We start from the raw sequence: 53,978 nt of genomic DNA, 5'->3' as shown, positions 1-53,978 counted from the left end.
CACGAATGCTGCGTTAACCAGCACAAACCAAGACAGCGTGGGGCGCTGAGAAGTCGTTTTGGGACAAGCGATTCTTGGTTTATTAATAGAACAGTCGGCTGCAAGCCGCTGGGAATTAAGAAATAAGGCGAATCTCGGGCGCGATTCGCAGCGCAAAACCGCACCTATCAATCCGCGCTCGTTGATGGCGGAAGCTGAGGAAGGCCACGATGGCCGGGGACTCCAATATGCAGGTCATTACATTCGTCTTGGCATTCGTTGTCGTGCTGGCGCTGATCGGCGTCACCGCATGGCTCGTTCGCCGCTTCGCCGGAAACCGCCTCGGCGCCAACGCCAACCGCGGACGCATGCCGCGACTGGCCGTGATCGACGCGGCTGCCGTCGATGGCCGCCGCCGGCTGGTGCTGGTCCGCCGCGACAACATCGAGCATCTGCTGATGATCGGTGGCCCGACCGACATCGTCGTCGAGCCGAATATCGTCCGCGCGATGCCGGGGCGCGATCAGATGTCGACGCGCCCCGCGGTCGCAGCCGATGCCGCTCCGCCGCGCGTGGCGCCGCTTCCGGATGCCGCCTGGAACGAGAGCGAAGCCGCCCGTTCCGACAATTTCGACCTTCCCGAGCCGGAGCTGCCGCCGCGTCAGGCACGCCCCTCCTTCGCCGACGAGCTGCGCCGGCCCCCGCCGCCGATCGCCGAGCGTCGCAACGATCCGCTCGCGGGCTTCACGGCCGAGCGCAGCGAACCGCGGCCCGATCCGATGCCGCCGCGCCTGCCGCCGCGCTCCGAACCCGTCATCCCGCGTCCGCCGCGCGCTGCCGAGCCGCCGAAGGCCCCGCCGCGGGCGCCCGAGCGTGCCGTCACACCGCCGCCACCGCCTCCCCCTGCTCCGCCGCCGGTCGCAACCCAGGCGCCTCCGCCGGTGCCGCCGGCATCGAACGCCGATGCAAATTTGGCCGAGATGGCGCAGCGGCTCGAGGCGGCACTGCGTCGCCCGACCGGCGCCGGCGAGACCGTCGCGCCACCGGTTGCGCCCGAGGCGCCGCCGGTTCGGGCGCCGCGTAGCGAGCCGCCTGCCCCGCCCGCCGGCGGGCAGAAGAGCGGCTTCGAGAATCTCGAGGACGAGATGGCATCGCTGCTCGGCCGACCGAAGAATCCTTCGTGAGATCAGGGACCGTCCCGCGTAGAGTTTTTTTCATCGCTGTCCTGATCGCCGCCGGATCCTTCGCCAATCCGGCGATGGCGCAGGATATCAGCATCAATCTCGGCGGCGGCAATGGCGGCGTGACCGAGCGCGCGATCCAGCTGATCGCGCTGCTCACGGTGCTGTCGATCGCGCCGTCGATCCTGGTCATGATGACGTCGTTCACGCGCATCGTGGTCGTGCTCTCGCTGCTGCGCACCGCGCTCGGCACCGCGACCGCGCCGCCGAACTCGGTGATGATCGCGCTTGCGATGTTCCTCACCGCCTTCGTGATGGGGCCGGTGCTGCAGAAATCCTATGAGGACGGCATCAAGCCATTGGTCGCCAACCAGATCGGCGTCGAGGAAGCGCTGCAGCGCGCCTCGGTCCCCTTGCGCGGCTTCATGCAAAAGAACGTCCGCGAGAAGGATCTGAAGCTGTTCATTTACCTCTCCGGCGAGCCGCCACCGGCGACGCCGGAGGAGATGTCGCTGCGCATCCTGGTCCCGGCCTTCATGATCTCGGAGCTGAAGCGCGCCTTCGAGATCGGCTTCCTCCTGTTCCTGCCGTTCCTGATCATCGACCTCGTGGTCGCCTCGGTCTTGATGTCGATGGGCATGATGATGCTGCCGCCGGTGGTAGTCTCGCTGCCGTTCAAGCTGATCTTCTTCGTGCTGGTCGACGGCTGGGCGCTGGTGGCCGGCAGCCTGGTGCAGAGTTACGGGGGGTAGCAGCCCCGCGAAACATTCATGGCCTCATCGCTGGATCGGCCGTGCCGTTGCACTATCATGCGCGGCACCGCATCCAGGGAGCCGTGCCGTGCAGCAGCCATTCGACCGCGCCGCAGAAGATCTCGGCAACGCCATCCATCTCGAGCATGTCAACGTGCAGGTGCCGGACCAGCGCCTCGCCACGCTGTTCTACGTCGCCGGCATCGGGCTGACCCGCGATCCCTATCTGATGGTCTCCGACAGCAACATGTGGGTCAATGCCGGCCGCAGCCAGTTTCATCTGCCGAGCGGCAGGCCGCAGGTGTTGCGCGGCCACACGGCGATCGTGATCGCCGGACGGCAGGCCCTGCTCCAGCGGCTTGCCGCGGTTGCGCCCAAGCTCGAAGGCACCGCGTTCAGCTATCGCGAGCGCAACGATCACGTCGAGGCCATTTGCCCGTGGGGCAATCGGCTCCGCTGCTTTGAACCGGACGCCGAGCGGTTCGGGCGCATCGCGCTCGGCATGCCCTATGTCGAGTTCGACGTGCCGCGCGGCACGGCCGAGGCGATCAGCCGGTTCTATCCCGAAATCATGGGCATCCCCGCCAGCGTCGTGAGCGGCGAAGCTGTCGTCGCGCGCGCCAAGGTCGGCAAGGATCAGTACCTGCAATTCCGCGAGACCGACCAGGTGCAGAGCGAGTTCGACGGCCATCACGTCCAGATCTACATCACGGACTTCTCCGGCCCCCACAAGCGGCTGCGCGAGCTCAACCTGGTGTCCCGCGAGGACAATCAGTACCAGTACCGCTTTTGCGACATCGTCGATCCTGCCAACGGCCGGCACCTGTTCACCGTCGAGCATGAGGTGCGCAGCGCCACCTATCCGATGTATCTGCGGCCGCTGATCAACCGCAATCCGGCGCAAACCAACCGCACCTTCGCCAACGGCTACGACCAGGCGCCGTGGGCGATGGGGCCGGACCAGTATGACGGATGAGCGCGCGCACTCGTCCGCATCGCGACATCATCAGCATCCCCAGCCACGAGACGACATGCTTCCCTCCCAGCGCCATCTGTTCGAGATCCCACGCGAGGTCTGCTACCTGAACTCCGCGTCCTACAGCCCGCTGCCGTTGAAAACGCTCGACGCCGGCCGCGCGGCGGTCGGACGCAAGGGCCAGCCCTGGACGATCGACGCCGGCTTCGCCGGCCGCCAGCATGAACGCGCGCGCACCGCGGCGGCGCGCCTGATCAATGCCGATGCGAATGACATCGCGCTGATCCCGGCGATCAGCTACGGCATAGCGACCGTGGCGAAGGCCCTAACCATTCCACGCGGCACCCGCGTCATCGTGCTGGAGAACGACCACTCCTCGCCGGTGCTGGAATGGCACGCCCGCGCCGAGGCGCAGGGGTTCGTCGTCGACACCGTGCGCCAGCCCGCCGATGGCGACTGGACGTCGGCGGTGCTTGCAACGATCGACCGCTCGGGCGCGCCGCCGGTCGGCCTCGCCTCGATCTCGTCAGTGCACTGGTCCGACGGCGGCATCATCGACGTCGACAAGGTGCAGGCCGCACTGCGGCGGCAGGGTGCGATGTTCGTGATCGACGCGACGCAGAGCACGGGTGTCGTGGCGATGGACGTGACACGACTTGATCCGGACGCCGTGATCTTCCCGACCTACAAATGGCTGATCGGCCCCTACGGCCGCGCCTTTCTCTACGTTGCAAAACGCCACCAGAACGGTGTGCCGCTGGAGCAGACCTCCGCCGGCCGCCGCAATGTGAACTCCGAGAACCCGGTCTATTTCGGCGATCTCGCCTATGTCGACAATGCCCGGCGCTATGACATGGGCGAGCGCGATCATTTCATCACACTGGAGATGGCCTCGATCGGCATGGAGATGATGGCGGAATGGGGCGCTGCCGCCGTCAGCGCGCGGCTCGCGATGCTGAACGAGCGGATCGCCGACGGGGTGCGCGATCTCGGGCTCAATTTGCCGGCGCGCGGCCTGCGTGCGCCGCACATCCTGAGCCTCAGCATGGCCGACGGAATTCCGAAGGAGCTGATCGCGCGGCTCGCCGCCGAGAACATCCATGTCGCGCTGCGGCTCGGCCGGATGCGGATCTCGCCGCACGTCTTCAACGACGAGGCGGATGTCGACCGCTTCGTCGCTGTCTTGACGAAAGCGCTGCGCGGCTAGCCTCGCTTTCGTCCCAGCGCCACGACGCTGAACAATTCAATCGCCAGCGCGACCGCGACGCCGGCCGCGCCGATCACGAACAGCAGCGTATAATCGCCGCCGCTCTGCGCGAACAGCCAGGACAGGCCGTAGGCGCCCGCCGCCTGGAACAGTGCGAAGGTCGTGGTCGCCTGCGCCCAGGCCGAGCGCTGGCTCGCGGCGGAATGCGGGATCAGTTCGTGGATGCGGCCGATCACCAGCGGCACGATGCCGGGCGTGAAGCCGCCGACGATGAGGCTCGACACTATCAGCGCGGCGGGCGAGTTCGTCACGGCGGGCAACGCGACCGCAACGGCCTCGATCAGGAACGCCGCGCGCAGCGCCGCAGCGAAGCCGGCGCGATCGGCGAGATGTCCTGTCAGCAGCGGGCCGACCACGGCGCCGATGCCGTACAGCACCCAGTAATATGATCCTGCCGCGATCCCCTGCCCGAGGCCGCGGGCGACATAATCAACCAGGAACACCATGTGCGGCACCAGCGCCAGCGCATTGAGGCCATATTCCACGCACAGCGCGATCACCAGCGGCGAGCGCACACTATGCGCAGCAGGCTGCTCGGCCGCAGCATGCGAGGCAGGCACTTCCGCGGGCCATGCCTTCCAGCTGATCAATGTCAGCACCGCCGACAGCACGCCAAGGCCGTACCAGGCCTGCTTGATGCCCTGCTGCAGCAACAGCGGCACCAGCGTCCCTGACGCGGCGACCCCCAGTCCGACACCGGCGAAGATCACGCCGCCGATCAAACCGCGCTTGCTCGGCGCGGTGTTCGGCAGGATCGCGGTCGCCGCCAGCACCATGATCACGCCGCCGCTGATGCCGGCGAGAAAGCGGAAGCCGAAGAACCAGATGAAGGAGATCGGCACCGCGCAGGCAAAGCAGGTCACGGCCGCCAGCACCATCATGCCGCGCAGCGCCCACACCGAACCGACGCGCGCGCCGAGATCGCGGGCGATCAGCGCGCCGGCGAGATAGCCGGCAAGGTTGGCGGCACCGAGATACACCGCTTCCGCCGGCGTGAACCATTTCGCTGCTATCAGCGCCGGGATCAGCGGCGTGTAGGCAAAGCGCGCCAGCCCGAGCCCGACCAGCGAGGCGCACAGTCCCGCGGCTGCGGACAGCCATAGCGGCCCGCTTGTATCGCGATGCGGCTCGGCGTGATGGCGCCTGTCATGATCGACATTGGCTGACATGGACATCGCAGTAGGCCCTCCGGCCGTTCGTGAAAAATGATTAGTTGCGATCGCAGCAATCGCTCGCAGCGATCACAGCTCACTCTCCCGATCGGCAGAGGTGCCAGGTTCGATGTGGCAAAAGCCGTCAGCGCCTTAGTGACCGGCGCTCTGGCCGCCGTCGACATGCAGGATCTCGCCGGTGACGAAGCCCGCGCCTTCCAGGAACAGCACGGCGTCGACGATGTCCTTCATCTCGCCCATGCGGCCCACCGGATGCAGCTTGGCGAGGAAGTCGTGGGTCTCGGGGGCGTGCATCGGCGTCTTGATCACGCCGGGCGCAACCGCGTTCACGCGGATGCCCTTGGCGGCATATTCGATCGCGAGCGACTTGGTCGCCGCGCTGAGCCCGCCCTTGGTCAGCGACGCCAGCACCGAGGGCACGTTGCTGTTGGCATGGTCGACCAGGCTGGTCGTGATCTGCACGATATGCCCCGACCCCTGCTTGACCATCTCCTTCGCCACGCGGCGGGTGATGTAGAAGAAGCCGTTGAGGTTGGTTGCGAGCACCGCGGCGTAATCCTGATCGGTGTGGTCGGTGAACGGCTTGGCGACAAAGATGCCGGCATTGTTGACCAGCGTGTCGACACGGCCGAAGCGCGCCAGCGCCTGCTTGACGATGCGATCGGCTACCTCGGGATCGCCGATGTCGCCCGGGACCGCCAGCACATCAGCATCGGTCGACGGCTTGATGCTGCGGGAATTGGCGACGACGCGGTAGTTGCGATCGCGATAGCCCTTGACGAGCGCTTCGCCGATCCCCTGCGACGCACCGGTGATGATGGCAACCTTCTGCTCTGCACCCATGATCTCTCTCCATGTGTTGCTGAAGCGGCATCAGCACCGCCTCGATGGAGAGCAAGCTAGATACATCCGCATTTCGTGCGAATGCCCGCTATTCGGCAGACACTCTTCCGCGGCGCGAACGACTGGCCCGGCTGGCCTCGCGCGACAGCCGCTCGAAATAGCGTTTCAGCCGCGGCGTCGCGAAATCGACGAAGGCGCGCACCTTGGGCACGTCGAAGCGACCCTGCGGCGCCAACAGATGCACCGGCAAGGCCGGATGCTCGTCCTTGGCAAGCAGGATCTGCAATCGCCCGTCACGGATTTCCTCGGCAATGTGATACGAGAACAGCCGGGTGACGCCGTGCCCTTCGCTGGCCGAGGCGACCGCTGCCCGCACCGTGTTGACGACAAGGCGCGGCGCGAACTGGACCGCGCGCGCCACCTTCGACTTCGCGGCCGGCGGAAAGCTCCAGGAGTCGAGCCCGAAATGCGTCATTGCGATGATCTGGTGCTTTGCGAGATCAGCCGGCTCGCCGATCACGGGATGCTGCGCGAGATAACCCGGCGACGCCGCGACCACGCGGCGCACCTCGCCGAGCTTGATCGCGACAAAATTGGAATCGGCGAGCTGCGCGATGCGCAGCGCGACGTCGATGCCCTCGTCGATCAGGTTGACGGTGCGATCGAGCATCACGAGCCGCACCGTCACTGCCGGATACTCGGTCATGAAGGCGTCGAGCAGCGGCCGCAGCACGTCCTCGCCGACGACGACGGGTGCGGTGATGGTCAGCGTGCCGCGCGGCGCCGACCGCTCGCCGCCGGCCGAGATGTCGGCCTCCTCGAGCTCGCTGAGGATCCGCCGGCACGCCGCCGCGTAACGCTGGCCGGCGTCGCTCAGCTTCAGCGACCGCGTGGTACGATGAAGCAGCTCGGCCCCGACATGATGCTCGAGGAACGCGATCGCCCGGCTGATCGCCGCTGGCGAGCGCCGTAGCTTCCGCCCCGCACCGGCAAGGCTGCCCTCGTCGACCGCCGCGACGAAGACCTTCATGGCGTCGATGCGGTCCATCGCTCTCCCCGGTTCGCGGCCGCCACTAGCCCTCTACGTCATACTGCTTGCTGAGGTGATCGCCGATCTGCACCAGCATCGCGACGCATTCGGGGTAGCCGGGCCGCGCCACCGTGGCCTCGTTGGCGCTGGCGCGAAATTCCCAGCTGTCGCCGTCGCGCAGCACGGAGATGTTGATGCCGTCGGGGCAGTCGGCATGGACCTTCAACTCGGCCCGCGCCATCGCGACGAGTTCGGCTTCGGTCTTGATCGGCTTGCTCATGTGACGGCGTCCTCCCGGCTGGCGACATCAGCCATGGTTGCCGATTTGGCAGCCGAATGTCGAGAGGACGCCCCCGATCACGGGCTGTTGCAATTGACAAATTGCGGGTCCCGGCGAACATTGGGCTGGGTCGATACCACCCGCCGCTTGCACCCCGCCCGGGGACGGTGAACGTATCAAGCCAGGTTTCAGGCTTCCTTTGCCCGCACGAACGGGTCAGCAACGCAAGCCCCTGACGCTTTCCGTTCGTCGATGCAAAGGTTGATCCCATGCGCGACTTTCGTGATGCCAAGGCCATGGCGCAGACGCTGCGCGAAGCGCTCGCTGCCAAATCGATCCCCCTCACCCACAGCGACAGCCTGGAGCTGATCGCCAACGTCCTCGGTCTGCGCGACTGGAACACGCTGTCCGCCCGGATTCACTCCGCCGGACGGCCGAGCACGCCGGCACAGGCTGCAGACTCCACCGCAGAATCACCGCCGATCGTCACGCGGCAGGAGACCGCCGTCGATTCAGCCACGCTCGATCGTTATGCCGGGTTCTATCAGCTCAACGACCGCGCCGTGTTCACGGTGACACCCGACGAACATCATCTGGTGATGCAACTGACCGGGCAGCGCTCGGTGCGGTTCTTTGCAGAGAGCGTGACCGAATTCTTCGCCAGGATTGTCGACGCGCAGGTCAGCTTCGTTGTCGGACCGGACGGACGTGCCAGTTCGCTGATTCTGCATCAGAACGGCAGCGATATTCCGATGGCGCGTATCGACGCCGCGACAGCAAGGAAGATCGCCGATCAGACGGCGGAGCGCGTCAAGAACCAGTCGGCAAATCCTGGAACCGAGGCTGCGCTGCACCGGCTGATCGATGGGATCGCCAGGGGGAATCCCAACTACAATGAGATGAGCCCGCCCCTGGCGGCGGCGACCCGCAAGCAGATGGCGTGGCTTCAGCCCCTCGCGGACCTCGGCACGATCCAATCGATCCGCTTTCTCGGTGTCGGCGAGCAAGGCGAAGACGTCTATAGCGTCAGACAGGCGAACGGCGCTACGCGCTGGCGCATCGCGCTCGACGACAAGGGGATCATTTCGACCGCGTGGGTGACTCCCGGCCCGTAACAGCCCGTTCCGCTACGGCGTCGCGCCGGCGCGGCGCTCGCCCTTGATGAGCGGCAGCGTGCTGACCGGCGCGTCCTTCGGCTTCTCCGGCAGCGATCCGGTCGTGACCGGATCGGGCAGCGGCGCGCGGGCGGTGGCGTCGGGGAAGCGGGTCTTCATCTCGCGGATGAAGCCGTCGAGCGTGTCGACGCTGGCGGCCATCCGCGCGATCTGGGCGAACTCGGCGCTTGAGGTCGCGACCGGCTTGCTGGCCGCGTCGAACGCCAGTTTGTCGGCATCGCCGGACATCAGCGGCGCGTATTTTTCCCGGAATCGGGACAGGCCGATGGTGTCCTCGGCGAGCGCATAGCCGACTACGGCGCGGATGACGTCGGCCTTCTCGCTCGGATTGAGCGGGGTGAAGTCGCGCCAGCGGTCGCCGTAATAGAGCTCGATCTGCTCGGATGCCTCGCGCCAGTGCCGCGACGCCCAATAGATGTCCGAACGCAGCCGGATCGCCTCGCGCCCAGTGATGTTCGAGATGATGTCGAGCGCGAGGTCGTGCCGGCCGACGTCGCTCTGCGCACGCGCCTCGAGCAGCAGCCGCTGCTGGCGCAGTTCGCCGGAGAGGTCTGCGATCCGGGTCGAGCGCAGCGCGCCAATGGCGCGGTCGGGCTTGCGGTTCATCAGATAGACCATCGCAAGCCGCGCGGCGACCTGGGCGCGCGCCGCGCCTTCGAGCCGCTTGTCGACCTGGTACTGCAGGAGGTCGGCGGCCTGGTCGAGCAGATCGACGCCGACGAGACGGTCGGCGAGACGGCGGATCATCTCGTCGCCGCGGCGGCCGATCGGCGTCAGCTCGCGATAGTCGTAGAAGGTGCCGAGCGCATCGATCGGCGCCATCTCGTCGCCCTTCGGGCCGAGATAGAGCTGCACGAACAGCGCCGAGGCGGCATCCTGCGCCTGGCGCGATTCCGGCGCGTTCGGCTGCAGCCGGGTCGCCGCACGTGTCACCGCGAAGGCATCGGAATAGCGCGCGGTCTCGGCATAGATCTTCGACAGCACGTACAGCGTCTTCAGCTCGATATTGTCGCCGCGCCACAGCATCGACAGGAGCTCGAGCTCCTTCAGCACATCGTCGCGGCCGATCTCGCCGCGCTTCTGCCGCAGCAGCGTCTCCAGCAGTCTGCCTTCGGCGGCGGCCTGCCGGTCGGGCGAACTGGCGGCGAAGCGATAAGCGTCGAGCGCATCCTTCTCCTGGCCGAGCGCTTCGGCTAGCCGGCCGCGCAGCACCGCAACCGCGGGCTTGAGCGCGTCGGGAACGCCGACCACGTCGAGATCGCTCTTGCGCCGCGCGGCGCCGGCATAGTCCTTGACCTCGAGCGAGGCCTTCATCGAGTCGATCGTGACGATGCGCTGCAGATCGGGCGGCAGCGTCGCGACCGCGAATTCGGCGTTCTTGAACTTTTCGCGCGCCTCAGGCCATTTGCCCTCGCGGGCGAAGGCCAGCCCCTTCCACAATTGGGAATCGTAACCGTTGCCGATCACGGGATTGGCGAGGTCCTTGAGGCCCTGCGCCGGGTGCCCGATCAGGATGCTGGCCACCGCGTGCACCATCACCACGGACGCTGCCTCGCTGCCGCGCTTGCTCTCGGACAGCATCAGATTGGCGACACCATGGGCTTCCTGGTACATGCCGCGCGCCATGTAGAAATCGGCGAGATCGAGCCGCGCCTGCGGCAGCTGCTCGGCATTGGCCGTCGAAGCCGCCACAATCAGCCCGTCGAGCTGCTTGAGGAAATTCTCCGACTGGTTCTTGCGCCACTCGTCCGGATCGAACAGCGGCTTCACTGCCGCGGTCGCCCGCTCGGCGGCGACGTCGGCCGACGACAGCGTCAGGCCGCCGGGCCGGCCCAGCATCACCTTGTCGACGCCGACCTCCGCCTTGACGTCGTCGGCGTTCGGATGAACCACGACACCGTGGATCGATTCCAGCAATGAGAGCTCGACAAAGTCCTGCCGCTTGATGATGCCGCGGGTCGGCGGCGGCGCGGTCACGACCCAGAGCGTATCGCCCGCATCGGGATCGATCAGTCTATGGAGCTGGCCGGGATTGGCGAGCGGCACGCTGACATTGGCGAGCGAAGGCTCGCTGATGTTGCGCACAACGCTGAGCGGCAGCGGCGGCTTCTGCACCCGGTCGGCGAAGGTCAGCGTCCAGCTCACGCCGCGCGAGCGATCGTCGCTCTCGAGTGACGGCATCTGCGGCCGGTTGAGGCGGAAGCGCACCGCCTGCCCCTTCTCCAGCGCGATCCGGCTGACGTCTGATATCAGCGAGCCGGCCTTGGTGCGGATCGGATCGACGTCGATCGCCTCAGGCGTGTCGAACACCATCCACACCGTGTCGGCGCGACGGAACAGCGCCGCCGGCGTCACGCCGGGGAATGAGAACGTCACCCGCAACCCGTCGCTGTCGCGCAGGGCTTCGACCGCGGAACTGGCAGCAGACTTGGCGCTGGCGCGGGCCTCTGCAGGCGGCGATGGCGCCGCTGGCTTCGGCGCCTCCATGGCCGGCACGGCCGCGACAGCAGCCGCAGGCTTCGGCGCGTCGCTCTGTTCGGTCGCAGCGCTGCCCTCGCGCGGCGCGGCCGGTGCAGCGGCTTTCTCGACGTCGGCCGCCGGCGCCGCGGCGATCTTCGGCAGCTCCGAATTGGGCAGCTCGGATCTCGGCTGTTCCGATTTGGCGGGCACGGGCGCCGGTTGTTCGGTCGTGGCCTGTTCGGGCTTGACCGGCTCGGACTGCACCTGTTCGGACTTTACCGGGTCGGACTTTACCTGCTCCGACTTGGCCGGCTCCGCCTTGGGTTGCTCTGCCTTGAGTTGCTCGGACTTGATCTCGATCTTGGCTTGCTGCGCGATGCTCTCCGACGTCACCGGCGCGATCGCAGCCGCCCCCTTCGGCATGCCGCGCGGCGTCGGCAACAACGAGCTCAGCGAGGGCTTCGCCGCCGGCTGCTGCTCGCTCTGCTGGAAGGCGACATCGACGATGTAGTTCTTCTCGTCGCGGAACGAATGCACGTCGACATCGCCAACCAGCGTCACGTCGACCGCCGAGGTATCCGTGTCGGCGCGCGAACTGATCGACGCGACGTTCGGGGGAGCGGCAACCTTGGCATCGGCGAGGTCGAAGGCCAGGACCGAGTTGAAGGACAGCGTCAGCTTCTGCTCGTTCAGCACCGAGGAGACGCTGACCCCGTCGGGGACCTCGAACACGAAACGGACGAAGGTGGGCTGCACCAGCGCGCGAACCCGGATCGGCGGCTTCTTCTTGGCGGCATCGGCGGCGCGCTGGATACGCAGCAGACGCTCGGCGGCACGGGCGCGCTCCGCCAGCTCGCGGATCACTTCCTGCGGCAGCGACGGCGGCGGGCCGGTCCAGCCGTCGGGCAGGAAGTCGACGAAGATGCGCTCGCCGGCGGTCATGGTGTTGATGGTGACGCGCCGCGCCAGCGACAGGCGGATCGCCGAACCGTCGGGATCGCGGCGCGCGGCGCCGACATAGTCGGGCACCGCATCCGAGAGTTTCTCGACGGGGATATCGACCGGACGCTTGAAGCGGATCACGATGATCGAGCCGGCGGTCGTGACCTCCGACTCGACATCCTCCTTCAGCTTCAGCACCAGCCGGGCATAGCCGTTCGCGGCCGAGAATGTCGCCTCGCCCGGCACCGGCGGCAGGTCTTGGGCCCGCACCGTGGCTGGATATGTGAGGGTTGTAACGGCAAGGCCGGTGGCAAGCAGGCACAGACGGGCAGTCCGCGCCCAGGCGCGGCCTAGCGACCATGTTTCAGCGGCAGCCGTTCGCGCCATCTCGAAACGTCTTCTCGGATCTCAGCCATACCAGCGCGAAGCGCCCTCGCCCACGCGTCCCGATCTTGGATCGGGCGGCGTTAAGGAGCTGTTAACGTCAATTGATTGTTTCAGAGGACGCTACGAGGGGACCAGGAAGGTGTCTTTGAAGCGGGTTTCGGAGGCGGCTTCGCCCCTGCGGTAATCTGTCGGTCGAACGTCTTTGCGGTATGGTTAAAGAACACTTGCCATCACATTGGAACGGCTCGCGGAAATGGGCGGTTCAAGCTGCCGCTCTATACGACGAGATTCGACATCCAGAATCATCTGAAAGCACTTGAGCAGCAAACCGCTTGTATCGCAGCGGTGCTGGATGAGGACGATCCATCTTTCGTCGCCACGGCTATCGCCGACGTCGCGAAGGCGTCTGGCTCGCGGGCGCAAACCCGCCGAAGGTTAGCCTCTGAGGCTAGCGCGCTCCGTCAATTCGTCTTCGGCGTGAGCATCTTGCCTTCGATCTTGGGAAGATCGTCTGTTGATACCGACTTGTCGCCGCCGGCGCGGCGGGCGAGTTCGACCGTGAGCCGTTCGGCGGCCTCGGGCTGCATCAGGCCGAGGATGTCCGACATCTTGCGCGGCTGGATCTGCGAGGCGATCTGGTAGAGCACGGTCATTTCCAGCCGATCGAACACTTTTGCGGCGTCCTTCGGCTTCATGTTCTCGTACATGGTGACGATGCCCTTGAAGCGGGCGGCGTCGGCTTCTGCCTTGGCCGCCGCATCGGCATTCGTCTTGGCGTCATTGGCCTTGGCCTCCTCGACCTTGGCCTCGATGCGCTTCTCGGCGGCCTTCAGCAGGCTTTCGCGAATCTCGACCTCGCGGGCACGCGTCTCCAGCTCCTGGCGGCGCGACTGCAGCCGTTCCAGGATCGCGCGTTCGGACGCCGACACCGGCGGCGGCGCATCCAGATTGACCACCACGCCGTCGGGCTTGGGCGCCTCAGCGGCCGGCGCGGCCGGTTTCGGTGCCTCGTCCTTCTTCGCGTCCTTGCCCTCGACCGATCCCGTGATGTCGCCGGGATCGGCCTTGAACTTGCTGTCGGCAACCGCCTTGGGAGCGCCGGGGAAGTTGAAATTCTGCTGCGCCCAGGACGGGCCGGCCGGGCCGGCCGGCGGCGCGTCATCGGCAAACACGTACCCGCCATCGAGCACGAGGCCCGCGACCTTCAGCACCATCAGGCCGAAGATCGCAACCAGCACCACGGGCATCACTCTGATGTCACGAAGCAACTTCATGCAGCGAGGCCGCCGGCCCTCCTGCGCTCGGTGAAGGCTTCAGCCGCCGCGGCAACCGCGCGTGCCGCCGAAACCCTGGGCGCTGGCGCCACTGGCGCGGCAGGCGCCGGTGCCGGCGCTTGCGCGGGCTCCGGCGGCCGCGCGGCCATCGCGATCTTGGACAGGCGGCGCACCACATGGTCGCCTTCCGCCAGTTGGTTCTTCAGCTGCGCCGACATCTGCACCGCCGCGTCGAGCTGGTTGCCAAGGTTCTCGTTGACGTCGCGCACCGCGTGCTTCAATCCGCCGATCGCCCGCTCGGCGATCTCGGTCGCGGTGATCAATTCGGCGATCGTCGCCTTCAGCGAATGCTCGTCCGCCTTCAGCCGTTGCAGCCGCTTGTTGAGCAGCCAGCAATAGCCGATCGTCAGCATCAGCAGCACGGCTACCAGACTCTCGATTGCTAGTCCAAGCACGTGACTCATGGTGCCTCCATCATCTTGGTCCGCTCGTCCGCCTTCTCGAACATCGCGAAGGTGGTTTGGGGTTTACGCAAATTCTTGGTGACGCGGATCGCGACGCGGTCGCCGACGCGGCCCATGCGCCCCTCCGTCAGGGTGACATTGCCGCAACGGACCGAGACCAGCGCGTCGGAACGGATGTCCAGCGGCAGCGTGTCGCCGACCTTGAGCTTCATCAGCTCCTTGAGCGGGATATCGGCCTCGTACAGCACCGCATCGACCGCAATCTCGGCCTGCGCCACTTCGGTGGCGAAATGGCCTTCCCAGATCGGATCGCGGCCGAACTTTTCGCCCATGAACATCTGCAACAGCACGTTGCGGATCGGTTCGATGGTGGCGTAGGGCAGCAGCAATTCGACATTGCCGCCGCGGTCTTCCATGTCGATGCGCAGGCGCACCAGGATCGCGGCATTGGCCGGACGGCTGATCGCGGCAAACCGCGGATTGGTCTCGAGCCGGTCGATCGTGAAGGTCACCGGCGACAGCGGCCGGAACGCCTGCTCGGCATCCGACAGCACCACCTCGACCAGCCGCTTCACGAGGTTGGTCTCGATCGTGGTGTAGGGCCGGCCCTCGATCTTGAGCTGGGTCTGGCCGCGGCGGCCGCCGAGCAGCACGTCGATCATCGAATAGATCAGGTTGGAGTCGACCATGGCGAGGCCGAAATTCTCCCATTCCTCCGCCTTGAACACCGAGAGCACCGCCGGCAGCGGGATCGAGTTCATGTAGTCGCCGAAGCGCACCGAGGTGATGCGGTCGAGCGAGACCTCGACGTTGTCGGAGGTGAAATTGCGCAAGCTGGTCGTCATCAACCGCACCAGGCGGTCGAACACGATTTCGAGCATCGGCAGACGCTCGTAGGACACCATCGCGGAATCGATGATGGCGCGGATGCCGGAATGATCGTCGAGGCTGACGTCGCCGACCGTGAAGCCGAGGAGATTGTCGATCTCCTCCTGCGACAGCACGCGCTCGCCATTGGTGTTCTTGCCGCCGAAGTCGCGGCTGCCGTCCTCGACCATGGCGGCCCATTGCAGCGCCATGTTCTCGGTGAGCTCGTTCTTGGCAGCTTCCGCCGCAGCCGCCGCAGGATCCTCGGAATCGAGCGAGGCTTCCCATTGGGCCGCAATGGCGTCCTGGTCCATCTGGTCGTTGCCGGCCATGGCTTTACATCCGCCCCGTCACTGGATCACGACTTCCTTGAACAGCACCGCGTTCACCTGGTTGGGCGCCAGCGCGAGGTTGACGCGCTTGGTCAGCTCTTCCTTGAGGCGGAACAGGCCGGCCGAGCCGTTGAGATCGCTCGGGCGCAGCTCGCGCATGTAGGTCTGGAACAGGTCGGTGACGCGCGGCAGCGCCGGCTTGATCGCCTCGACCTGCTTCTCTTCCTTGATCTCAAGCACGAGCTTCAGCTTGAGATATTGCACCCGCTCGCCGGGCGCGCCGACCAGATTGACCAGCATGTCGGGCACGTCGACAAAGCTCGGCGGCTTCGGCGGCGGCGCTTCGGCGTGCTGCTCCTCGCCGTGACCGCGCATGAAGAAGAACCATCCGCCCGCCCCCGCGCCGAGCACGACGAGGAAGCCGACGACGGCAATGATCAGCTTGAGCTTGCCCTTCTTCGGAGCGGCCGCGCCCTCGCCGCTATCCGTCTTTTCCTCGTCCGCCATCGTCCGCTCGCTTCAACCTGAAGGATGCGAACGCGATTTGCCCCAGCTTTGGCTTGAAGACGCGATACAAAGGCCGCCGGCGCACACGCGCCCCAATGCCGGCAACACTGGGGTCATAATGGTTAACGGAAGATTAGGATTTACCTTCAACTAGGAAAAAACTGCCGGGCAAACATGGTCAACAAGACCTTTCTGCCGCCCGGCACGCCCCCGAAAAACACCTAACCCATTCAAATATCTGATTATTTAAAGTTGGCACGGGTTTCGCTGAGAGGACAACGTGACTGGCGGGTTTGGGAGAACCCAATGGTTATCGACGGTCCGGCGTGAAGGTTTGGGAGAACCTTTCGCATCGGATCACCTCACAGGGGAGAACCACCGATGCAGAATACGCTTCTGGTCGGACTATCGAAGCAGATGGTGCTGGAACGGCAGATGGATGTCGTTTCCAACAACATCGCGAACATGAACACCAACGGCTACAAGGCCGACCGGTCGCTGTTCCAGGAATATCTGTCCTCGAACGCGCATGAGGACAATTTCGCGTCCTCCGACCGCCGCGTCTCCTTCGTGCAGGACCGCGCGACCTTCCACGACTTCTCGCAGGGCCCGACCGAAGAGACCAAGAACCCGCTCGACGTCGCGATCGACGGCAACGCCTTCCTGGTGGTGCAGACGCCGGGCGGCGAGCGCTACACCCGCGACGGCAACCTTCAGATCAACAATCGCGGCCAGCTCGTCACCGCCTCGGGCTACCAGGTGCTCGGCACCGCCGGCCCGATCACGTTCCAGCAGACCGATCACGACGTCAACATCGCCCCCGACGGCAACGTCAGCGTGCTCGAGGGCACGTCCCGCCTCGACTCGATCCGCGGCAAGCTGCGCCTGGTCTCGTTCGCGCAGGCCCAGCGCCTGCTGAAGGAAGGCTCCAACCTTTATGTGCCGGGCGAAGGCGCGGCGCCGCAGCCGGACACCAAGGCGCAGATCCGCCAGGGCTTCATCGAGAAGTCGAACGTCAATTCCGTCGTCGAGATGAGCCGCATGATCGAGATCACGCGGACCTACACCCAAATCGCCTCGCTGCTCCAGCAGCAGAGCGACCTGCACAAATCGGCGATCGAGAAACTCGCCGACGTGCCGAACTGATCCGGGGGACTGACAGATGCGCGCACTTTATACCGCGGCGACCGGAATGGCGGCACAGGAACTCAGCGTTCAGGTGATCTCCAACAACATCGCGAACCTGCGTACCACCGGCTACAAGAAGCAGCGCGCTGCGTTCCAGGACCTGATCTACGACCATGTGCGCCGGGTCGGCGCGCAGGCCTCCGACCAGAACACCATCATGCCGATGGGCATCGACCTCGGCGGCGGCGTCAAGACCGTCGGCACGCCGCGGATGATGACCCAGGGCACGCTGTCGCCGACCGGCAACGATCTCGACATCGCGATCCGCGGCGAAGGCTTCTTCAAGATCCTGATGCCGGACGGCACCTTCACCTACACCCGCGACGGCTCGTTCCAGATGGACAACCAGGGTCGCATCGTCAACGCGCAGGGCAATCTGCTGCAGCCGACGATCACGATCCCGCAGAACGCCTCCGGCCTCACCATCAATGCGCAGGGCCAGGTCTCGGTGACGCTGCCGGGCCAGACCGCATCGACCAACATCGGCCAGGTCGGCTTGACCCGCTTCATCAACAAGGCCGGCCTGATGCCGATCGGCGACAACCTGTTCCAGGAGACGCCGGCCTCCGGCCAGCCGCAGGACGGCATCGCCAACACCGACGGCTATGGCGACATGCAGCAGAGCAACCTCGAACAGGCCAACGTCGAAGTGGTCTCGGAAATCTCCGACCTGATCGCCGCGCAGCGCGCCTATGAGATGAACTCGAAGGTGGTCTCCGCGGCCGACCAGATGATGCAGTCGACCTCCAACCTGTTCCGCTGAGGATGATGTCGATGTTCGCCCGCTCACTCCTGATCGCAGCCGCGCTCCTCGCGGTGACCGCGCTACCAGCCGCGGCACAAAGCCGCGGCGAGACCATCGCGGTGCCGACGCTGCGCGCCAGCGTCACGGTCGCGGACGACATCGTGCGGGTCGGCGACCTCATCGACAATGCCGGCAGCGCCGGCAGCATCGCGATCTACCGCGCGCCCGACCTCGGCACCACTGGTACGCTGCCGGTCGCGCAGGTGCTGAACGTGCTGCGCACCCACCAGGTGATCGGCGTCGACACCCGCGAGCTGAAGGAGATCACCGTCACGCGGCTCGCGCGCACCATCGACAGCAAGGAGATCGAGCAGCAGTTGTCGCGCGCGCTGGAGGGCCGCCACGGGCTCGGCAGGGCCGGCAACATCGCGCTGACCTTCGACCGCGATCCCGGCGACCTCCGCCTCGAGGCAACCAGCACCGGCGCGATGCAGCCCGTCGCCGTGCGCTACGACCAACGCTCGACGCGTTTCGACGTTACCTTCGAGGTCAGCAACGAAGCCGGCACGGCTCCGTACAAGCTGCGCCTCACCGGCACCGCGATCGAGACCATCGACGCCGCCGTGCTGACGCGCAATGTCGAACGCGGCGACGTGCTGAAAGCCTCCGACGTGGTGGTCGAGCGCCGTCCGAAAGCCGAAATCGGCAACGACGCGGCGGTGCGCGACGGCGCCGTCGGCATGCAGATGCGCCGCCAGATCCGCGCCGGCCAGGCGCTGCGCACAGCCGACATGGCAAAACCCGATCTCGTCACCCGCGACCAGAACGTCACGCTGGTCTACCGCACCTCCGGTCTCTACCTCACGATCCGCGGCAAGGCGATGGATGGCGGCGCAGAGGGCGACGTCGTCAACGTGATGAATTTGCAGTCCAAGCGCGCCGTCTCCGGCGTCGTCACCGGCCGCGGCGAGGTTTCGATCTCGGTTGCGACCCCGCGCGGAGCGCCGGCCGCCGACGCCGCCTCTTCAGATTCCGCTCCCGTCAAGCTGAGTTCAGTTGCACCAAACGCCGAGTAAAGTTCATGTCCCAGTACCGCATCAACCGCCTCATCCTGACCGGTGCGCTGCTCGCACTCGGAACGATCGCCAGCGGTTGCTCGTCGATCGACCGTCTCTCCCAGATCGGTGAAAAGCCGAAGCTGACAGAGATCGAGAACCCGACGGCGCAGCCCGGCTACAAGCCGGTGCAGATGCCGATGCCGAAGCCCGAGGTCGCCTCCTACAGCCCCAACTCGCTGTGGCGCAGCGGCTCGCGCGCCTTCTTCAAGGACCAGCGCGCCGCGCGCGTCGGCGACATCCTGACGGTCACGGTGAACTTCACCGACAAGGCCGCGATCGCCAACGAAACCCAGCGCAGCCGCAGCAACTCCGAAGACTCCGGGGTGACCAACTTCCTGGGCTCGCAGACCATCACGCAAGCCAACAAGATTCTGCCCGGCAAGATCCTGACCGCCGAATCCACGGCCTCGAGCGACGGCAAGGGCTCGGTCAACCGCCAGGAAGCGCTGCAGACCAGCGTCGCCGCCGTCGTCACCCAGATTCTCCCGAACGGAAACCTTGTCGTCGAAGGCAAGCAGGAGATCCGCGTCAACTACGAAATCCGCGAGCTGATCGTGGCCGGCATCGTCCGCCCGGAAGACATCCAGAGCGACAACACCATCGACTCCTCGAAGATCGCCCAGGCCCGCATCGCCTATGGCGGCCGCGGCCAGATCACCGACGTGCAACAGCCGCGCTATGGCCAGCAGGTTCTCGACGTGCTCTTGCCCTTCTAACGGCATGATCCCGAAAAGTGGAAACCGGTTTTCGGATAAGGACCATGCCCAAGTAAGATTTTTTCGAGCTCCCACATCTCGTCGCGAACCTAGGCGCGGCGCGGTGTACCAACACGGCCCTCGCTAGCTCCCCTGGCGAGGGCCGTGGCATTCTTGTGACCGGTCGAATGCACTGGAACGTTTTCGAGCGAAGTGGACACCGGTTCGCGTGAAGAAAACGCGTCAAGACAACAATCGAGAGCCCGTTCCGATTCCATCGGAACGGAAAAGGGCACTCGCGCGATCGTCGCGCACCAATCCGATACCGCTTCGTGCAAGTCGCGCAATCGGCTTCTCGGTTCGTTAACCGTCGGGTGAAGGTTAAGTAGCAGTCCCTCCGCTTGCAACGTAGCTAGACGACAACGCAGGGTTTGCAATTCGTGACGGTCATGCAAAGAGACGGTCGATATGCGGCGTGGTTTCGCACGCCGCGCGGCGAAGGAACCGGAATAGTCCATCTCGCAAACGGCAGGATCTCGGGCGGCGACGCCATGTTCACCTATGGCGGCTCCTATCAGCTCGATGGGGACCGCTTCACGGCGGTCCTGACGACGCACAGATATGCCGACGGCCCGTTCACCACCGTGTTCGGATGCGACGAGGTCGAGGCGCAGCTGAGCGGCACCTTCAGCGGCAATCGCGCGGTGTGCTCGGGCACCGCCAAGCAGGCCCCCGGCGTGCTGTTCGAAGCCACGCTGTTTCTGCAGCAACAGGAGCAGGCGCCCGCCCCCGGCCCAAAAACCACGGCAACGCGCGCGGATGTGACGAGGCTGCCGAAGCTCCCCGACCGCCGTACAACCGTCGTGACCCGGCGATTCAGCTGATCGGTCCGCAATCCCGTTGGCATCTCCGCCCCTTCGGGCGTACCATCGCGCATGCGCGAAGCGCAGCCCGATCGATGCAGCCGGAAGGAGGAACGCATGTATGCCGCCATCCGTCACGCCAAGGCGAAGACTGGTAGCGCCGAAGAACTCGCGCGCCGGATCAAGGAAGGCGCAATTCCGATCATCAGCGATGTCGAAGGCTTCATGGCCTATTACGTTGTCTATGCCGGCGACGACACGGTCACCGCGATCAGCGTCTTCAACAATCATGCCGGCGCCGAGGAGGCCAACCGCCGCGCATTGGCCTGGATCGATGACAATCTCGGCCCATTGCTGATCGGCCAAGCCACCGCGGTTGCGGGTCCAGTGATCGTGCACACCAAAGCCTGATTGGCCGCAACCGGGGTTGCGGGGCCAGTGATCGTGCATACGAAAGCTGACGGCCGCGCCGGGTAAACTTCGCCCGGACGGAGCATCTCGGCTCCGACAATCGCCGCCGTTTGCGCTATCATGGCGCCAACGCCGCAAGGCAGAACGATCACGGATACGACCGCAATGAGCACGAGGCCAATCACAGTCATGAGGCTCTTCGCTCATGCTTGCTGCGGTGCGGTCGGCGCCTTTGTGTTCGGCCTGTGCCTCGCAAGCACGATCAGGCACTTCGACGGCCTCTCCCTCGCAGTCACGATTCTATTCGTGATTCCGGTCATCTCCGACTTGTTCTGGACCCGTCGCGAGGTTCGCCAGATGGCTGTCGGCGAAGCTTTCAATCAGCAGGCAACTCAATTCCTCTGGTCCTATCTCTTCTTCACCATGCTCTCGTCGGGCTTTGGCATCGCGGTTATGGCCCTGATTTTGCAGTCGGCGGACTTCACGCGAACCTTTGGCTCAACCCTGTACGGCGTACTGACGTGCGCCGCGATCTATCCGGTTGTCCGCGACGCGAAACGCCTCGCCGATACGGTGGAGCGGCGGACTATCATTTGACCTACCCGCGCCGCTCGGGCCCGTTGCTCAGGACGATGAAAGCCGCGCCGGCGAAATCGTATCGCGCAACCTCACGCATGCCGAGCCGCAAATGCGCCTTGAGCGAGCGCTGATTGTCTTTCCGGATGAAGAGGATTGCCTCGCGGCCCGGAAACGTCGCCTGAAGCTTCGCGTACAGCGCCGGCAGGACTCCAAGGCCGCGCGCGTCCTGGGAGACGCATACCGGACCGTACACATACGCATCGGGACGCCCCGGCCAGGCCTTCAGCATAGCCTGCACCGGCGGAGCCTCATCAAATCCTCGCTCAGACGTCAGAAGAGCGCCGAGCAACCTCTCCGCCTTGTCGGTCGCGATGACGATCGATTGCCCGCTTGAAATGCGCTTCTCGATCGCATCGCGCGGCCATTGCCCGAGCAGCATGCCGCCCCGATCGCCGGTATTGGCCGTCAGCAGCGCGGAAATGGATTCCGCATCCGACGATGTGGCGAGCCTGGTTGTGATCATCACGGATGGACCGGATCGGCAGGCCGCACGCCGGCGCAGCTCATGCCTTCTTCCTCGCGGTTGCGCGAGCGCCCGCGGCCGCCTTCTTCGCCGGCTTCTTCTCAGGTTTCTTGGATTTGGCCTGGTTGAGCTCGATCGCAGCACGGATCAGGGCCTTCAGCGCGCGGTCGTTGATCTTGTCGCCCTCGAACAGATCGATCGCGCGCCGCACATTGCCCTCGAAGCCGGTGTTGAACAGCTTGTCTGGGTCCGGAAGCTGCGCGCCATACATGAAGGTCAGCTTCACCTTGCCCTTGTGGGCGTTGCCGACCGCGATGATGCCGTCGCGCGACCACACCGGGCTGCCCATCCACTTCCATTCCTCGATGATTTCGGAGTCGGCGGCGAGGATGCTCTTGCGCAGGCTGGCGAGCGTCTTGCCGCGCCAGTCGGTGAGATCCTCGATCATCTGGTCGATACGTTCCGATGCCGTCATTGCTGCCTCATGGTCCCAGCCTGTCTCATGCAATCACACTTGTGATGCGGAGGTCGATCCCCCCTGCATCCGCCGCGGCGCCAGATAGGGTAACGCGAACAGATACAGGCCGCTCAGCAGCATGAAGATCAGCGGGAACAGCGCCAGCAGGCCGATCCAGACGGCTTGCTGCTGCAGAACCATCGCGACGATGTTGATGATGACGGCAACCGTGAAGACGATCGAGAGCCAGCGGTGAAATTGCCTGATCCAGTTGTTCCAGTTCATGTGACCTCCTGTTGGGTCGGTGCAAATTTGTGTATTGCCGTCATTACGAGCGAAGCGAAGCAATCCATCGCACCGAGTACGCGGATCAATGGATTGCTTCGTCGCTATCGCTCCTCGCAATGACGAGAGAGAGAGGACGATCAGCCTTCGCGCACCAGCAGCTGATCGAGATTCTCCAGGAACTGCTTCCACCCGGCATGGGCGCCGCCATAGGCCTGCTTCTGATGCGGCTGGAAGCCGGACTGCTCGACGCGCAGATGGGTGCCCTTCGCCGTCGGTGTCAGCGTGAAGACCACCACGCTCTCGAGATTGTAGGCGGCATCCGCATGCGCGAAATTCCAGGTGTAGGACAGCGTCTTGTGCGGCTCGACGGCAAGCACTTTGCAGTCCAGCACGCCGCCCCACTCGCCGCGCAGATTGAAGCTGTGCCCGACCTCGGGCTTGAAGTCGTTCTTCATCAGCCACTCCTCCATCAGATGCGGTTGCGTCAGCGCGCGCCAGAGCTTTTCCGGCGGATGGGGAAATTCGCGCTCCACGATTGCGGAGCGCGTCTCACGGGTGGTCTTGTTCATTGGTCCATCCTTTTGAGAAGATCTTCGAGGTGGTCGAACCGGTTCTGCCAGAAGCCCGCCATCTGGCTGGTCCAGTCGATCAACGGCGCCAGCGCGCCGAGTTGCGCGCTGTAATGCGTCTGCCTTCCTTCATGCCGGTCGCGCACCAGCCCGGCCTGCTTCAGCACGCCGAGATGTTTTGACACCGCCGGCTGCGAGATCTTTGCCCGCGCCGTCAGCGCACCGACGGTCTGCTCGCCCTCGCGGCACAGGCGCTCGAAGATCGCCCGGCGGGTCGGGTCTGCGAGAGTTCGAAACAGCACGTCGTGAGCGTCCGGCATCGGATCAATAGCCCGTTGGTTATGGATTAATGCATAACTGACGAGCTATGGATCGGTCAAGCGGGAAGTTGGGGAACTCTGACTGGTGACCATGCTGCAATACCTTCGGTATGCTTGGCGCGGATTTGGCCGCGCCGACATACTCATAACTGATTGGCTATCCATCAGCCGCTGATTTGCCCGTTCGGGCAACTCAGCAAAACCTTCAATCCCGCAATAAGAAAATATTCCGCCTGGCGTCTGACCCAACTCATCGCGAACATGCGGATGTTGGCTCACAGACCGTTCAACATGCTTGGTGTGGTCCCTGCGAAAGCAGGGACCCACAACCACCGATCGACATTGTTGAACGAAGCTGAAACGACGAGTCCCTTCACGACATCCGCCGCGGGGTTGGGTCCCTGCTCCCGTGCGCAATTGCGCACTAGGCAGGGACGACGATTGTGGACGTGGCGGTCGCGAGCCCACGAATTCACGTCGTTGCGATGGCGCGGCGCATGACCTACACATATCGCGCGGACGCGGTCCTTGTTCGGAGAACCTTGATGTGCCAGCTCTGCGAAATCATGCCTCCCAACCGAACCTCCCGGCGCTTCTTCCTCGCTGGCGCGGCGTGCACCGCGGCCAGTCTCGCCCTTGCGCCGGCTGTGACGGCCAAGGAGACAAAACCGCCGCCGAAGCCGCAGAACGTGCTGCCGCCGGACGCCGCGCTCGACCGGCTGGTGAAGGGCAACCTCCGTTATGTCGAAGGCGTTTCGCGGCGGCATGATTTCAAGCACGAGCGCGAGGCGCTGTCCGGCGGACAGAACCCGTTCGCCGGCATCCTGAGTTGCGCGGACTCCCGCATCGCACCGGAATACGCCTTCGATACCGGCCGCGGCGACCTGTTCGTCTGCCGCGTCGCCGGCAATTTCGCCAGCGACGAGATGATCGCAAGCCTCGAGTATGCGCAGTCCGTGCTCGGCGTGCCGCTGTTCATGGTGCTCGGCCACGACAGCTGCGGGGCGGTCGACGCCGCGATCAAGTCGCTGAAGGACAACACCACCCTGCCCGGCCATCTGCCCGAGCTGGTCACCGCGATCGCGCCGGCGGTGAAGGCGACCGAGGGCAAGCCGGGCGACCTGCTCGCCAACGCCATCAAGCAAAACGTCATCGACAACGTCGCGATGCTCAAGACGGCGACGCCGATCCTCAGCGCCGCGGTCGATCAGGGCAAGCTCCGGATCGTCGGCGCGGTCTATCGGCTGGCCGACGGCAAGGTCGAGCTGGTCACGGACGCCAGGCGACCGGCGACTTGAACCTCGGCGCGGCCTGCGACCACCGAAGCCAAGAACGACGTCGCGTGAGCGACATGGAGAAGGCGGATGTGGCGCCGGCGCGGATGGATTGCTGGAGTGCTGCTCCTGGTCGTGACCTGGTTGCCGGCGCGCGCCGGCGTCGAGCCCTGCAACACGGCGCAGGGGCGGATCGAAATGATCGCGTTGCTCCGCCATGCCGCGGCGGACCGGCCGGTCAACATCACTTTCGCAACCCGGGCCGATGGCGTGAAGCTGCCCGCCGCCGTGATCGAGCAATATCCCGAGGAGATCACGATCATCCTGCAGCACGAATTCGATCGCCTCGTGGTGAGGGATGACGGCTTCGAGGTCGGCGTCTGGTTCAATCGCAAATATGCCAGGCTGACCGTGCCGTTCGACGCGATCAGGAGCCTGTGGGACGGCAAGGCCCTGATGTGCACGAACAATCAACTGTAGGAAACAGCGACCTTCAAGCTGGAGGAAGATGGAAGGTCAGGTGAACGTCGCTCCGCGCACTCCCGTGTCGTCCCTGCTCCCGTGCGCAATTGCGCACTAGGCAGGGACGACATCTTCATGTGGAGGCAAGCTCGTCAACGCAACGTCACCTCACGTGAACGTCGCTTCCACGTTGCCGAGCCCATCGAGCTCCATCACGACCGTGTCGCCGGCCTTCAGCCACACCGTCTTGACCAGGCTGCCGGTCAACACGATCTGGCCGGCATGCAGGCCACGGCCTTCGGCGGCGAGATGATTGGCGAGCCAGGCGAGCGCGTTGTGCGGATGGCCGAGCACGTCGGCGCCGGTGCCCCGCCCCTCCTCCTTGCCGTTGACGAGCGCGCGTCCGGTGACCTTGCGCAGATCGGGCACGGTGATGCGTGGCACGGCTTCGCCGAGCACGCAGCCGGCGGCGAAGAAGTCGTCGGCGATCAGCGTCGGCGCGCCGAGCGTCTCCCATTTGACGTAGCGGTCGTCGACGATCTCGATCGCCGGATGGTAGGCCTCGATCGCCTCCGCGACCCATTCGGCGGTGAACGGCCCTTCGCCGGGAGCGAGACTGCGCGCCAGCCGCACCGCGATCTCGCATTCGACGCCGACATGAACGAAGTCGGCCGCCGGCAGCCGCACGCCGCTGTCATGCACGACCTTCTCGAACACGCCGCCGCCGCAAGGGTGCGGGATGTTGATGTACTCCTGCATCACGGCGCTGGTGCAGCCGATCTTGTAGCCGACCAGGCTGCCGACCTGTGGCTGCAGCAGATCGTGCAGTGCGTACTGCACGCGATAGCCTTCGGCCTCGTCGAGCGGCACGATGTCTTTGGCGAGCGCCTTGAGTGGCGCGCGGCTGCGGCGCGCGCTGGCAATCGCCTTTGCGGCCGCGAGGACCCGATCCATCTGCGCAGCCTCCCTGATGTTCTCGGCGGCGCGGTGGCGCCTCCGTCTGCTCACTGCAATTCAGCACTCGCCGACGCGTCTGGCAAGCACGCCGGACGGGCGAGGCCGTCAGGCCTTGACCAGGCCGAGCCTGATCAGGCTCTCGGCGGTCGCGACGATCATCTCCTCATTGCCGCGCGGGCGCCAGCCGAGCTGGTTCTGCGCCTTGGCGCTGGTCGAGCGGCGCACCTTGCCGAGCAGCGGCAGGGTGGCGCGGGCCAACGGGTTGCGCCGCGCGGCGAGCCGGATCATCCAGTCCGGCGCCTGGAACCGGGGCACGCGCCGCGCCTTGCTGCCGAGTTTCCTGCGCAGCAGCCGGGCCACCTGCAGGATCGATATGGTCTCGCCGGCGACCGCGAGGAACCGCTCGCCCCCGGCCTTGGGCGAGGTCATGGCGCGCAGATGCAGGTCGGCAACGTCGCGCACGTCGACGAGGCCGAAATGGATCCGAGGCACCGCCGGCATCGCGCCGTCGAGCAGCGCCTTGATGATGCCGATCGATTCGGAGAAGTCGGCGCCGAGCGCGGGGCCGAACACGGCGGTCGGATTGACCACGGCAAGCTCGAGGCCGTTGCCTTCGCGCGCGACGAAATCCCAGGCGGCGCGCTCGGCGAGCGTCTTGGATTTCGGGTAGGCCTGCACATCGGGGCCATCGAGGTTCGACCAGGTGGTCTCATCGAACGGCTTGGCTTGCGGCGGATGGCCATAGCCGATCGCCGCAAACGACGACGTCACGACGACGCGCTTGACGCCGGCGTCGCGCGCCGCGCGCAACACCCGCAGCGTGCCTTCGCGCGCCGGAACGATCAGCTCGTTCTCGTCCTCCGGCACATGCGCACCGAGCGGCGACGCGACATGCAGCACGTAATCGCATCCTGTGACCGCCTCGCGCCAGCCGGCATCGCGCAGCAGGTCGGCGGTGGCAAAGCCGACCTGGTCGGCCGCGTGCGCGCCTCCCTCGCGCAGCATCGCGATCACGTCCTTGCTGCGGTCCGGATTTCGCAGCGTGGTTCGCACCGTATGCCCGTCGGCGAGCAGCTGCAGGATGGTATGCACGCCGATGAAACCCGATCCCCCCGTGACCAAAACCGTGCTCATGTCCCTAGCCTCTTCATGGTTCGGCGGATGGGGCACACATTGCACCGCCACCTGCACAGGCCGCATCTGGTCACTATCTGACGTTGGACAAGTAGAATGAAATTCGAGACCGGTATGGAAAACAATACCAGCGAACTATGTGACGGCGGTGAATGCGAGAGCTGCCCGACCGACCCCAATCTGCTGATCGAGTTCAAGCACGCGATCCGCGCGCTCGGCGGCAAATGGAAGCTCGAGATCCTGTTCACGCTGATGAACGGCGGCGTGCGATTCGGCGCGCTGCGCCGCGCGCTGGTGCCGATCACCCAGCATATGCTGACCGCGCAACTGCGCGAGCTCGAGCGCGATGGGCTGGTGTCGCGCAAGGTGCTCGCCGAAAAGCCGTTGCGGGTCGAATACGAGCTGACGGATTCGGCCTGGAGCCTGACGCCGGCTTTCCGCGAATTGCTGGCGTGGTCGAAAATCCACGGACCGCGCCGTCACGCGGAGGCAAGCGAGATGACACTCGGGGCGGCGATCGGCTGAATGACGTCGAGCTGCGACGGCATCGGGGCTCGGCCCCCTCTCCCGCTTGCGGGGGAGGGTTGGGGTGGGGGTTTCTCCACGAGTCGCATGTGGTGAGAGCCCCCACCCGGATCGCATCTAACGATGCGATCCGACCTCCCCCGCAAACGGGAGAGGTGAAGGAAGGCAGTGGAGATATCGGTTCAACCCATGCCGAGCGCGCGCCGGATCGCGATCTCGACCGGCGAGTAGGCGCCGTCGTCACGCTCGAGCCGGTACGGCTCGGCTGGACTGAGCGACGGTTGCGCCATGAAGCGCGGCCTCGTTCCCCGGTGCTTCTGCGCGGCATGCACCAGGAAGGGATGGCACAGATAGACCGTGCCTGCTTCACCCGTCGCCAGCGCAAGCTCGCACTCGGCGCCCGTTTGCGCGAGGTTCATCCGCGCGCGTCCGGCCTCGCCCGCCGGCGCCAGATAACGCGCCATCTGAAAATGCGAGCCGACCCTGATCCGGGTCGGCGCATCGTCCTCGCCGACATCGGAGAACAGGAACAACATCACCAGCGCCCGGCCGCGCGAGTTGACATTCACTCGCCATGCCGAGAAGTCGCTCCGTTCGTTCGGATCGCAATCCTCGCCGGGAAAGCTGACATCGACATGCCAGCCGGCGTCACCGGGATCGTCCGGATGCGGGAACCGCACCGGGAAGGTTCCGATGTTGTGGCGCGGAGACCAGCGGCCGGGGCCTGCGATCTGGTCGAACGCCCGATACAGCAGCGGCGAGTTGATTGCCTGCCGGAATGGTTCCTCGCCATAGCCGGGCAGCCGCACCACCGGGCGCGTCCAGGTCGAAGGATCATGCTCGCTGCACGGCAGGTCGCGCCACATGATGGCACGTCCCGCATCGGCGAGTTCGCGGGGAAAGGCGTTGTCGATCCGGACAAAGCCATGTTCGATAAATTGCTCGATTTGCGCGTCGCTGAGCGCACGCGCGTCGTCTCGATCGGTCATGATTGTCTCTGAAATCGTCGCCAGCCGTCGATGCTCCGCGAGGCGCGGAGTTTGGCCGGCTCATTCGGTTCACTGGAATCCCGCGAGCCCGAGCTCGCGGGGACGATCAGCGCTTCCGTGCGGAAACGAGATCAGCCCAGGAAGAAAACCGATGCGATGTTGAGAGTACGCGTCATCATGGCGGCGCGAACCTACGACCGGTGCGCGCCGGAATCAATCTGTAGTGGTCCACCGCCACTATTCGTCGCGATAGACCTTCTCGCGCTTCTCGTGGCGTTCCTGCGCCTCCACCGACAGCGTCGCGATCGGGCGGGCTTCGAGCCGCTTCAGCGAGATCGGGTCACCGGTCTCTTCGCAATAGCCGTAGGTGTTGTCTTCGATGCGCTGGAGCGCCGCGTCGATCTTGGAGATCAGCTTGCGCTGACGATCGCGGGCTCGAAGTTCGATCGCGCGGTCGGTTTCCGAGGAAGCTCGGTCCGCGAGATCGGGGTGGTTGACGTTCTCTTCCTGCAACGTTTGCAGCGTGACCTTCGATTCGCGGAGGATCTCATCCTTCCAGGCCAGCAGCTTGGCGCGGAAATAATCACGCTGCCGCTCATTCATGAAAGGCTCTTTTTCAGTCGGCCGGTAGTTCTTCAGCTTTTCCAAAGGCAGCCATGTCCCTGTCTGGCGGAGGGAACAAAACCCCTCCGCGCGGCGCCTTATATAGCCACGTCATGTGACAGACAATATCTGCCACCGCGAAAGGCGGGCTGCCCCCAAGGCCTTGCACAGGCAAACTTATCCGCCCTGCCTGGAGCCAGCCCTTACCCCTCTCCTCGCCCGTCAGTAGCCGACCGTGAAACGCTGCCGGATATGGCCCGGGCGCTCGATTTCGTCGGCGAGTGCAACTGCGAAGTCCTCGAACGAGATCGAGCTCTTCCCGTCGGCTGCGGTCAAAAGCTGGTCGGTCCCGAGCCGGAACTTGCCGGTCCGCTCGCCTGCCACGAACAGCGCCGAGGGCGACAAAAAGGTCCAGTTCAGGTCCCTTTCCTGGCGCAGCAGGTCGAGGAACTCAGCCCCCTTCGAGGCCTCGGCCTTGTACTGGGCCGGGAAGTTCGGCGTGGTCACCAGGCGGACGCCCGGGGCCACCTCGAGGCTGCCGGCGCCTCCGACCACGAGATAGCGGCCGACCCCGGACGCCTTGGCCGCCCCGATCAGCTTGACCGGGTCGCTGACGGTGAAATGGACGGAACTGATCGCGGCATCGTGGCCGGCCCACAGCGCGGTCAGGGCGTCCTGGTCGTTCACATCCCCCTTCACGGCGGTGACACCAGGCAGGGTTGCGATCTTCTCCGGGTTGCGGGCGATGGCGGTGACGGCATGGCCGCGGCGGGCGAGTTCCGCGGTGAGGCGCGAGCCGGCCTGGCCGGATGCGCCGGCGATGGCGATCTTCATCAAAGTCTCCAATTGATAGTTTCCAATGGTGACTAGATAGCGAAATGGATGTAAGTGTGAAGAAGGCACTCTTGTCTCACCTGATTACGCTGGAGTAACCCGATGAAAGCCGCCAGCCCGAAACCGGACGCCTATGCCGCCAATTGCCCGACGCGCCAGATCCTCGACCGGGTCGGCGACAAATGGGCGGTGCTGATCCTGCTGCTGCTGCGGAGCGAGCCGATGCGCTTCAACCAGCTTCGCCGGGCCATCGAAGGCATTTCGCAGAAGATGCTGTCGCAGGTGTTGAAGAGCCTGGAGCGCGACGGGCTGCTGCGCCGCCGTGCGATCGCAACCGTTCCGGTCACCGTGGAGTATTCGATCACGCCGCTCGGATCGACGCTCGCCGAAGCGGTCGATCCGCTGCGCGACTGGGCCGAGCAGAATCTGAAGGAAGTGCTGGCCGCACAACGCCGCTACGACGCGCAGCGCAAGGCACTGGCGGCCTGAGGCAGCTAATTGATCGAGAGGAGCCTAATACTGCCCGGCCTTGGCGAGCTCGACTTCGACGCGCAGCTCGATCTCGCCCAGCACGGCATCGAGGCCGGGGTCACCGGAGGATTCCTTCAGGCTCGCCGCAGCATCGCGCAGCCGGTTCACAGTGGAGGAATCGAAATTGCCGGACAGCAGTCCGAGCTTGAGCGCGTCGAGCACATCGAGCGCGCCCTTGCCGCGCGCCACCGAGCGCTTGCGGCGTTCGGTCGGGTCTTCGACGCCCTGCAGCGCGAGCAGCGCATCGAGGCTCGTGGCGGCCTTCGGCGCGGCGGTGGAGCGGACCTCCTCCTGCGCGCTGGTCGCATCCGGCAGCGAGAAGCCGCTCGACGAGGTGCGCCGCGTCGAGCTGGTCGACGTGCCAAGCGTGGTGCCGTTCGGTCCGTAGATGCGCATCGTCATGATCCCGCAGGCCTGAATGCCGCGAGCATCGCCGTTTTATGGTTAACGGTGCGTAAACGACCCGGCAATTTTTGCCGCCGCACGGCAGTTTCGCGCTCCCTGGCGAACCGGAACCGAACGGCGACCCGACAATTTCGATAAAGATATCAACATACTGCTCCGACAAAACCGCGTGGCACGAGGCTCGCATGGTTAATGGCGGATCGCCGTCATGGGAGTGTCGCGCGATCTGCGCGTTGAAGTTCGAGGGAGCATTGGATGCCCGGCATCCGCATCGTAAGCTTATTCGGGTTGGCCTGCGCCGCGCTGCTGGCGCTGGCGGCGTCCGCCATGCCCGCGGCCGCGACGTCGCGGATCAAGGATCTCGCCAACATCGAGGGCGTGCGCCAGAACCAGTTGATCGGCTACGGCCTCGTCGTCGGCCTCAACGGCACCGGCGACACGCTGAACAACATCCCCTTCACCAAGCAGTCGCTGCAGGCGATGCTCGAGCGCATGGGCGTCAACATCCGCGGCGCCACCATCCGCACCGGCAACGTCGCCGCCGTGATGGTGACCGGCAATTTGCCGGCGTTCGGTACCCAGGGCACGCGCATGGACGTCACCGTCTCCGCGCTCGGCGATTCCAAGAACCTGCAGGGCGGCACCCTGCTCGTCACCCCCCTGCTCGGCGCCGACGGCAATGTCTATGCGGTGGCACAGGGATCGGTCGCGGTCGCCGGCTTCGCGGCCGAAGGCGCCGCCGCGAGTGTCGTCCGTGGCGTGCCGACCGTGGGCCGTATCGCCAACGGCGCCATCATCGAGCGCGAGATCGAGTTCGCGCTCAACCGGCTACCCAATGTGCGGCTGGCGCTGCGAAACGCCGACTTCACCACCGCCAAGCGGATTGCCGCGGCCGTCAACGATTACCTCGGCGTCAAGACCGCCGAACCGATCGATCCCTCCACCGTGCAGCTCTCGATCCCGTCGGAATTCAAGGGCAACGTCGTCGCCTTCCTGACCGAGATCGAGCAGTTGCAGGTCGATCCCGACCTCGCGGCGAAGATCGTGATCGACGAACGCTCCGGCGTCATCGTGATGGGCCGCGACGTCCGCGTCGCGACCGTCGCGGTGGCGCAAGGCAATCTCACCGTCTCGATCTCCGAGAGCCCGCAGGTCAGCCAGCCCAATCCGCTGTCGCGCGGCCGAACGGTCGTGACACCGCGCACCAACGTCGGCGTCAGCGAGGACGGCAAGAAGTTCGCAGTGGTCAAGGACGGCGTCTCGCTGCAGCAGCTCGTCGACGGCCTCAACGGCCTCGGCATCGGACCGCGCGACCTCATCAGCATCCTGCAGGCGATCAAGGCCGCCGGCGCGATCGAAGCCGACATCGAGGTGATCTGATGGGAAGCCTGATCAACAGCACCACCGGCAGCATGCCGAACAAGGCGTTGATGCCGATGTTCAACGGCCGCCCTGATCCCGTGCTGCAGGACGCGATGAAGAAGGTCACGCCGCAGCAACTCACCAAGGCGAAGGCGACCGCGACCGACTTCGAATCGATGTTCCTCAATACGATGTTCTCGCAGATGACCACCGGCCTGAAGGGTGAAGGCCCCTACGGCGACACGGTCGGCACCGGCGCGTGGCGGTCGATGCTGACCGACGAATATTCGAAGAACTTCGCCAAGGCCGGCGGCGTCGGCATTTCCAACGAAGTGTTCCGCTCGCTGATCCTGCAGCAGGCGAACAAGAGCTAATTCGGTTCTCAAGGAGCAGCGCGATGAATCAGCGTCCACAGCAGCATCGGCCGGCCGCCCCCGCGGCGCGGCCCGCGACGACGACGCCCCCCGATGTCGCGCGTCTCGCCAACGAACTGACCGAAGTGATGAGCGCGCTGCTCACCGTCGTCGAGCAGGAGACCGAGTTCGTCCGCGCCGGCAAGATCCGCGAGGCCATGCGGCTCGAGGCGCAGAAGTCGGAGCTATCGCGGCGCTACATGCTCGCGGTGGAGCACCTCAAATCGATGCAGAAGATGCTGTCGCAGACCGACCCCGAACTGCTCGCCACGCTACGGCGTCATCACGAGACGTTCCGCGCGATGCTGCAGGTCAACCTGACGGTGCTTGCAACCGCACACGCGGTCTCCGAAGGCATCGTGCGCGGCGTCAATGCCGAGGTGCAGCGCCGCAACATCCCGAACACCTATACCGCGAACGGTCAGCGCGCCACGCCGGGCCCGCGCAACATGACACCGATCGCCGTCAGCCGCACGCTCTGACGCGCACGCCGACAATTTAGCTCAATTCGACGCGGCTACGGCAGCGTGGCATTCAGCGTGTTCCCTAACAGCCTGTTGAGAGGTTCCCCGTAGAGTTGCGGATCGTGAGGGGTTGGGATTTGACTCAAGCAAACTAGTGCCTGTGCACTACGAGGCTGCCATGAGTACAGATTTCAACATCAAGCCGGTGGGGGCACCGGTTGCAGCGCCGATGATCACTCCTGTGAGTGATACGGCGCAGAAGGCGGTGAAGACCGAATTGCCCGCGAGCCAGAGCGTCACCGCTCCGGAGCCGAGCGTGCGCGTCACGATCGACCCCAACACCGTCAATGCGTCGCTCTCAAATCAGGCACCGTCCGTCACCGACCAGGTCATCATCGACCGCGACGCGCGCGCCGTGGTCTACCAGGTGGTCGATAATCGCACGAATCTCGTGGTGAGACAGTTTCCGGAAGAAGCCGTATTGCGCCGCCGCGCCTATTTCCACGCGCTCGATCTCAGCAAGGACGCGCCGACGCGGGCGCGCGCAACCGACCGCCGCGCGTAACGCAAGCGACTGGGCCCTCACTTCTGTGTGGCATAGGCCTTGTCGAGATAGGTCGATCCGGTGGCCGGATCGGTGACGACATTGGCGATCAATGCCGTCCCCTGCTGCACCAGCGAAAACTTGGTATCGCCGATCCGGAACGAGCCGTCCTTGACCAGGACGTCCTGATACTTGCTGGTGGCGTCGCTCTGATAATGGACCTTGGCGCGGAAGCCATCGACGTTCGACACCGAGATGTTGAACGACTTGTTGTTGGCGTACTTGCCGCTCCAGCTGCCCTCATAGAGCTTCGGATCGACCGCCACATAGGGCGTCTTCGACGGAACCGTCAGGCCGGCGGCCTTGTAGTTCGCGGACAGGATGCTCAACACGTCGGCCATGCCGAGAGCTCCGTTGTGAACCGGCCGATCAGCCGCGGCCCGAAAGGCCGGCGGCGATGTTGCAGTTTATTTCGATCAGCGACTTCAGCTTCGCCGGGTCCGGATTCATCTGGATGTCGATGGTCTGCTTCATCACGAACACGCTGATGTTCGCGATGTTCTGACGCACCTCGAGCGGCTGCGGATTGTCGGCGCCCTCTGCCGCGCTGAGGAAGATCGACCACAGGCGGCGATTGAACAGCAATGCGTGATCGAGCGCCTTGTCGAGCCCATTCCAGTTCGCCTGGACTTCCTGCAGCTGCCGCGCGGCCTTCAACAGCGCCTGCGCTTCGATTTCACGTGGGGAGGCCGTCGTCGTTGACGTACGGGCGTAGGCCTGGGCTGCATTCGACATTAATGACCTCGATGGGATGCGGATTTCTCGGGCCGCGGAGACGCAATTCTAGCGCCCGATATTTATGCATCCGGCGCCTTTAAATATGGTTAGCAGGCGTTACGAGATGCGCCGTTCTGACGGCACGGAAAGATACCGTAATATCCCGGAGACAAAGAAAAACGGCGGGGTTTCCCCCGCCGCTCTTGAACCACTTGTCGGCGTGCTTAGCGGAGCAGCTGCAGCACGCTCTGCTGGCTCTGGTTGGCCAGCGCCAATGCCGAGACCGCGATCGACTGGCGGGTCGACAGCGCCTGGCTGTTGGCCGCTTCCTCGTTGGTGTCGGCCAGCGTCAGGTTGGACGAACCGGTCTGCAGCACGTTGATCAGGTTCTTCGAGAAGTCCTGGCGGATCTGCACGATCGACAGGTTCGAACCCAGCGTCGAGGCTTCGCTGCGCAACGAGGAGCTCGCCGAGCCCAGCGCCGTCAGCACCTTGTTCGCCGAGTTGTTGTCGAGGAAGTCGGTGCCCGCGGTCAGCGTGTTCAGGCCGAGGCCGGTGGCATTGAAGGTGACGCCGCTGATGGCGAGCGTGGACTTGCCGGTCTCGTTGAAGGTCAGCTTCAGGTTGTCGCCGTTCAACAGGTTGATACCGTTGAACGAGGCGTCCTGCGCGGTGGTCGTGATCTGCGCGATGGTGTTGTTGTACTGAGTGACCAAAGCGGCGCGCGCCGACTGCGACGCCGGATCGGCAACCGGCGCCGTGCCGGCTGCGCCGAACGTCGCGGTGCCGCCGCCGGTGTTGGTGAAGGTCACCGCACCGATCGTCGAGGACGCCGCGTCGTTGGTCGTGGTGATGACGAGCTTGTTGGAGCTGTCGAGGCTCGCCGTCAGGTTGCTGGCCGCCAGCGACGTATTCAGCTGCGCCAGCGAGCTGCTGGCCCCGAAGGTGAAGCTGAAGGCGGGCTGACCGGCCGAGGCCGCGATCGCCAGCACGTCGCCGCTCTTGATCGTGGTGCCGTCGACGAGGTTGGCTGCCGTGCCGCCGAGCGCCGCGGTGGAGCTGACCTGCGACCTGCTGGTGTAGCCAGTCGGGCTCTGCAGCACCTGGTTGGCAATCGACTTCGCGGTATCGACCAGCTTCTGCAGCGAGGTGATGCCGGTGTTGGCAGCCTGCAGCACCTGCACACCGTTGCCGATGCCGTCGAGCAGGTTGTTGATGTCGCTGGCGCGGTTGTCGAGCGACTGTGCGGTGAAGAAGTTGGTCGGGTTGTCGAGCGCCGTATTGACCTTCTTGCCGGTGGCAAGACGGTTCTGCGTGGTGGAGAGCAGATCGGCGGTGGACTGGAGGGAGAGGAGGTTCTGACGAACGGAGGAGGAGAGAATGATACCGGACATTTTCATACCTTTCTGGTGTGAAACTGAGGAAAAAACCGCGCCAATCCTTTCTGACCGGGCGGATGGCCGATCCTGCGGTCAAGCCGCCAAGGAAAAAGAAATCTCCAGCACGGCATTTGAGACAAATGCCGAAGAATAAAATTGTCGCCACTGGGCGAAGTTCGCCGTGAAAACTACTGAGACGATTGCCGATTTCGGCCGAGGGTCGCAACTCGCGTCGCCGCCTTGTTCACCAAGCGTTAACCATCATGGGAAAGGATCGCTGTCGCATCGGCCCCGGGCCGCAACGGCGGCTGCTAAGCAGTGCCGAACTCAACTTCGTTCCGCCGCAACGATATCGCGCGACTGCCCGGCAAAGGAGAACGGTCATGGCCCTGAAGGTCGAACTCAAACCGAACGAGCGCATCATCGTCGGCAATTGCGTGATCACCAACACCGAGCAGCGTGCCCGCCTCTTGATCGACGGCGACCGCATCCCGATCCTGCGCGAGAAGGACATCCTGACGCCGGAGACCGCGGACACGCCGGCGAAGCTGATCTATCTCGCCGTGCAGCTGATGTATCTGTCGCCGGACCCGATGGCGCACCACCCGACCTATTTCAGCCTGGTGCGCGACATCATCACCGCGATGCCCAGCGCCTGGCCGTTCATCGAGAGCGTCAACAACTTCATCCTCAACGGCGATCTCTATCACGCGTTGAAGGAATCCAAGAAGCTGATCGCGCATGAGGAGAAGCTGCTGGAAACCGCACGCGGTCAGCAGAACGGCAATCAGGACGATACCCGCAAGAGCGCGTAGAGCTTGCTGCTTGACGCGTTTTCTTCACGCGAACCGGCATCCACTTCGCCTGAAAACGCTCTAGCCTCGCCTGAACGAAAAGGCCCCCGCGCGGGAGGCCTTTTTGCTGGCTGGAGATGAGGGGCAAGCGATCAGGCGATCGGCAGATATTTCAACAGCGTGGTCTGATACAGCATCGACGTGGTCTGGTACGAGGCCTGCAGGCTGGTCTGTAGCGCCAGGATCTTGGTCGCGACCTCGTCCTGATTGACGCCCTCGACCGAGTCGAGCATCGTTTCCGCCATGGCCTTGAGCTGGGTCTGACGATCGGTGGCCGCCTTGGTCGCCGTCTGCGCGCCGGCGAACTCGGCCTGCACGTCCTGGATCTGCTGCTGGCCGTTCTGCGGCGCAAGATTCCCGCTGACGCGCTGCGCGAGCGCCGTCACCTGCGCGCTTGCATTCGGGTTGCTGGCGTTGGTGGTCACCGCCGCGTACACCGCGACGTTCTGCAGCAGGTAGCGGAAGGCCTGCTCGTTGGCACGCGCGCCATACTGCACGGTGATCGACTGATCGACCTGCGCGACGGCGGTGCCGCGCGCCGATCCCGGGCCGTTCTCGCCGGTGTACCAGTACACGGTGTTATCCGGCGTGCCGGCGACCAGGTTGGTCGCGGTATCGAATGGCGGTCCCCCTACCCGGAGCGGCGCCGGGGTTGCGGTCGTGTTGTTGGCGATGCCGAGCGCGCCAAGTGCGGCCGTGTTGGAGCTCGAGATCGAGAGGCTCGCGCCATCGGCGCCGTGAAGCGTGATCGCACCATTGCTGATGGTCGACGGGTTCTTGGTGCCGCTGATCTGGTCGATCTTGGCCATCAGCGTCTGCACGCTGTCGGTGACGTTGACCTGGTTGCCGGTGGCGCCCGAGGCAACGAAGGTAATCGGGGTGCCGTTGACCGTGATGGTGTCGCCGGCCGCGAAACTCGTCGACAGCGAGTCGGTGCCCGCCGCGCCCGAAAGGGCGGTGGCGCCGCTGATCGGCGCCGGCGGCGTATTCTGGTTGTTGACGGCGGCGCCCGCGACGGTCGCGACCGGATTGAAGAAGTTGTTGGAGGCCGCGACCGCGGAGGCCGCCACCAGCGACGTGTCGCTCAGCGTCTTGATCGACGAGGTCAGCGTCGATTGAAGGTTGGCCGTCGTCGCCGTGGTGTCGGCACCGATCAGGAACGAGCCGGCCGGCGGCGGGTTCGTGGTCGTCGCCGTGAGCTCGATCGCATCGGTGGTGCCGTCGGGCAGCGTGAAGTTGAACTTGATCTTGTCGCCATCCTTGGGATTGACGGCGCCGAGATCGACCGAGGTGGACTTCGGCGTGCCGGCCGGCTGCGTCACGGTGGCGCCGGTCAACGACGACTGCACCGACAGCAGTTTCAGGCCGAACGGCGAGCCGTCCTCGGCAACGCTGGTCACCGTCGTGGTCGCCGGCGGCGACGAGACGCTCAGGCGTCCCATCAAATTGGTGCCCTGATCGGCCTGCTTGCGCTCGTTGATGAGCTGGGTGAGGCCGGCCTGGGTTGCCGTGCCCTTCAACATGGTGTCGGCCGACACCGTGGCCGGCGTATCCATGGCACGGCCGGAGAACAGATAGCGGTCGCCCGACTGGCTGTTCAGCATCGCGACCGCATTGGAGAACGCGGCCTGCGCCGTGATCTGGCCCGACGTCTGCCCGCTGTTGTTGAGCGTCAGCGTCGCGGTCGTCGCGGCGTTCTTCACCTGGCTCCCGACGTCGGACAGCCCCTGCAGGGTGAGGTTGGCGACACCGAGGCGGGTGTTGAGGTTGGTGGCCGTGTCCGAGAACGCGTTGATGCCGCTGATCTGCGCGCGCAGGCTGAGCGCAAAGCCGCGATCGAGCCCCTGCCCTGCATAGGTCGTCGATACCTTGCCGGTCGCAAGCTGCGTCGTCAGGTCATTGAGCTGACTGCGCAGGTTGAGGATCGTGGTGCCGATATAGGAAGTTCTGCCGCTTACGCCGTCAATCGACATGTTACCCTCACGTAAGCTGCAGCAGCGCGTCGTACATCTGCTTGATCGACGACATCACGCGCGCATTGGCGGAATAGGCGTTCTGCAGCGACAGCAGATGCGCCATCTCCTCGTCCATGTTGACGCCGGAGGTCGAGTCCATCTTGCTCTGCAGCGTATTGAGCACGACGTCCTGACCGTCGGCCAGTTGCTTGGCCGCCGTCGCCGATTCGCCCTGCTGGCTGATGAACTGCTTGGCAAAGTTCAACAGCGTGCCGGTGAACGGTGCGCCTGACGTGCCGAGGCCGGTCTTCGGCGAATAGCTGTATGACGCGTTCGACAACTGGTTCAGAATGAGGTTGGCGCGCGTGGTATCGCCAGCCGGCGTCTGTGGATTGGTCGCGTACACGACCATGCGCGAGGGGTCGCCGACCAGGGCGGTGTTGACGCTGATGCGTGCGGCAAGGCCGGTCGACTGCGAGCCGTTCGCGGTGATCGCGCCGGTGTAGAGTCCGCCATTGTCGGTGAACAGCGGAAGCTGCGGATTGCCCGACGTCAGCGACGAAACGGTCGACGTGACCGACGCCGCGGTCACATCGGCCTTGTTGGCGGCGCCGTCGTCAAGCACGCGCAGCGTCGACCCGGAGGGATTGGAGAATTGCAGACCGGTTCCGCCGAGCGCGCCGTTGAGTTGCGACAGCACCGAGCTCATGCCGCCGGAGAAATCCACGCCCAGCACCTCGTCGTTCGGATCGACGGTTGCGGTGTTGCTGAGCGGCAGCACGCTCGGATCGTCGACGCGGACGATCGACAGATTGTGCGTGATGCCGGTGGTATTGTCCTTGTAGGAGACGTGGATGGTGTTGCCGCTCTGCAGCCCCGAGAGGTCGAGGTCGAAGCCGGACTGAGCCCCCGCCGTCGCCGCGGTGCCCGCCGTCGTCTTGTCCGACAGCGCGCTCGACATCGCGGCGGCGAACTGGTCGATCTGCGTCTGGGCCTGCGCCAGCGTGTTGTCGCGCAGCTCGAGATAGGCGGCGATCTTGCCTGACCGGATCGAGTTGGTCGACACCATGTCATAGGTGCCGCCATGCGGGAAATTGATGGTGATGGTGCCGACGGTGCTCTTGGTCGGGTCGGTATTGTATTGCGTGTTGGGCGTCATCGTGCCCTGGGCGTTGAAGCTGAGCGTCGCCGCTTCGGTGCCGACCAATTGCACGCCGGAATTGGTGAACACTGTCACCTGGTTCTGGCTGTTGGTGACGGTGCGGATGTCCATCAGCTGCGAAAGCTGGGTAACGTAACGATCGCGCTGATCGAGCAATGCCGCGGTCGAGGCATCGGCCGTGCCGCCAGTGGCCTGCAGCTGGACATTGAGTCGCGCGATCTGCTGCATCGCATTGTTGGCCGTGCTGACGGAGTCGCTGATGCCAGCCTCGGCGTTGGCGCGCAGCGTCTGGATGCCCTGCGAGGTCGCGTTGAGCTGCTGCGCCATCGATTGCGCGGCATTGACGACGCCGATCCGGGCCGACTGCGAGTCCGGGCTGGTCGACAAGCCCTGCACCGCGGTCAGGAACTTGTTGTAGGCGTCCTCGATCGTGCCGGTGGAGTCGGGATTGCCGTAGACGCCCTGTAGATTGGCAAGGAAGCTCGAGCGGACGTCGGCGTAGGACGCGCCCGACGTCTCGGTGCGAAGCTGGGTCTGCAGGAATTCGTCGAGCTGGCGGTTGACGCCGGTGATGAGAACGCTCGACCCGAACTGGCCGGTGGTGCCGGTATCCTGGTTCAGCGTCTTCCTGACGTAGCCCGGCGTCTCCGCGTTGGCGACGTTCGACGACACGAGCGAGAGCGAGGCCTGCGTGGCGCGCAGGCCCGACATCGCGGTGGAAAGGGCTTGGCTCAAACCCATGATGTGTACTCGCCTTTACTGCTTCACACGCGCATGTCTGATGCGATCAGCGGACGACGTTCAGGAGGTCCTGCACCATCGAATTGGTCGTCGTGATCACCTTGGTGTTGGCCGAATAGGCCTGCTGGGTCACGATCAGCTTGGTGAACTCGTCGGCGATATCGGTGTTCGAGCTCTCGAGCGATGAACCGACGATGGTGCTACCGCCCTTGCCGAACAGCGCGCCACCGGACTCGTCCGTCGCCTCGAACGCACCGCCGTCGATGCGCTTCAGGAAGTTGGTGCCGTTGAAGGTCGCCACCGAGATTTCGGCAAGGTCGATGTTGCGGCCGTTGGTGTAGTTGCCGACGATGCGGCCGTTGGTCGAGACGCTGACCGACTGCAGCTGGCCGGCCGGGAAGCCGTCCTGCTGGATCTGGTTGACCTGGACGTTGCCGTTGGCGTCCGCGAACTGGGTCACGCCGCCGGAGCCGAAATTGATCACGGGACTGCCGAGCGACACGCCGTTGACGACGGCATTGTTGAGCGCGACCGAGGAGATCGCCGGCGACATCTGGCCGTTCGACGCGAAGGTGAAGTTGATGTTGGCGTTCTGCCAGGAGACCTGCGTGCCGGTCGCGTTGGGATTGACCTGATAGAACAGGTTCCAGCTATCGGTATGTCCGGAGCCCAGCGAGGAGCTGTCGGTCTTGGCCCAGCGGAATTGCAGGTTCACCGGCGCACCCGACACGTCGTAGGCCGTGACGGCGCCGCCCGAAACGGATTCGTTCAGGAAGGTCGAGTTGTCGTTGCCGACGACCTGGCCGGTGCCCACGGTGCCGCCGCCGCCGCGGGTCGCAACCGCCGAACCGGTGAAGCCGAGCGCCGCGAGCGCGGTCGAGTTCGAGCTCGTCACGTTGAGGTCGGCCGACGTGCCGGAATGCAGGGTGATCTTGCCGCCGCTGATCGTCGATGGCGTCGCGGTACCGGTAATCGAGTCGATCTTCGCAAGCAGCGTCCCGATGCTATCGGTGACGTTGAGCTGGTTGCCGGTCGCACCCGAAGCCACGAAGGTGATGACGGTACCGTTGACCGTGATCGTATCGGCGGGCACGACCGGGGGGCCGGCCGAGCCGGCGCTGAAGCTGGCATTGATCGAATCGCTGCCCGCGGCACCCGAAAGCAGGGTCGCGGCGGTATTGGCGACCGACGGCGTCGCCTTGTTGTTCTGCGCGGTGCCGGTGACCGATGAATCGGTATACGGCGCGGCCGGCGTGCCCAGCACCAGCGGGTTATGTCCGGCGCTGAACGCGCCCGGCCGGATCAGCTCGGAGCCCGGCACCGAGGTGTCGTGCGCGGTGGTCAAGGGATAGGACGCGAGGTTGGCGCGATAATCGATCTTGGTGGTCTGCTGCGCCGGCAGGAAGTCGTTCTTGAAGCGCAGCGTTTGCGGCGATGAGCCCGAGGGGTTGCCGGTGGTCGGGTCGATCGGGACGCCCTCGAGATAATAGCCGGCGCCGTTGACGAGATAGCCGTCCTTGTTGAGCTGGAAATCGCCGCGGCGGGTGTAGCGGTCGACGCCGTCGAACACCGGCGAGCCGTCGGTGAAGCCGCCGGGCTTCTGCACCGCGAAGAAGCCGTTGCCGTTGATCGCCATGAAGGTCGCGACCGACGCCGACTGTACGTCGCCCTGCACCGAGTTGGTCGAGCGCGACTGCGCCGTGACGCCGCCGGCGAGCTGCGCGGTCAGCGCGGTCTGCGGGACGAGGTCGAGAAAGGAGGTATCGATGCGCTTGAACGCCGTGGTCTGCGAGTTGGCGATGTTGCCGGAGATGTTCTCGAGCGCGTACGATCCTGCGCGCAAGCCACCGACAGCCGTCGTGAGAGCGCCGAAGATACCCATGACATGTTCTCCAATTCGATTCCCGGCGGCTGGCAATCACAGGAATGGCCGCATCGGCGGAGCATGTCGCAAAGGTCGTGCCACGAAACGAAACGTAACAAAATCATGCGCTTGAAAAAAAAGCCCCGGCCGTTTAACCGGGGCACAATTGCCGGGCAGGCAACAATTGCCGGGACAGAGCGCAGTTCTGACCGCGCTCCTCCGTCTTGGCTTGACGCGCTTTCTTGATGCGAACCCTTCGTTCGAAAACGCTGCAGGCGTCAGGTCGCCGAGGGGGCGGCCGGGTGAAACACCAGCGCAAAACCGTCCATGCAATAGCGCAGCCCGGTCGGCTTCGGGCCGTCGTCGAAGACATGGCCGAGATGGCCGCCGCAGCGGCGGCAATGCACCTCGGTGCGCAGCATGCCGAAGGTGCGGTCCGACGTGGTACCGATCGCATTGTCCAGCGGCTTCCAGAAGCTCGGCCAGCCGGTGCCGCTCTCATATTTGGTCTCGGACGAGAACAGCGGCAGGTCGCAGCCGGCGCAGGCGAAAGTGCCCTTGCGGTGCTCCTTGAGCAGCGGGCTCGATCCGGGCCGTTCGGTGCCCTCCTGGCGCAGGATCTCGTATTGCTGCGGAGTCAGCTGCGCGCGCCATTCGGCGTCGGTCTTCTCGATCTCGAATTTCTCGGCGGCCTGCGCCGGCGAGGCGCGCAGCCAGCGGAAGGCGGCAAGGCCGAACAGGCCGGCGACGGAAGCAAGCAGGATGCGGCGATCGATCATCAATCATCTCCGATGCGGGCGGCCAAAGCTGGCGAAACAAGACTGGCAAACTGGCTCGTCACCAAATACGAACCCCGCCGCCGGACGTTACATCCGCCCGTCCGAAATCCGCTCACTTTCTTGCGAGGGATGGGCATATGGCTCACCGTCCTCAGCCTGCCGCGGCGCGGGCGGCGACACCGGCCGCGCGGCCGACGGCGGCGGGCGGCGGGGCGGCGGCCCCCGGGTTCCCGCCTTGAGATTGGCCTCGGCCAGCCGCGCCTCGCGGCGGCGCTCCTTCGCACGTGCACCCTCGCGGCAGCGCGCCAGCACGCCCGCCGCAGACGCGGCGCCCCTCGCCCACAGGCTGATGAAATGACCGGCGACGCGGCCGGTGGTGCCGCCGGCCCAGACCAGCTCGAACGGCGAAAACAGCCGCCAGCGGTCGTCGCCCCACAGGATGCTGCGCGCGATCAACTGGCCCGCGAGTGCCGAGGTGTTGAGCCCCTGCCGGCCGAGGCCGCTGGCCACCCACAGGCCCCTGCGCAACTGCCCGATCTGCGGCATGCCATGCACGGTGACGCCGACCGCGCCACCGAACGTGTCGGCGATCGGGACCTTGCCGAGCTGAGGAAACACCGTGGCGATACGCCGCTGCACCGCCGGGCCGAACCGCTTCGGCCGCGCGGCCCAGGTGGTTTCGGGACTGGCCCACAACAGGCGATCGCCATCGACGATACGGAAATGGTCGATGCCGTCGCTGTCGACGACCGAGCCGGAGAAGGCGATCGCCTCCGCCAGCCGTTCTCCGAGCGGTTCGGTCAACGCCGCGTAGCGCCACACCGGCAGCAGCGTATCGGACAAGCGCTTCAGCGGCGCGCCGAGATGGATGTTGCCGGCGAGGACAATGTGGTTGGCGCGCAGTCGCGCCGTCGGCGTCACGATGCGCTTGCGGATGCCCGAGAAATCGATGCTGACGACCGGCGTCTCCTCGAATATCCGCACGCCCGCCCGCATCGCCAGCGCGGCGAGACCGTGCACATATTTGCGGCCGTCGATCTGGAATGCCTTCGGATAATAGATGCCGTGGAAATAGCGCCCGGTCCTGAGCACGCTGCGCACGCGATCGACCTGCCAGCCTTCGACTTCGGTGGCAAATTCCTCGCCCAGCGTCTGCAGGCGGCTGATCAGCGCTTCGCCGATATCCACATTGGAGACTTCCAGCGCGCCGTCGCTCGCCCTGATGCCCGGGATCAGCTCCTCGGTGGCGGTGGCGCGAACATAATCGGCGCCCTCTTTCGAGAGCGCCCACAATTCGCGGGCATCATCGAGGCCGACGCGCTCGATCACATCTGATATCGGCAGGCCGAAACCCGGCATCACGGTGCCGAGATGGTGGCCGGAGGCGTTCCAGCCGACCTGGCGGCCCTCGAGCACGGCGACGCTGGCCCCAAGCCGCGCCGCCTCGCGTGCCACGGTCAGGCCGGCCAGCCCCGCCCCGACCACGCAAATGTCGACGTCGAGGTCGAACGCCAGACGGTCGCGGAACGGCGAGGCCGCCTCGTCGGGGCCGCCTACCGCACTTGTGGAAGTCTCGCTCATGTCGTTTCTTACGAACCGCTGCGGCGCTTGTCACCTTGTCCAGGGCATGCGCCTGTAGAATTTAATTCGACCAGACCGAATCGAGATGGAAGTCCATGCGCCGTTTGCTGCTGCTGCGTCACGCCAAGACCGAAACCGACGCGCCTTCGGGGCAGGACCAGGACCGTCGTCTCGACGAGCGCGGCCACCGCGATGCGGCGGAGATCGGCGGCTGGATCGCCCGCCATCCACCCCTGCCCGATCTGGCGCTGGTGTCGCCGGCGGTCCGCACCACGCAGACCTGGGAGATCGTGCGCGAGGCGCTGAAGGGCGCCGGACGTGCGCCGAAAGTCGAATTCGTGCCGGAACTCTACGGTGCCGATCCAGCGCATCTACTCACCGCGATCCGGATGGCCTCCGTCACCGACCCGAAGCGGCTGATGCTGATCGGCCATAATCCCGGCATGCACGAGCTCGCGCTGACCCTGACCGGCAGCGGCGAGGAGGCCGCCAAGCGCGCGCTCGGCGACAATCTGCCGACCTCCGGGCTCGCCGTCTTCGACTTCGCGACCGACGACTGGAACGACGTCTCCTTCCGGCGCGGCAAGCTCATCCTGTTCGTTAGCCCTAAACTGTTGAAGCAGGCCTCGCGCGGCTGACGCAAGCGGACAGCGCCGCTCTGCCATGCTATATTGATCGCGGCGCGACAGGGGGACCGGTTCGCGGCGACACGACAAGCTATCCGAAGAAAAAGAAGGCGCGCGTCCCGGGACAGGGACCAAACGGCTCCAGACCAATCGCGGACAGGAGGCGCAGATGTACAAGTCCATACTCGTGCCGATCGACCTCGCCGATACCGATCTGGCGAAGCCGGCGATCGCAACCGCTGCAACATTGTCGCAAACCTGGAACGGAGCGGTGCGTCTGCTCAACGTATTGCCGATGACACCGGTGATGCTCGCCGAATATGTTCCGGCGGATTTCGACAGCCAGCAGCGTGAAACATCGGAAGAAGCGCTCGCGATCGTCGCGCGCGAATCCGGCATCGCGCCCGGGCGCATCTCGGGCGTGGTCCGCCAGGGCGGCATCTATCACGAGATCCTCGAAGAGGCCGCGACCATGAAGGCCGACCTGATCGTGATGACCTCACACCGCCCGGCGATGCGCACCTATTTCCTCGGCTCAAACGCCGGGCACGTGGTGCGCTACGCCAAATGCTCGGTGCTCGTGGTGCGGCACTAAGGCGGGACGAGTGATGGGGCCGTCGCCGGCGGCGCTGCCAAAATATCGAAAACAACCCCATGCAAAGGAGCCGGCGGCTGCCGGCGTTCGACCAGGCGCTTGACACGTCGGGCAACTCAGGGATATTCTTCTAATATTCCGAAATTGCGCCCCGCATCCCCTCGCCCCACACGTCGCAGGCAGGAGAGAGAACGCGCGCTATTCGCGGCCGCAGCCTGGTCTCACCCTGCCTTAATCCAACCTCAAGAGTAGCTCGAGCCCCGATCGGGAAAATGGCGACAAGCTTTCAGTGGCCGACGTCGCCTTTTGGCCCTTTTCGGAAGTGCCGCGCTGGCTATCGAAAGTCCGATGACGAGGTTTAGGCGGACGTCACGGTTACGCCCTCCGACTTCCGAGTTTGACCCAAGGCAGAACTGGTCCAATAGCCGCCCGAGGAACAGTTACCTGACATGCGACTAGATCGGCCGCTCCGACATGATCTGCTCGATCCACGATATAACCGCCCTGACCCGCGCCAGATGCTTAAGGTCAGGATGGACGATCATCCACATTTCACGGGAGAGAATCGGTTTTGCGCCGCTTAAACGCGAAAGTCCAGGAAAGCCATCCGCAACACGGCATGGAAGCAGCGACCGGCCAAGGCCGGCTCGGACGGCATTGAAGGCCAACTCCGAGTCGTTGACGGTGACAAACGTTTCCGAGGTCGGATCGGAGGCTATCGCTTCCGCCATCCAGCGTGCCTGCGGCAAGTTAGACCAGTAGGCATCATAGGTAATCCATGGCAAGCCGCGCTGCTGCGTTGACGCGGCATACACCGCAAATTCGAAGGTGCCGACGCGTCGAGCTATCACGCGATGCTCGCTTTCGGGCCGGGTCATACGCAGTGCGATATCGGCTTCCCGGTTTGTGACACTGAGATTGCGAGGGTCGGCAACCAGTTCGATCTGCAACCCCGGATGCGATTGGAGAAAGGCTGCCAACGCCGGAATCAGAATATGATTTAGCACCAGCGGCACAGCCGTCACGCGAACCTTGCCGACCTCGAGTCTGTCCGCATTCCTTACGCTGTCCTTGACAGACTCGACATCGAGTTCGATGCGCTCGGCCCGACTGATGACGATGTGCCCTCTGTCGGTCGGCGTCAGATGACCTGCATTGCGCTCGAACAAGCGGACGCCCAGCAGCCGCTCAAGGCGCGCAATTCGCCGGGCCACCGTGGTCTCATTAACCCCAAGCTCGCGCGCCGCGCCAGCAATGCGGCCCGTGCGCGACAGCAACAAAATGTAACGCAGGTCATTCCAATCCAAGTCCTGCATTTTTGCAGTTTAATACAGCAAACTTGTCGCTCCAGCAGCATTTTTGTCGGCTGTAGGTTCGGTGGGGCGCTCCGTCGCAGCGACCGGCCGGAAATGGAAATCTCTGGAAAGTATCGGAAAAGACCCACGCAGGAGAGAGCTATGTCGGCTATTCCATACAAAGGGACCCTACTCACCCCGGCCATATTCGGCCTGGCAGCCAACCTGGCATTGTTTTCGGCGCCTCTCAGTGCCGCCGAATCCGGAGGGCAAAAACCAGTGCAAGATCCCATCACAGGTGACGAAGATCTGGGAGACCTGAGCCAACCCCAACAGGCATTGGCTCAATTCTACCGCGGCTTCAATACCCGTAATCTCAAGATGATCGACGAAAACTTTGCCCGTTCCGATGAGGTCGCGATCGATAATCCTCTCGGAGGCATTCGTCGGGGAGCAGATCAGCCACACGTGATGTATGAGGGAGTCTTCAAGAGTCCGGCGGACGTTCACGTTGTATTTTGGGACTACACCATACACCGCGCGGGCGATGTATTTTGGGCCGTTGGACGTGAACGCGGTACCTATCGTGAGGGTGATGTCGTAAAAGATCTCAACATTCGCACCACTCGCATCTATCAACTGATAGATGGCCGCTGGCGGCAGATGCATCATCACGGATCAATCGAAGATTCCAAACTTCTCGGTGACTATCAAAGCGCAATACGATCCGCAGCGGCGAAAACCCACTAACGGGCCGGCACTCGCCTCAAATTATTCGCGCCAATTGGGCCGGAAATCGCGCGATGATCGCTTCTGGCCCTCTTGAGACATGCCGGATGGCCGTGACGATGTCCGCTTTCGAACGAAGACCGGAAGTGCCGACCCGCCCGTGCAAGGTCTCAGTTTGACCCCAGTCGGACATCGCCGGGTGAAACAACTCCTTGCTATTTGGCCAAGTAGCGCAGCTAGTGAACGGCATCTAACACAAAAGAGGCGGGGCCATTTCCCTGTTAGCTGCCGACAAAATGGCGAAAATCCGAAGACGTAATTTTTGATTGTCAGCACTGTCGGGCTCGCACAAAGCCACCCGAGGGCTAACCGCTCTACAAAAGGAATGACGCGGTGTTCAGACATTCTGTTGGTTCGACTTTTGCGGTTGTCATAAGTGCAGCATTTTGCAGTTCGCTGTTAATGGCGGCGACGCCATCCCCCGCACATGCAGCCGAGATTAAGCTGCTCGGCCCGGCCTCCTTTCGGGTCCTGTTCCCCAAATTGCTACCACAATTCGAGAAATCGTCGGGCGACAACGTCACGGCTGGCTACGCGCCGCTCGGTGTGATCACCGAGCGCGTTATCAAGGGCGAGGTCGTCGACGTGGCGATCGTCTCTGGCAAACAAAACGAAGAATTACAGAAGCAAGGCAAGCTGCTTGCGGGGAGCCGCGTGGAAATCGCTCAGGTTGGCTTTACCATCTTCGTCAAGAAAGGAGCCGCCAAACCCGACGTTAGCTCAGCGGATGCACTTAAGCGTGCACTGCTGGCGGCAAAGTCGATCGCCGTTGGCGATCCCGCCCGCGGCGGCGGCGCCAGCCTCTATACGATCGGCTTGATGAATCGCTTGGGGATTTCAGAGGAAGTAAATGCGAAAAGTCGGTTGGAACCATCCGGCACCGAGGTTGCAGAGGCGGTGGCGAAAGGCCTGACCGAACTTGGCATCGGTGTGGCCAGCGATTCGAGCCTGGTCGCCGGTATCGAGTCCGTCGCTCTGCCGGCCGAGGTTCAGAATTATTCGTTGTATGTGGCGGGGATCGTCACCGATAGCAAGCAAGTTGACGCCGCCAAGGACCTTATCACTTTCCTGAAGTCGCCCGCGGTCAAGCAGGCCTTGACTGACAATGGATTCGAGCCGCGGTGATAGGTTGTACGACGAAGCGGACGTGCCAATGGCGTTGCCAACGAAGAGGAAGCTAACGGGAAGGCCACCATACCATCACCTGATGGTGTTGTTCAAAGGAGCAATAAATGCGTGCAATTCTTTTCGTGGTGGCGTTCTGTGGATTCTCAACGGCGGCAATTGCCGGCCCAAAGGAAGACGCGCTTTCGGTTCTTGAGAATTGGACGGAAGCTTTCGCAGCTTCAGATGTTGACGGCATTGTAAAGCTCTACGCGCCGGATGCGCTCTTCATAGGCACCGGAAGCAAGACCGTCGTAACCGACACGCAGGCGATCCGCAAATACTTCGAGAAAGCACTCCTCACGCGCAGGCCCCGCGCGGCACCTATCAGTTCCACGGACGTGATGGTGCTGGCCGACAACGCCGTCCTCGTCACAGGGTTAAACGAGTCGACGGGAGTGTTGGATGGGAAACCCTTTAGCAGCCCAGGACGCGTTACATTTGTAATCGCGAAACGTGGTCAGGAATGGTTGATCGTGCATTTCCATCGGTCGGCAATGCCGAAGTGAAGTCCGAGCCCCTCTATTGAATTGCGTGAACTACAGAATGTCTCTTCATGGCCCTTTTCGGAAGTGCCGCACTGGCCATCGAGAGTCCGGTGTCGGGGGTAAAGCGGACCTCACGGTTGCGCCCTCCAACTTCCGAGTTTGACCCCAAGGCGGACCTAAGGGTCGATTCTTCGGCCGCTCGAAATCCCGCACCCAAAGTCTGGTACCCCAAGATCCTGTAGATGTGCCAATCTACCTTTGGGGAGCCGGGTGTGGGGGAATCAATGGCATGAGCGATCTGCGCGACTGGTTGCGTGAGCACAATCTGGAGCAATACGCCGAAGTTTTTGAGGCGAATGACATCGGCCTCGATATTCTCCCCGACCTCGATGACGATGATCTCGAGCAATTGGGTCTCTCACTAGGCAATCGCCGGAGGCTTTTGAAGGCGATCGCGGCGGGTAAGACCGCAGCAGCCCCGATTGCCGGCCAGGGCGAGGCTCCTTCGCCTGGCAAAGCTGCGGCTGAGGCGTCCGGCTCGGGCGATGCCGAGCGGCGGCAGGTTTCGGTGATGTTCGCCGACATGGTTGGCTCTACGGCGCTCTCGGCGAAGCTCGATCCAGAGCTGCTCAGCGGCCTGATCCGGCGGTACCAAGACGCGGTGGCGGGTGCGATTGGACGTTACGGTGGATTCGTCGCGAAGTTCATGGGAGATGGCGTATTGGCCTATTTCGGTTTTCCCCGGGCCTTTGAGGATGCGGCGGAACGCGCGGTCCGCTCGGCGATTGGAATTCTATCGGAAGTTAGCGCAATTGAATTGCCCGACGGGTCCCGCGTGCAGACGCGGATTGGCATCGCAACTGGCCTGGTCGTGGTCGGCGAAATCATCGGTACCGGCTCGGCTCAGGAGCGGACCATTGTCGGTGAAACGCCCAACCTCGCGGCAAGGCTGCAGGCCCTTGCGGATGCAGACTGCATCATTATCAGCGAGTCCACCCAAAAGTTGTTGGGCGGCCTTTTCGAACTCACCCATACCGGCGAGCACGAGCTCAAGGGCTTTTCCCGCCCAGTGCCAGCTTGGCGCGTGTGCGGCGAAGCCTCGGTCGAAAGCCGATTTGCTGCGATCCGCGCGAAACGCCTGCCGCTGGTCGGTCGAGCGCATGAAACGGGCCTGATGCGCGAACGCTGGCGCCTGGCGCAGCAGGGCGAAGGCCAGATCGTCACCGTGACCGGCGAAGCCGGAATCGGCAAATCGCGCGTGATCGAGGGGCTGCAGCAAGAGCTTGCGGCCGAAGCTCATGCGCGCATCAATCTGCAATGCTCTCCCTATCACAGCGACAGCGCACTCTACCCGGTGATCCAATATCTCAACCGCGCCGCCGACCTTGCGCCTGGCGATCCATCGGATTCGCGCACCGAGAAACTCCGCTCGCTTCTTGGCGCGCGGCACATCACCGATCCGGCTGCGCTGCCGCTGTTGGCCGAGCTGTTGTCGATCCCGTTGGCTGAGGCAGCTCCCGCCGCGGCGCCGGCGCAGCGCAAGGCCGCAACGCTGGCGCTGATCGTCGAGATCATGAAGCGGACCAGCGGCAACGATCCGGTGCTGACTGTATTGGAAGACGCGCACTGGATCGATGCGACCACGATCGAACTGATGACGCGATTGGCCGACAGCATAGCCCGCTCGCGGTTCCTTGTCGTGGTGTCGGCGCGACCGGATTTCACGCCGCCATGGCTGTCAAGGCCACACGCCACGCTGATCACGCTCGGACGACTCGGCCGGCCCGAATGTATGCAGGTGGTGGCGAGCATCGCTGCGGCGCATGGACTGACGGCGGACACGATCGCCGCGATCATCGCCAAAACTGACGGCGTGCCGCTGTTCGTCGAAGAGCTGACGCGGAGCGTGATGGAATCGGCAGGCGAGGATTCGGTGCCTGCGACGCTGAAGGACTCGTTGATGGCCCGCCTCGACCGTCTCGGCGGGGCCCGCGAGGTGGCCCAAATTGCCGCGGTGATCGGCCGGCAATTCACCTTTGCCTTGCTGGAAGCGGTAGCCGGCAAGGACAACGACGAACTGGAAGACATGCTGGCAAAGCTGGTTGCCGCGGGAATTGTCTTTCCTGAGGAGCGTGGCCTCGAGCGGAGCTTCAACTTCAAGCACGCGCTGGTGCGGGACGCCGCCTATGAAAGCCTGTTGCTGATGCGCCGGCGCGAATGGCACGGGCGCGTCGCTCTGGCGCTGGAGCATCGTTTTGGTGACGTCGCCGCGAACGAGCCGGAGTTGCTGGCCTATCATTTCGGTGAGGCGGGACAGTTCTCTCCTGCTTGCGATTATCGCATGCGCGCCGGTAACCAATCCGTTAGCCGCTCGGCCTACGTGGAGGCGATCGCGCATTTCATGGCGGGCCTCCGGCTCGCCGAAACCATGTTGCCGCAAGACGGCCGGCGCCGGCAGTTGGAATTCTGGCTCAAGCTCGGCGCGGCATCGGTGGTCGCGCACGGCCTGCAAAGCGCCGAAGCCGAAGCAGCTTATGCCAGGGCCAGCGAGATCGGCGACCAGCTCGGCGACGGCTCAGCCTCCTTCCAGGCCAAATGGGGGCTCTGGATCAACGCCAACCTCAGGCGCAAGACCGCTCTTGCGCGCGACCGTGCGGGCGAACTGGTGTCGCTTGCGCAGCAGTCCGGCGATCGCGAGTTGTTGCTCGAAGCCTATCATTGCCAGTTTTCAACAGCCTATTTTCGCGGCGATGTCGGCGGCGCGCTGGACGGCTGCAGGCACGTCATCGCGCTTTACGACATGACGCAGCACCGTCATCTCGCACACGCCTTTGGTGGCCACGATCCCGCCGTCTGCGCCCATATTCAGTGCGGCAATTCATTGCGGCTATCTGGCGACGAACAACAGGCAAAGTCGCATTTCATGCAAGGTATTGCGCTGGCCGAATTGCTCGACCACCCGAACAGTCTCGCGCACGGGCTACACAACGTGGGCATCGGCTATCAGCTCGGGGGAGACCGCGACGCGACGTACGCAGCCGCGCATCGCGCGGCCGCGCTGGCCGACAAATTCGGCCTACCGCCATGGCGCGCCAGCAGCTTGATCCTGGTCGGATGGGCGACCGCAACCGGTGCCGCCGCTGCGGATGCCGTACGGCTGATCGACGCCGAGATCGGCAAGGCCACGGCGGCCGGTCCGCTGCCCCAATATTATCTCGGCCTTGCAGCCGAGGTGCTGCTTGCCGCAGGTCGGCCGGCGGACGCGCTCGGTCATCTCGACCGCGCAATCGCAGGAGTCGACGAGGCTGGCGTCGGCATCTACATGCCGGAAATCTACCGCCTGCGTGGTGCGTGCTTGCTGGCGCTCGACCGCGGCAACAAGACCGAGGCACGATCGGCCTTCGCAACCGCCGCCGACATCGCTAGGCGCCAGGGAGCCCTCATGTTCGAGCGCCGCGCGCAGGCTTCATTGTCCGAATTCGCGATATAGGGATTTTGCATAACCGCTATCGATTCGGCCCTGGAATGTCGGTTCATGGCCCATCGCGTCAGTTGGCGCAATGCAGCGACATGTCCGGAGTTGAGGGTAGACCAGAAATAGCTGGCCGACTGCAAAGACGACGCGATTGACCCAACTCGGACGTCAGTACCTACGCAATCTCAATCATCGGCTGGTAAGTTTCGCTCCTTGTTCCTTTCGAGAGAGACGCACATGGCACGGCTTCTTCTATTGATTGCTGCATTGTTGGTGGGATTGTCCGACGCAGCGTTTGGGCAGACATCCACCG

Annotated in this window: 58 protein-coding genes (1 of these 58 only partly in view); 29 read left to right on the top strand and 29 right to left on the bottom strand. The window is 64.5% G+C overall.

The genetic code is table 11. The features are described from left to right. Window positions 1-227 precede the first annotated feature (227 nt). The 4 genes from AC066Y_RS14185 (at window position 228) to AC066Y_RS14170 (ending at window position 4,095) form a co-directional block, all read left to right on the top strand. Window positions 228-1,163: a flagellar biosynthetic protein FliO gene (locus AC066Y_RS14185; protein WP_207831095.1), complete on the top strand. Its 936-nt coding sequence runs from the start codon at window positions 228-230 to the stop codon at window positions 1,161-1,163. After that, on the top strand, window positions 1,160-1,912 hold the full coding sequence (gene fliP, locus AC066Y_RS14180; protein ID WP_478274400.1) for a flagellar type III secretion system pore protein FliP: 753 nt from the start codon (window positions 1,160-1,162) through the stop codon (window positions 1,910-1,912). The genes AC066Y_RS14185 and fliP overlap by 4 nt, the downstream gene beginning before the upstream one ends. Window positions 1,913-2,000: 88 nt before the next feature. Further along, window positions 2,001-2,888, top strand: coding sequence for a hypothetical protein (locus AC066Y_RS14175; RefSeq protein ID WP_478274399.1), 888 nt, complete (start codon window positions 2,001-2,003; stop codon window positions 2,886-2,888). Between the two features lie 55 nt (window positions 2,889-2,943). Beyond that, window positions 2,944-4,095, top strand: a complete 1,152-nt coding sequence (locus AC066Y_RS14170) for an aminotransferase class V-fold PLP-dependent enzyme (RefSeq protein WP_478274398.1) — start codon at window positions 2,944-2,946, stop codon at window positions 4,093-4,095. Here the strand turns inward: AC066Y_RS14170 and AC066Y_RS14165 are convergent. From AC066Y_RS14165 to AC066Y_RS14150, 4 genes are all read right to left on the bottom strand, one after another. Continuing rightward, the gene (locus tag AC066Y_RS14165; protein WP_478274397.1) at window positions 4,092-5,330 is read right to left on the bottom strand and encodes a YbfB/YjiJ family MFS transporter; all 1,239 of its coding nucleotides are present in this window, start codon (window positions 5,328-5,330) and stop codon (window positions 4,092-4,094) included. The two genes, AC066Y_RS14170 and AC066Y_RS14165, sit on opposite strands and share 4 nt — an antisense overlap. Before the next feature lie 129 nt (window positions 5,331-5,459). Further along, window positions 5,460-6,170 carry an SDR family NAD(P)-dependent oxidoreductase gene (locus AC066Y_RS14160; RefSeq protein ID WP_478274396.1) on the bottom strand — a complete coding sequence of 237 codons (711 nt, stop codon included), beginning with the start codon at window positions 6,168-6,170 and terminating at the stop codon, window positions 5,460-5,462. An 88-nt stretch (window positions 6,171-6,258) separates the two neighbouring features. Continuing rightward, a complete protein-coding gene (locus tag AC066Y_RS14155) occupies window positions 6,259-7,218 on the bottom strand; it encodes a LysR family transcriptional regulator (protein WP_478274395.1) in 960 nt (319 codons plus the stop codon). Between the two features lie 25 nt (window positions 7,219-7,243). Beyond that, window positions 7,244-7,480: a hypothetical protein gene (locus AC066Y_RS14150; protein WP_478274394.1), complete on the bottom strand. Its 237-nt coding sequence runs from the start codon at window positions 7,478-7,480 to the stop codon at window positions 7,244-7,246. Between the two features lie 269 nt (window positions 7,481-7,749). On the opposite strand from AC066Y_RS14150, the gene AC066Y_RS14145 reads away from it, so the two are divergent. Next, on the top strand, window positions 7,750-8,595 hold the full coding sequence (locus AC066Y_RS14145; RefSeq protein ID WP_478274393.1) for a glyoxalase superfamily protein: 846 nt from the start codon (window positions 7,750-7,752) through the stop codon (window positions 8,593-8,595). 12 nt (window positions 8,596-8,607) lie between these two features. On the opposite strand, the gene AC066Y_RS14140 is transcribed toward AC066Y_RS14145, so the two are convergent. The 5 genes from AC066Y_RS14140 to fliL all read right to left on the bottom strand — a co-directional run bounded on the left by AC066Y_RS14140 (window position 8,608) and on the right by fliL (window position 15,888). Then, window positions 8,608-12,444 carry a tetratricopeptide repeat protein gene (locus AC066Y_RS14140; RefSeq protein WP_478274392.1) on the bottom strand — a complete coding sequence of 1,279 codons (3,837 nt, stop codon included), beginning with the start codon at window positions 12,442-12,444 and terminating at the stop codon, window positions 8,608-8,610. A gap of 461 nt (window positions 12,445-12,905) precedes the next feature. Then, complete coding sequence (locus AC066Y_RS14135; RefSeq protein WP_092115406.1) at window positions 12,906-13,718, bottom strand: MotE family protein; 813 nt, start codon at window positions 13,716-13,718, stop codon at window positions 12,906-12,908. Further along, window positions 13,715-14,182: a DUF6468 domain-containing protein gene (locus tag AC066Y_RS14130; protein ID WP_478274391.1), complete on the bottom strand. Its 468-nt coding sequence runs from the start codon at window positions 14,180-14,182 to the stop codon at window positions 13,715-13,717. The genes AC066Y_RS14135 and AC066Y_RS14130 overlap by 4 nt, the downstream gene beginning before the upstream one ends. After that, entirely contained in the window at window positions 14,179-15,381 is a 1,203-nt protein-coding gene (fliM, locus tag AC066Y_RS14125; protein ID WP_092115408.1) for a flagellar motor switch protein FliM, read from the bottom strand. Before fliM ends, AC066Y_RS14130 begins: the two co-directional genes overlap by 4 nt. 18 nt (window positions 15,382-15,399) lie before the next feature. Next, window positions 15,400-15,888 carry a flagellar basal body-associated protein FliL gene (gene fliL, locus AC066Y_RS14120; RefSeq protein WP_050403480.1) on the bottom strand — a complete coding sequence of 163 codons (489 nt, stop codon included), beginning with the start codon at window positions 15,886-15,888 and terminating at the stop codon, window positions 15,400-15,402. Between the two features lie 381 nt (window positions 15,889-16,269). On the opposite strand from fliL, the gene flgF reads away from it, so the two are divergent. From flgF to AC066Y_RS14085, 7 genes are all read left to right on the top strand, one after another. After that, window positions 16,270-17,034: a flagellar basal-body rod protein FlgF gene (flgF, locus tag AC066Y_RS14115; protein ID WP_478274390.1), complete on the top strand. Its 765-nt coding sequence runs from the start codon at window positions 16,270-16,272 to the stop codon at window positions 17,032-17,034. A gap of 16 nt (window positions 17,035-17,050) precedes the next feature. Beyond that, window positions 17,051-17,839, top strand: coding sequence for a flagellar basal-body rod protein FlgG (flgG, locus tag AC066Y_RS14110; protein ID WP_092115411.1), 789 nt, complete (start codon window positions 17,051-17,053; stop codon window positions 17,837-17,839). A gap of 2 nt (window positions 17,840-17,841) precedes the next feature. Continuing rightward, window positions 17,842-18,897, top strand: a complete 1,056-nt coding sequence (gene flgA, locus AC066Y_RS14105; RefSeq protein ID WP_478274389.1) for a flagellar basal body P-ring formation chaperone FlgA — start codon at window positions 17,842-17,844, stop codon at window positions 18,895-18,897. Between the two features lie 5 nt (window positions 18,898-18,902). Next, on the top strand, window positions 18,903-19,655 hold the full coding sequence (gene flgH / locus AC066Y_RS14100; protein ID WP_092115413.1) for a flagellar basal body L-ring protein FlgH: 753 nt from the start codon (window positions 18,903-18,905) through the stop codon (window positions 19,653-19,655). 428 nt (window positions 19,656-20,083) lie between these two features. Continuing rightward, window positions 20,084-20,518: a hypothetical protein gene (locus AC066Y_RS14095; protein WP_478274388.1), complete on the top strand. Its 435-nt coding sequence runs from the start codon at window positions 20,084-20,086 to the stop codon at window positions 20,516-20,518. Window positions 20,519-20,614: 96 nt separating this feature from the next. Next, window positions 20,615-20,908 (top strand): antibiotic biosynthesis monooxygenase, encoded by a 294-nt coding sequence (locus AC066Y_RS14090; protein ID WP_244067831.1) that lies wholly within the window; start codon window positions 20,615-20,617, stop codon window positions 20,906-20,908. 189 nt (window positions 20,909-21,097) lie between these two features. After that, window positions 21,098-21,505 (top strand): hypothetical protein, encoded by a 408-nt coding sequence (locus AC066Y_RS14085; protein WP_478274387.1) that lies wholly within the window; start codon window positions 21,098-21,100, stop codon window positions 21,503-21,505. 1 nt (window position 21,506) lies between these two features. Here AC066Y_RS14085 and AC066Y_RS14080 read toward each other — a convergent pair whose 3' ends face one another. From AC066Y_RS14080 to AC066Y_RS14060, 5 genes are all read right to left on the bottom strand, one after another. Next, a complete protein-coding gene (locus tag AC066Y_RS14080) occupies window positions 21,507-22,010 on the bottom strand; it encodes an N-acetyltransferase family protein (protein ID WP_478274386.1) in 504 nt (167 codons plus the stop codon). 40 nt (window positions 22,011-22,050) lie between these two features. Continuing rightward, a complete protein-coding gene (locus AC066Y_RS14075) occupies window positions 22,051-22,485 on the bottom strand; it encodes a DUF1801 domain-containing protein (protein ID WP_478274385.1) in 435 nt (144 codons plus the stop codon). A 33-nt stretch (window positions 22,486-22,518) separates the two neighbouring features. Further along, window positions 22,519-22,752 (bottom strand): hypothetical protein, encoded by a 234-nt coding sequence (locus AC066Y_RS14070; RefSeq protein ID WP_478274384.1) that lies wholly within the window; start codon window positions 22,750-22,752, stop codon window positions 22,519-22,521. Between the two features lie 140 nt (window positions 22,753-22,892). Continuing rightward, entirely contained in the window at window positions 22,893-23,324 is a 432-nt protein-coding gene (locus AC066Y_RS14065) for an SRPBCC family protein (RefSeq protein WP_478274383.1), read from the bottom strand. Then, window positions 23,321-23,644: an ArsR/SmtB family transcription factor gene (locus AC066Y_RS14060; protein WP_050403489.1), complete on the bottom strand. Its 324-nt coding sequence runs from the start codon at window positions 23,642-23,644 to the stop codon at window positions 23,321-23,323. The genes AC066Y_RS14065 and AC066Y_RS14060 overlap by 4 nt, the downstream gene beginning before the upstream one ends. A 545-nt stretch (window positions 23,645-24,189) precedes the next feature. On the opposite strand from AC066Y_RS14060, the gene AC066Y_RS14055 reads away from it, so the two are divergent. Continuing rightward, window positions 24,190-24,942 carry a carbonic anhydrase gene (locus AC066Y_RS14055; protein WP_478274382.1) on the top strand — a complete coding sequence of 251 codons (753 nt, stop codon included), beginning with the start codon at window positions 24,190-24,192 and terminating at the stop codon, window positions 24,940-24,942. A gap of 96 nt (window positions 24,943-25,038) precedes the next feature. Continuing rightward, window positions 25,039-25,398, top strand: a complete 360-nt coding sequence (locus tag AC066Y_RS14050; RefSeq protein WP_478274381.1) for a ClpXP protease specificity-enhancing factor SspB — start codon at window positions 25,039-25,041, stop codon at window positions 25,396-25,398. 150 nt (window positions 25,399-25,548) lie between these two features. Here AC066Y_RS14050 and AC066Y_RS14045 read toward each other — a convergent pair whose 3' ends face one another. Beyond that, window positions 25,549-26,334: a 2-keto-4-pentenoate hydratase gene (locus AC066Y_RS14045; protein WP_478274380.1), complete on the bottom strand. Its 786-nt coding sequence runs from the start codon at window positions 26,332-26,334 to the stop codon at window positions 25,549-25,551. A gap of 108 nt (window positions 26,335-26,442) precedes the next feature. After that, window positions 26,443-27,471 (bottom strand): SDR family oxidoreductase, encoded by a 1,029-nt coding sequence (locus AC066Y_RS14040; RefSeq protein ID WP_478274379.1) that lies wholly within the window; start codon window positions 27,469-27,471, stop codon window positions 26,443-26,445. A gap of 96 nt (window positions 27,472-27,567) precedes the next feature. Here AC066Y_RS14040 and AC066Y_RS14035 point away from each other — a divergent pair, with 96 nt between their 5' ends. Next, complete coding sequence (locus tag AC066Y_RS14035; RefSeq protein ID WP_478274378.1) at window positions 27,568-27,996, top strand: winged helix-turn-helix transcriptional regulator; 429 nt, start codon at window positions 27,568-27,570, stop codon at window positions 27,994-27,996. A 182-nt stretch (window positions 27,997-28,178) separates the two neighbouring features. Here the strand turns inward: AC066Y_RS14035 and AC066Y_RS14030 are convergent, their stop codons facing one another. The 3 genes from AC066Y_RS14030 to AC066Y_RS14020 form a co-directional block, all read right to left on the bottom strand. Further along, window positions 28,179-28,985, bottom strand: coding sequence for a phytanoyl-CoA dioxygenase family protein (locus AC066Y_RS14030; protein WP_478274377.1), 807 nt, complete (start codon window positions 28,983-28,985; stop codon window positions 28,179-28,181). Window positions 28,986-29,222: 237 nt separating this feature from the next. Next, window positions 29,223-29,588 carry an RNA polymerase-binding protein DksA gene (gene dksA, locus AC066Y_RS14025; RefSeq protein WP_021077973.1) on the bottom strand — a complete coding sequence of 122 codons (366 nt, stop codon included), beginning with the start codon at window positions 29,586-29,588 and terminating at the stop codon, window positions 29,223-29,225. A 222-nt stretch (window positions 29,589-29,810) separates the two neighbouring features. Next, window positions 29,811-30,422 (bottom strand): NAD(P)-dependent oxidoreductase, encoded by a 612-nt coding sequence (locus AC066Y_RS14020; protein ID WP_478274376.1) that lies wholly within the window; start codon window positions 30,420-30,422, stop codon window positions 29,811-29,813. A gap of 102 nt (window positions 30,423-30,524) precedes the next feature. On the opposite strand from AC066Y_RS14020, the gene AC066Y_RS14015 reads away from it, so the two are divergent. Next, on the top strand, window positions 30,525-30,911 hold the full coding sequence (locus AC066Y_RS14015) for a winged helix-turn-helix transcriptional regulator (protein WP_478274375.1): 387 nt from the start codon (window positions 30,525-30,527) through the stop codon (window positions 30,909-30,911). A 24-nt stretch (window positions 30,912-30,935) separates the two neighbouring features. Here the strand turns inward: AC066Y_RS14015 and AC066Y_RS14010 are convergent, their stop codons facing one another. Next, entirely contained in the window at window positions 30,936-31,349 is a 414-nt protein-coding gene (locus AC066Y_RS14010; RefSeq protein WP_212310064.1) for a flagellar assembly protein FliX, read from the bottom strand. 264 nt (window positions 31,350-31,613) lie between these two features. On the opposite strand from AC066Y_RS14010, the gene AC066Y_RS14005 reads away from it, so the two are divergent. From AC066Y_RS14005 to AC066Y_RS13990, 4 genes are all read left to right on the top strand, one after another. After that, a complete protein-coding gene (locus AC066Y_RS14005) occupies window positions 31,614-32,738 on the top strand; it encodes a flagellar basal body P-ring protein FlgI (RefSeq protein WP_478274374.1) in 1,125 nt (374 codons plus the stop codon). Beyond that, window positions 32,738-33,094 (top strand): flagellar assembly peptidoglycan hydrolase FlgJ, encoded by a 357-nt coding sequence (flgJ, locus tag AC066Y_RS14000; RefSeq protein ID WP_176530216.1) that lies wholly within the window; start codon window positions 32,738-32,740, stop codon window positions 33,092-33,094. The genes AC066Y_RS14005 and flgJ overlap by 1 nt, the downstream gene beginning before the upstream one ends. 23 nt (window positions 33,095-33,117) lie before the next feature. Beyond that, window positions 33,118-33,615 carry a hypothetical protein gene (locus AC066Y_RS13995; protein WP_176530215.1) on the top strand — a complete coding sequence of 166 codons (498 nt, stop codon included), beginning with the start codon at window positions 33,118-33,120 and terminating at the stop codon, window positions 33,613-33,615. Between the two features lie 160 nt (window positions 33,616-33,775). Further along, window positions 33,776-34,162, top strand: a complete 387-nt coding sequence (locus AC066Y_RS13990; protein ID WP_456722098.1) for a hypothetical protein — start codon at window positions 33,776-33,778, stop codon at window positions 34,160-34,162. Between the two features lie 17 nt (window positions 34,163-34,179). Here the strand turns inward: AC066Y_RS13990 and AC066Y_RS13985 are convergent, their stop codons facing one another. From AC066Y_RS13985 to AC066Y_RS13975, 3 genes are all read right to left on the bottom strand, one after another. Beyond that, the gene (locus AC066Y_RS13985) at window positions 34,180-34,542 is read right to left on the bottom strand and encodes a hypothetical protein (protein ID WP_478274373.1); all 363 of its coding nucleotides are present in this window, start codon (window positions 34,540-34,542) and stop codon (window positions 34,180-34,182) included. A 28-nt stretch (window positions 34,543-34,570) separates the two neighbouring features. Next, the gene (flaF, locus tag AC066Y_RS13980) at window positions 34,571-34,936 is read right to left on the bottom strand and encodes a flagellar biosynthesis regulator FlaF (RefSeq protein ID WP_456654885.1); all 366 of its coding nucleotides are present in this window, start codon (window positions 34,934-34,936) and stop codon (window positions 34,571-34,573) included. A 206-nt stretch (window positions 34,937-35,142) separates the two neighbouring features. Beyond that, window positions 35,143-36,312 (bottom strand): flagellin N-terminal helical domain-containing protein, encoded by a 1,170-nt coding sequence (locus tag AC066Y_RS13975; protein ID WP_478274372.1) that lies wholly within the window; start codon window positions 36,310-36,312, stop codon window positions 35,143-35,145. On the opposite strand from AC066Y_RS13975, the gene AC066Y_RS13970 reads away from it, so the two are divergent. Beyond that, the gene (locus AC066Y_RS13970) at window positions 36,299-36,451 is read left to right on the top strand and encodes a hypothetical protein (RefSeq protein WP_478274371.1); all 153 of its coding nucleotides are present in this window, start codon (window positions 36,299-36,301) and stop codon (window positions 36,449-36,451) included. The two genes, AC066Y_RS13975 and AC066Y_RS13970, sit on opposite strands and share 14 nt — an antisense overlap. A 229-nt stretch (window positions 36,452-36,680) precedes the next feature. Further along, window positions 36,681-37,112, top strand: a complete 432-nt coding sequence (flbT, locus tag AC066Y_RS13965; protein WP_176530212.1) for a flagellar biosynthesis repressor FlbT — start codon at window positions 36,681-36,683, stop codon at window positions 37,110-37,112. Window positions 37,113-37,243: 131 nt separating this feature from the next. Here flbT and AC066Y_RS13960 read toward each other — a convergent pair whose 3' ends face one another. From AC066Y_RS13960 to AC066Y_RS13940, 5 genes are all read right to left on the bottom strand, one after another. Further along, complete coding sequence (locus AC066Y_RS13960) at window positions 37,244-39,124, bottom strand: flagellar protein (RefSeq protein ID WP_478274370.1); 1,881 nt, start codon at window positions 39,122-39,124, stop codon at window positions 37,244-37,246. A gap of 7 nt (window positions 39,125-39,131) precedes the next feature. Continuing rightward, a complete protein-coding gene (gene flgK, locus AC066Y_RS13955) occupies window positions 39,132-41,009 on the bottom strand; it encodes a flagellar hook-associated protein FlgK (RefSeq protein WP_478274369.1) in 1,878 nt (625 codons plus the stop codon). Window positions 41,010-41,055: 46 nt separating this feature from the next. Then, complete coding sequence (locus AC066Y_RS13950) at window positions 41,056-42,891, bottom strand: flagellar hook-basal body complex protein (RefSeq protein WP_229172109.1); 1,836 nt, start codon at window positions 42,889-42,891, stop codon at window positions 41,056-41,058. Window positions 42,892-43,151: 260 nt separating this feature from the next. Further along, window positions 43,152-43,652: a peptide-methionine (R)-S-oxide reductase MsrB gene (gene msrB, locus AC066Y_RS13945; protein WP_092115436.1), complete on the bottom strand. Its 501-nt coding sequence runs from the start codon at window positions 43,650-43,652 to the stop codon at window positions 43,152-43,154. Window positions 43,653-43,739: 87 nt separating this feature from the next. Beyond that, complete coding sequence (locus tag AC066Y_RS13940) at window positions 43,740-45,233, bottom strand: NAD(P)/FAD-dependent oxidoreductase (RefSeq protein WP_478274368.1); 1,494 nt, start codon at window positions 45,231-45,233, stop codon at window positions 43,740-43,742. 95 nt (window positions 45,234-45,328) lie between these two features. Between AC066Y_RS13940 and AC066Y_RS13935 the strand changes: the two genes are divergently transcribed. Both AC066Y_RS13935 and AC066Y_RS13930 read left to right on the top strand, forming a co-directional pair. Beyond that, entirely contained in the window at window positions 45,329-45,871 is a 543-nt protein-coding gene (locus AC066Y_RS13935) for a SixA phosphatase family protein (RefSeq protein ID WP_478274367.1), read from the top strand. 157 nt (window positions 45,872-46,028) lie between these two features. Beyond that, the gene (locus AC066Y_RS13930) at window positions 46,029-46,454 is read left to right on the top strand and encodes a universal stress protein (RefSeq protein ID WP_021077991.1); all 426 of its coding nucleotides are present in this window, start codon (window positions 46,029-46,031) and stop codon (window positions 46,452-46,454) included. A 455-nt stretch (window positions 46,455-46,909) separates the two neighbouring features. On the opposite strand, the gene AC066Y_RS13925 is transcribed toward AC066Y_RS13930, so the two are convergent. After that, window positions 46,910-47,770: a LysR family transcriptional regulator gene (locus tag AC066Y_RS13925; protein ID WP_478274366.1), complete on the bottom strand. Its 861-nt coding sequence runs from the start codon at window positions 47,768-47,770 to the stop codon at window positions 46,910-46,912. Between the two features lie 141 nt (window positions 47,771-47,911). Between AC066Y_RS13925 and AC066Y_RS13920 the strand changes: the two genes are divergently transcribed. The 5 genes from AC066Y_RS13920 to AC066Y_RS13900 all read left to right on the top strand — a co-directional run. Continuing rightward, a complete protein-coding gene (locus AC066Y_RS13920; RefSeq protein ID WP_478274365.1) occupies window positions 47,912-48,499 on the top strand; it encodes a YybH family protein in 588 nt (195 codons plus the stop codon). A 441-nt stretch (window positions 48,500-48,940) separates the two neighbouring features. Continuing rightward, complete coding sequence (gene modA, locus AC066Y_RS13915; RefSeq protein ID WP_478274364.1) at window positions 48,941-49,663, top strand: molybdate ABC transporter substrate-binding protein; 723 nt, start codon at window positions 48,941-48,943, stop codon at window positions 49,661-49,663. Window positions 49,664-49,770: 107 nt separating this feature from the next. Then, a complete protein-coding gene (locus AC066Y_RS13910) occupies window positions 49,771-50,211 on the top strand; it encodes an SgcJ/EcaC family oxidoreductase (RefSeq protein WP_478274363.1) in 441 nt (146 codons plus the stop codon). Window positions 50,212-50,479: 268 nt separating this feature from the next. Beyond that, the gene (locus AC066Y_RS13905) at window positions 50,480-53,680 is read left to right on the top strand and encodes an adenylate/guanylate cyclase domain-containing protein (RefSeq protein WP_478274362.1); all 3,201 of its coding nucleotides are present in this window, start codon (window positions 50,480-50,482) and stop codon (window positions 53,678-53,680) included. Window positions 53,681-53,902: 222 nt separating this feature from the next. Then, window positions 53,903-53,978, top strand: partial view of a type 2 periplasmic-binding domain-containing protein gene (locus AC066Y_RS13900; RefSeq protein WP_478274361.1) — the 5' end (the start) only. The gene runs 683 nt beyond the window's last position; 76 of the gene's 759 nt are visible here — the first part of the coding sequence; its start codon is at window positions 53,903-53,905; its stop codon lies off the right edge, out of view.

It is taken from the genome of Bradyrhizobium sp. USDA3010, assembly GCF_056429065.1.
This window is presented reverse-complemented; position numbering and strand designations above follow the sequence as displayed.

Bases quoted from the DNA above. Each gene is read 5' to 3' on its own strand.
- AC066Y_RS14085 (WP_478274387.1), top strand. From the start codon at position 21,098: ATGAGGCTCTTCGCTCATGCTTGCTGCGGTGCGGTCGGCGCCTTTGTG.
- AC066Y_RS14170 (WP_478274398.1), top strand. From the start codon at position 2,944: ATGCTTCCCTCCCAGCGCCATCTGTTCGAGATCCCACGCGAGGTCTGC.
- flaF (WP_456654885.1), bottom strand. From the start codon at position 34,936: ATGTCGAATGCAGCCCAGGCCTACGCCCGTACGTCAACGACGACGGCC.
- AC066Y_RS13920 (WP_478274365.1), top strand. From the start codon at position 47,912: ATGTCGGCTATTCCATACAAAGGGACCCTACTCACCCCGGCCATATTC.
- AC066Y_RS14040 (WP_478274379.1), bottom strand. From the start codon at position 27,471: ATGAGCACGGTTTTGGTCACGGGGGGATCGGGTTTCATCGGCGTGCAT.
- flgJ (WP_176530216.1), top strand. From the start codon at position 32,738: ATGGGAAGCCTGATCAACAGCACCACCGGCAGCATGCCGAACAAGGCG.
- AC066Y_RS14015 (WP_478274375.1), top strand. From the start codon at position 30,525: ATGAAAGCCGCCAGCCCGAAACCGGACGCCTATGCCGCCAATTGCCCG.
- AC066Y_RS14060 (WP_050403489.1), bottom strand. From the start codon at position 23,644: ATGCCGGACGCTCACGACGTGCTGTTTCGAACTCTCGCAGACCCGACC.
- AC066Y_RS14035 (WP_478274378.1), top strand. From the start codon at position 27,568: ATGAAATTCGAGACCGGTATGGAAAACAATACCAGCGAACTATGTGAC.
- AC066Y_RS14030 (WP_478274377.1), bottom strand. From the start codon at position 28,985: ATGACCGATCGAGACGACGCGCGTGCGCTCAGCGACGCGCAAATCGAG.
- AC066Y_RS14070 (WP_478274384.1), bottom strand. From the start codon at position 22,752: ATGAACTGGAACAACTGGATCAGGCAATTTCACCGCTGGCTCTCGATC.
- AC066Y_RS14055 (WP_478274382.1), top strand. From the start codon at position 24,190: ATGTGCCAGCTCTGCGAAATCATGCCTCCCAACCGAACCTCCCGGCGC.
- AC066Y_RS14010 (WP_212310064.1), bottom strand. From the start codon at position 31,349: ATGCGCATCTACGGACCGAACGGCACCACGCTTGGCACGTCGACCAGC.
- AC066Y_RS14065 (WP_478274383.1), bottom strand. From the start codon at position 23,324: ATGAACAAGACCACCCGTGAGACGCGCTCCGCAATCGTGGAGCGCGAA.
- AC066Y_RS13935 (WP_478274367.1), top strand. From the start codon at position 45,329: ATGCGCCGTTTGCTGCTGCTGCGTCACGCCAAGACCGAAACCGACGCG.
- AC066Y_RS13940 (WP_478274368.1), bottom strand. From the start codon at position 45,233: ATGAGCGAGACTTCCACAAGTGCGGTAGGCGGCCCCGACGAGGCGGCC.
- msrB (WP_092115436.1), bottom strand. From the start codon at position 43,652: ATGATCGATCGCCGCATCCTGCTTGCTTCCGTCGCCGGCCTGTTCGGC.
- AC066Y_RS14090 (WP_244067831.1), top strand. From the start codon at position 20,615: ATGTATGCCGCCATCCGTCACGCCAAGGCGAAGACTGGTAGCGCCGAA.
- AC066Y_RS14160 (WP_478274396.1), bottom strand. From the start codon at position 6,170: ATGGGTGCAGAGCAGAAGGTTGCCATCATCACCGGTGCGTCGCAGGGG.
- AC066Y_RS14150 (WP_478274394.1), bottom strand. From the start codon at position 7,480: ATGAGCAAGCCGATCAAGACCGAAGCCGAACTCGTCGCGATGGCGCGG.
- AC066Y_RS14095 (WP_478274388.1), top strand. From the start codon at position 20,084: ATGCAAAGAGACGGTCGATATGCGGCGTGGTTTCGCACGCCGCGCGGC.
- AC066Y_RS14045 (WP_478274380.1), bottom strand. From the start codon at position 26,334: ATGGATCGGGTCCTCGCGGCCGCAAAGGCGATTGCCAGCGCGCGCCGC.
- AC066Y_RS14140 (WP_478274392.1), bottom strand. From the start codon at position 12,444: ATGGCGCGAACGGCTGCCGCTGAAACATGGTCGCTAGGCCGCGCCTGG.
- AC066Y_RS14135 (WP_092115406.1), bottom strand. From the start codon at position 13,718: ATGAAGTTGCTTCGTGACATCAGAGTGATGCCCGTGGTGCTGGTTGCG.
- AC066Y_RS13910 (WP_478274363.1), top strand. From the start codon at position 49,771: ATGCGTGCAATTCTTTTCGTGGTGGCGTTCTGTGGATTCTCAACGGCG.
- dksA (WP_021077973.1), bottom strand. From the start codon at position 29,588: ATGAATGAGCGGCAGCGTGATTATTTCCGCGCCAAGCTGCTGGCCTGG.
- flgH (WP_092115413.1), top strand. From the start codon at position 18,903: ATGTCCCAGTACCGCATCAACCGCCTCATCCTGACCGGTGCGCTGCTC.
- AC066Y_RS13970 (WP_478274371.1), top strand. From the start codon at position 36,299: ATGATACCGGACATTTTCATACCTTTCTGGTGTGAAACTGAGGAAAAA.
- fliM (WP_092115408.1), bottom strand. From the start codon at position 15,381: ATGGCCGGCAACGACCAGATGGACCAGGACGCCATTGCGGCCCAATGG.
- AC066Y_RS13995 (WP_176530215.1), top strand. From the start codon at position 33,118: ATGAATCAGCGTCCACAGCAGCATCGGCCGGCCGCCCCCGCGGCGCGG.
- AC066Y_RS14185 (WP_207831095.1), top strand. From the start codon at position 228: ATGCAGGTCATTACATTCGTCTTGGCATTCGTTGTCGTGCTGGCGCTG.
- flgG (WP_092115411.1), top strand. From the start codon at position 17,051: ATGCGCGCACTTTATACCGCGGCGACCGGAATGGCGGCACAGGAACTC.
- AC066Y_RS14145 (WP_478274393.1), top strand. From the start codon at position 7,750: ATGCGCGACTTTCGTGATGCCAAGGCCATGGCGCAGACGCTGCGCGAA.
- AC066Y_RS14020 (WP_478274376.1), bottom strand. From the start codon at position 30,422: ATGAAGATCGCCATCGCCGGCGCATCCGGCCAGGCCGGCTCGCGCCTC.
- AC066Y_RS13950 (WP_229172109.1), bottom strand. From the start codon at position 42,891: ATGGGTATCTTCGGCGCTCTCACGACGGCTGTCGGTGGCTTGCGCGCA.
- AC066Y_RS13985 (WP_478274373.1), bottom strand. From the start codon at position 34,542: ATGGCCGACGTGTTGAGCATCCTGTCCGCGAACTACAAGGCCGCCGGC.
- AC066Y_RS13990 (WP_456722098.1), top strand. From the start codon at position 33,776: ATGAGTACAGATTTCAACATCAAGCCGGTGGGGGCACCGGTTGCAGCG.
- AC066Y_RS13975 (WP_478274372.1), bottom strand. From the start codon at position 36,312: ATGTCCGGTATCATTCTCTCCTCCTCCGTTCGTCAGAACCTCCTCTCC.
- AC066Y_RS14005 (WP_478274374.1), top strand. From the start codon at position 31,614: ATGCCCGGCATCCGCATCGTAAGCTTATTCGGGTTGGCCTGCGCCGCG.
- AC066Y_RS14155 (WP_478274395.1), bottom strand. From the start codon at position 7,218: ATGGACCGCATCGACGCCATGAAGGTCTTCGTCGCGGCGGTCGACGAG.
- AC066Y_RS13930 (WP_021077991.1), top strand. From the start codon at position 46,029: ATGTACAAGTCCATACTCGTGCCGATCGACCTCGCCGATACCGATCTG.
- modA (WP_478274364.1), top strand. From the start codon at position 48,941: ATGGCGGCGACGCCATCCCCCGCACATGCAGCCGAGATTAAGCTGCTC.
- AC066Y_RS14075 (WP_478274385.1), bottom strand. From the start codon at position 22,485: ATGACGGCATCGGAACGTATCGACCAGATGATCGAGGATCTCACCGAC.
- AC066Y_RS13960 (WP_478274370.1), bottom strand. From the start codon at position 39,124: ATGTCGATTGACGGCGTAAGCGGCAGAACTTCCTATATCGGCACCACG.
- fliL (WP_050403480.1), bottom strand. From the start codon at position 15,888: ATGGCGGACGAGGAAAAGACGGATAGCGGCGAGGGCGCGGCCGCTCCG.
- AC066Y_RS14165 (WP_478274397.1), bottom strand. From the start codon at position 5,330: ATGTCCATGTCAGCCAATGTCGATCATGACAGGCGCCATCACGCCGAG.
- AC066Y_RS13905 (WP_478274362.1), top strand. From the start codon at position 50,480: ATGAGCGATCTGCGCGACTGGTTGCGTGAGCACAATCTGGAGCAATAC.
- flbT (WP_176530212.1), top strand. From the start codon at position 36,681: ATGGCCCTGAAGGTCGAACTCAAACCGAACGAGCGCATCATCGTCGGC.
- flgA (WP_478274389.1), top strand. From the start codon at position 17,842: ATGATGTCGATGTTCGCCCGCTCACTCCTGATCGCAGCCGCGCTCCTC.
- flgK (WP_478274369.1), bottom strand. From the start codon at position 41,009: ATGGGTTTGAGCCAAGCCCTTTCCACCGCGATGTCGGGCCTGCGCGCC.
- AC066Y_RS14130 (WP_478274391.1), bottom strand. From the start codon at position 14,182: ATGAGTCACGTGCTTGGACTAGCAATCGAGAGTCTGGTAGCCGTGCTG.
- AC066Y_RS13925 (WP_478274366.1), bottom strand. From the start codon at position 47,770: ATGCAGGACTTGGATTGGAATGACCTGCGTTACATTTTGTTGCTGTCG.
- AC066Y_RS14080 (WP_478274386.1), bottom strand. From the start codon at position 22,010: ATGATCACAACCAGGCTCGCCACATCGTCGGATGCGGAATCCATTTCC.
- flgF (WP_478274390.1), top strand. From the start codon at position 16,270: ATGCAGAATACGCTTCTGGTCGGACTATCGAAGCAGATGGTGCTGGAA.